At 46.7% G+C, this 55,569-nt stretch carries 60 protein-coding genes and 4 tRNA genes; 41 read left to right on the top strand and 23 right to left on the bottom strand.

Annotation, left to right across the window (positions count from 1 at the left end; all coding sequences use genetic code 11):
• Positions 1-172: 172 nt before the first annotated feature.
• The 8 genes from E8M12_RS08745 to hemE all read right to left on the bottom strand — a co-directional run bounded on the left by E8M12_RS08745 (position 173) and on the right by hemE (position 4,721).
• Positions 173-248 (bottom strand) — tRNA-Thr (locus tag E8M12_RS08745).
• A gap of 10 nt (positions 249-258) precedes the next feature.
• Positions 259-333 (bottom strand) — tRNA-Gly (locus E8M12_RS08740).
• Positions 334-364: 31 nt separating this feature from the next.
• Positions 365-449, bottom strand: a tRNA-Tyr gene (locus tag E8M12_RS08735).
• Positions 450-463: 14 nt separating this feature from the next.
• Positions 464-539, bottom strand: a tRNA-Thr gene (locus E8M12_RS08730).
• A 169-nt stretch (positions 540-708) separates the two neighbouring features.
• A complete protein-coding gene (locus tag E8M12_RS08725; protein WP_169303088.1) occupies positions 709-1,443 on the bottom strand; it encodes a type III pantothenate kinase in 735 nt (244 codons plus the stop codon).
• Positions 1,440-2,417, bottom strand: a complete 978-nt coding sequence (birA, locus tag E8M12_RS08720; RefSeq protein ID WP_136735766.1) for a bifunctional biotin--[acetyl-CoA-carboxylase] ligase/biotin operon repressor BirA — start codon at positions 2,415-2,417, stop codon at positions 1,440-1,442. The genes E8M12_RS08725 and birA overlap by 4 nt, the downstream gene beginning before the upstream one ends.
• Positions 2,417-3,436, bottom strand: a complete 1,020-nt coding sequence (gene murB, locus E8M12_RS08715) for a UDP-N-acetylmuramate dehydrogenase (RefSeq protein WP_136735765.1) — start codon at positions 3,434-3,436, stop codon at positions 2,417-2,419. The genes birA and murB overlap by 1 nt, the downstream gene beginning before the upstream one ends.
• A 217-nt stretch (positions 3,437-3,653) precedes the next feature.
• Positions 3,654-4,721 (bottom strand): uroporphyrinogen decarboxylase, encoded by a 1,068-nt coding sequence (gene hemE, locus E8M12_RS08710; protein WP_136735764.1) that lies wholly within the window; start codon positions 4,719-4,721, stop codon positions 3,654-3,656.
• A gap of 455 nt (positions 4,722-5,176) precedes the next feature.
• Between hemE and E8M12_RS08705 the strand changes: the two genes are divergently transcribed.
• Complete coding sequence (locus E8M12_RS08705) at positions 5,177-6,040, top strand: S1/P1 nuclease (RefSeq protein ID WP_169303087.1); 864 nt, start codon at positions 5,177-5,179, stop codon at positions 6,038-6,040.
• Between the two features lie 197 nt (positions 6,041-6,237).
• Positions 6,238-6,705, top strand: coding sequence for a sigma D regulator (rsd, locus tag E8M12_RS08700; RefSeq protein ID WP_136735762.1), 468 nt, complete (start codon positions 6,238-6,240; stop codon positions 6,703-6,705).
• Positions 6,706-6,788: 83 nt separating this feature from the next.
• Here the strand turns inward: rsd and fkpA are convergent, their stop codons facing one another.
• Positions 6,789-7,550: an FKBP-type peptidyl-prolyl cis-trans isomerase gene (fkpA, locus tag E8M12_RS08695; protein WP_136735761.1), complete on the bottom strand. Its 762-nt coding sequence runs from the start codon at positions 7,548-7,550 to the stop codon at positions 6,789-6,791.
• Positions 7,551-7,791: 241 nt separating this feature from the next.
• Here fkpA and E8M12_RS08690 point away from each other — a divergent pair, with 241 nt between their 5' ends.
• Entirely contained in the window at positions 7,792-8,022 is a 231-nt protein-coding gene (locus E8M12_RS08690; RefSeq protein WP_136735760.1) for a SlyX family protein, read from the top strand.
• A gap of 155 nt (positions 8,023-8,177) precedes the next feature.
• Here E8M12_RS08690 and E8M12_RS08685 read toward each other — a convergent pair whose 3' ends face one another.
• Positions 8,178-8,372, bottom strand: a complete 195-nt coding sequence (locus E8M12_RS08685) for a YheV family putative zinc ribbon protein (RefSeq protein ID WP_136735759.1) — start codon at positions 8,370-8,372, stop codon at positions 8,178-8,180.
• 127 nt (positions 8,373-8,499) lie between these two features.
• On the opposite strand from E8M12_RS08685, the gene E8M12_RS08680 reads away from it, so the two are divergent.
• A complete protein-coding gene (locus E8M12_RS08680) occupies positions 8,500-10,395 on the top strand; it encodes an ATP-binding cassette domain-containing protein (protein ID WP_136735758.1) in 1,896 nt (631 codons plus the stop codon).
• 147 nt (positions 10,396-10,542) lie between these two features.
• Here E8M12_RS08680 and yghU read toward each other — a convergent pair whose 3' ends face one another.
• Together yghU and E8M12_RS08670 are read right to left on the bottom strand one after the other, a co-directional pair.
• Positions 10,543-11,403 (bottom strand): glutathione-dependent disulfide-bond oxidoreductase, encoded by an 861-nt coding sequence (gene yghU / locus E8M12_RS08675; protein ID WP_136735757.1) that lies wholly within the window; start codon positions 11,401-11,403, stop codon positions 10,543-10,545.
• A gap of 109 nt (positions 11,404-11,512) precedes the next feature.
• A complete protein-coding gene (locus E8M12_RS08670; protein ID WP_136735756.1) occupies positions 11,513-12,088 on the bottom strand; it encodes a PhnA domain-containing protein in 576 nt (191 codons plus the stop codon).
• 195 nt (positions 12,089-12,283) lie between these two features.
• On the opposite strand from E8M12_RS08670, the gene E8M12_RS08665 reads away from it, so the two are divergent.
• Positions 12,284-13,288: a hydrolase gene (locus E8M12_RS08665; RefSeq protein ID WP_136735755.1), complete on the top strand. Its 1,005-nt coding sequence runs from the start codon at positions 12,284-12,286 to the stop codon at positions 13,286-13,288.
• A complete protein-coding gene (locus E8M12_RS08660; RefSeq protein ID WP_136735754.1) occupies positions 13,285-13,515 on the top strand; it encodes a YheU family protein in 231 nt (76 codons plus the stop codon). Before E8M12_RS08665 ends, E8M12_RS08660 begins: the two co-directional genes overlap by 4 nt.
• Here E8M12_RS08660 and E8M12_RS08655 read toward each other — a convergent pair whose 3' ends face one another.
• From E8M12_RS08655 to nudE, 3 genes are read right to left on the bottom strand one after another with little or no spacing between them, the layout of a single operon-like run.
• Positions 13,516-14,112 (bottom strand): YceI family protein, encoded by a 597-nt coding sequence (locus E8M12_RS08655; RefSeq protein ID WP_136735753.1) that lies wholly within the window; start codon positions 14,110-14,112, stop codon positions 13,516-13,518.
• 13 nt (positions 14,113-14,125) lie between these two features.
• The gene (gene cysQ, locus E8M12_RS08650) at positions 14,126-14,950 is read right to left on the bottom strand and encodes a 3'(2'),5'-bisphosphate nucleotidase CysQ (protein ID WP_136735752.1); all 825 of its coding nucleotides are present in this window, start codon (positions 14,948-14,950) and stop codon (positions 14,126-14,128) included.
• Positions 14,940-15,509, bottom strand: coding sequence for an ADP compounds hydrolase NudE (gene nudE / locus E8M12_RS08645; protein WP_136735751.1), 570 nt, complete (start codon positions 15,507-15,509; stop codon positions 14,940-14,942). Before nudE ends, cysQ begins: the two co-directional genes overlap by 11 nt.
• A gap of 188 nt (positions 15,510-15,697) precedes the next feature.
• Between nudE and yrfG the strand changes: the two genes are divergently transcribed.
• Positions 15,698-16,357, top strand: coding sequence for a GMP/IMP nucleotidase (yrfG, locus tag E8M12_RS08640; RefSeq protein ID WP_136735750.1), 660 nt, complete (start codon positions 15,698-15,700; stop codon positions 16,355-16,357).
• Between the two features lie 349 nt (positions 16,358-16,706).
• Entirely contained in the window at positions 16,707-17,879 is a 1,173-nt protein-coding gene (locus E8M12_RS08635; RefSeq protein ID WP_136735749.1) for a hypothetical protein, read from the top strand.
• Position 17,880: 1 nt separating this feature from the next.
• Here E8M12_RS08635 and E8M12_RS08630 read toward each other — a convergent pair whose 3' ends face one another.
• From E8M12_RS08630 to coaBC, 3 genes are read right to left on the bottom strand one after another with little or no spacing between them, the layout of a single operon-like run.
• On the bottom strand, positions 17,881-19,344 hold the full coding sequence (locus E8M12_RS08630) for an aminoacyl-histidine dipeptidase (protein ID WP_136735748.1): 1,464 nt from the start codon (positions 19,342-19,344) through the stop codon (positions 17,881-17,883).
• A 36-nt stretch (positions 19,345-19,380) separates the two neighbouring features.
• On the bottom strand, positions 19,381-19,965 hold the full coding sequence (gene slmA, locus E8M12_RS08625) for a nucleoid occlusion factor SlmA (protein WP_136735747.1): 585 nt from the start codon (positions 19,963-19,965) through the stop codon (positions 19,381-19,383).
• Positions 19,966-20,005: 40 nt separating this feature from the next.
• Positions 20,006-21,232, bottom strand: coding sequence for a bifunctional phosphopantothenoylcysteine decarboxylase/phosphopantothenate--cysteine ligase CoaBC (coaBC, locus tag E8M12_RS08620; RefSeq protein WP_136735746.1), 1,227 nt, complete (start codon positions 21,230-21,232; stop codon positions 20,006-20,008).
• Positions 21,233-21,375: 143 nt separating this feature from the next.
• Between coaBC and radC the strand changes: the two genes are divergently transcribed.
• The 14 genes from radC to E8M12_RS08550 all read left to right on the top strand — a co-directional run bounded on the left by radC (position 21,376) and on the right by E8M12_RS08550 (position 32,779).
• Positions 21,376-22,047: a RadC family protein gene (radC, locus tag E8M12_RS08615; protein ID WP_136735745.1), complete on the top strand. Its 672-nt coding sequence runs from the start codon at positions 21,376-21,378 to the stop codon at positions 22,045-22,047.
• A gap of 273 nt (positions 22,048-22,320) precedes the next feature.
• Positions 22,321-22,557 (top strand): 50S ribosomal protein L28, encoded by a 237-nt coding sequence (gene rpmB, locus E8M12_RS08610; RefSeq protein WP_136735744.1) that lies wholly within the window; start codon positions 22,321-22,323, stop codon positions 22,555-22,557.
• A gap of 11 nt (positions 22,558-22,568) precedes the next feature.
• Entirely contained in the window at positions 22,569-22,724 is a 156-nt protein-coding gene (gene rpmG / locus E8M12_RS08605; RefSeq protein WP_136735743.1) for a 50S ribosomal protein L33, read from the top strand.
• A 254-nt stretch (positions 22,725-22,978) separates the two neighbouring features.
• On the top strand, positions 22,979-23,794 hold the full coding sequence (gene mutM, locus E8M12_RS08600) for a bifunctional DNA-formamidopyrimidine glycosylase/DNA-(apurinic or apyrimidinic site) lyase (protein WP_136735742.1): 816 nt from the start codon (positions 22,979-22,981) through the stop codon (positions 23,792-23,794).
• A 246-nt stretch (positions 23,795-24,040) separates the two neighbouring features.
• The gene (locus tag E8M12_RS08595; RefSeq protein WP_169303086.1) at positions 24,041-24,904 is read left to right on the top strand and encodes a universal stress protein; all 864 of its coding nucleotides are present in this window, start codon (positions 24,041-24,043) and stop codon (positions 24,902-24,904) included.
• A gap of 455 nt (positions 24,905-25,359) precedes the next feature.
• Positions 25,360-25,854, top strand: a complete 495-nt coding sequence (locus tag E8M12_RS08590) for a Na+/H+ antiporter subunit E (RefSeq protein WP_136735740.1) — start codon at positions 25,360-25,362, stop codon at positions 25,852-25,854.
• Positions 25,854-26,144, top strand: coding sequence for an MrpF/PhaF family protein (locus E8M12_RS08585; RefSeq protein WP_136735739.1), 291 nt, complete (start codon positions 25,854-25,856; stop codon positions 26,142-26,144). The genes E8M12_RS08590 and E8M12_RS08585 overlap by 1 nt, the downstream gene beginning before the upstream one ends.
• Positions 26,141-26,467 (top strand): monovalent cation/H(+) antiporter subunit G, encoded by a 327-nt coding sequence (mnhG, locus tag E8M12_RS08580; protein ID WP_136735738.1) that lies wholly within the window; start codon positions 26,141-26,143, stop codon positions 26,465-26,467. The genes E8M12_RS08585 and mnhG overlap by 4 nt, the downstream gene beginning before the upstream one ends.
• Positions 26,467-27,444: a DUF4040 domain-containing protein gene (locus tag E8M12_RS08575; protein ID WP_136735737.1), complete on the top strand. Its 978-nt coding sequence runs from the start codon at positions 26,467-26,469 to the stop codon at positions 27,442-27,444. Before mnhG ends, E8M12_RS08575 begins: the two co-directional genes overlap by 1 nt.
• Positions 27,441-27,797, top strand: a complete 357-nt coding sequence (locus E8M12_RS08570; protein WP_136735736.1) for a cation:proton antiporter subunit C — start codon at positions 27,441-27,443, stop codon at positions 27,795-27,797. Before E8M12_RS08575 ends, E8M12_RS08570 begins: the two co-directional genes overlap by 4 nt.
• A complete protein-coding gene (locus E8M12_RS08565) occupies positions 27,797-29,299 on the top strand; it encodes a monovalent cation/H+ antiporter subunit D family protein (RefSeq protein ID WP_136735735.1) in 1,503 nt (500 codons plus the stop codon). The genes E8M12_RS08570 and E8M12_RS08565 overlap by 1 nt, the downstream gene beginning before the upstream one ends.
• Positions 29,296-30,798, top strand: coding sequence for a proton-conducting transporter transmembrane domain-containing protein (locus tag E8M12_RS08560; RefSeq protein WP_136735734.1), 1,503 nt, complete (start codon positions 29,296-29,298; stop codon positions 30,796-30,798). Before E8M12_RS08565 ends, E8M12_RS08560 begins: the two co-directional genes overlap by 4 nt.
• Positions 30,799-30,810: 12 nt before the next feature.
• The gene (locus E8M12_RS08555; protein ID WP_136735733.1) at positions 30,811-31,065 is read left to right on the top strand and encodes a hypothetical protein; all 255 of its coding nucleotides are present in this window, start codon (positions 30,811-30,813) and stop codon (positions 31,063-31,065) included.
• Entirely contained in the window at positions 31,055-32,779 is a 1,725-nt protein-coding gene (locus tag E8M12_RS08550) for a Na(+)/H(+) antiporter subunit D (RefSeq protein ID WP_136735732.1), read from the top strand. The genes E8M12_RS08555 and E8M12_RS08550 overlap by 11 nt, the downstream gene beginning before the upstream one ends.
• A gap of 94 nt (positions 32,780-32,873) precedes the next feature.
• Here the strand turns inward: E8M12_RS08550 and coaD are convergent, their stop codons facing one another.
• Positions 32,874-33,371 (bottom strand): pantetheine-phosphate adenylyltransferase, encoded by a 498-nt coding sequence (coaD, locus tag E8M12_RS08545; RefSeq protein ID WP_136735731.1) that lies wholly within the window; start codon positions 33,369-33,371, stop codon positions 32,874-32,876.
• 188 nt (positions 33,372-33,559) lie between these two features.
• Between coaD and E8M12_RS08540 the strand changes: the two genes are divergently transcribed.
• On the top strand, positions 33,560-34,222 hold the full coding sequence (locus E8M12_RS08540) for a TetR/AcrR family transcriptional regulator (protein ID WP_136735730.1): 663 nt from the start codon (positions 33,560-33,562) through the stop codon (positions 34,220-34,222).
• A gap of 5 nt (positions 34,223-34,227) precedes the next feature.
• Here the strand turns inward: E8M12_RS08540 and E8M12_RS08535 are convergent, their stop codons facing one another.
• Positions 34,228-34,983, bottom strand: coding sequence for a 3-deoxy-D-manno-octulosonic acid kinase (locus tag E8M12_RS08535; RefSeq protein WP_246034081.1), 756 nt, complete (start codon positions 34,981-34,983; stop codon positions 34,228-34,230).
• A 63-nt stretch (positions 34,984-35,046) separates the two neighbouring features.
• Here E8M12_RS08535 and E8M12_RS08530 point away from each other — a divergent pair, with 63 nt between their 5' ends.
• Entirely contained in the window at positions 35,047-36,102 is a 1,056-nt protein-coding gene (locus E8M12_RS08530; RefSeq protein ID WP_136735728.1) for a glycosyltransferase family 9 protein, read from the top strand.
• Here the strand turns inward: E8M12_RS08530 and E8M12_RS08525 are convergent.
• Complete coding sequence (locus tag E8M12_RS08525) at positions 36,096-38,054, bottom strand: LTA synthase family protein (RefSeq protein ID WP_136735727.1); 1,959 nt, start codon at positions 38,052-38,054, stop codon at positions 36,096-36,098. The two genes, E8M12_RS08530 and E8M12_RS08525, sit on opposite strands and share 7 nt — an antisense overlap.
• Positions 38,055-38,212: 158 nt before the next feature.
• On the opposite strand from E8M12_RS08525, the gene E8M12_RS08520 reads away from it, so the two are divergent.
• From E8M12_RS08520 to E8M12_RS08475, 10 genes are all read left to right on the top strand, one after another.
• Entirely contained in the window at positions 38,213-38,893 is a 681-nt protein-coding gene (locus E8M12_RS08520) for a thermostable hemolysin (protein ID WP_211245011.1), read from the top strand.
• Positions 38,890-40,362, top strand: coding sequence for an AMP-binding protein (locus E8M12_RS08515; protein WP_169303085.1), 1,473 nt, complete (start codon positions 38,890-38,892; stop codon positions 40,360-40,362). The genes E8M12_RS08520 and E8M12_RS08515 overlap by 4 nt, the downstream gene beginning before the upstream one ends.
• Complete coding sequence (locus tag E8M12_RS08510; RefSeq protein ID WP_136735724.1) at positions 40,349-41,035, top strand: iron-containing redox enzyme family protein; 687 nt, start codon at positions 40,349-40,351, stop codon at positions 41,033-41,035. The genes E8M12_RS08515 and E8M12_RS08510 overlap by 14 nt, the downstream gene beginning before the upstream one ends.
• On the top strand, positions 41,025-41,813 hold the full coding sequence (locus E8M12_RS08505; protein ID WP_136735723.1) for an SDR family oxidoreductase: 789 nt from the start codon (positions 41,025-41,027) through the stop codon (positions 41,811-41,813). The genes E8M12_RS08510 and E8M12_RS08505 overlap by 11 nt, the downstream gene beginning before the upstream one ends.
• Entirely contained in the window at positions 41,810-42,466 is a 657-nt protein-coding gene (locus E8M12_RS08500; RefSeq protein WP_136735722.1) for a tetratricopeptide repeat protein, read from the top strand. The genes E8M12_RS08505 and E8M12_RS08500 overlap by 4 nt, the downstream gene beginning before the upstream one ends.
• Positions 42,467-42,585: 119 nt before the next feature.
• Positions 42,586-43,245: a response regulator gene (locus E8M12_RS08495; protein ID WP_136735721.1), complete on the top strand. Its 660-nt coding sequence runs from the start codon at positions 42,586-42,588 to the stop codon at positions 43,243-43,245.
• The gene (locus E8M12_RS08490) at positions 43,245-44,543 is read left to right on the top strand and encodes an ATP-binding protein (protein ID WP_136735720.1); all 1,299 of its coding nucleotides are present in this window, start codon (positions 43,245-43,247) and stop codon (positions 44,541-44,543) included. The genes E8M12_RS08495 and E8M12_RS08490 overlap by 1 nt, the downstream gene beginning before the upstream one ends.
• A gap of 3 nt (positions 44,544-44,546) precedes the next feature.
• On the top strand, positions 44,547-44,909 hold the full coding sequence (locus tag E8M12_RS08485) for a cupredoxin domain-containing protein (RefSeq protein ID WP_136735719.1): 363 nt from the start codon (positions 44,547-44,549) through the stop codon (positions 44,907-44,909).
• Positions 44,899-45,699, top strand: coding sequence for an FTR1 family protein (locus E8M12_RS08480; RefSeq protein ID WP_136735718.1), 801 nt, complete (start codon positions 44,899-44,901; stop codon positions 45,697-45,699). The genes E8M12_RS08485 and E8M12_RS08480 overlap by 11 nt, the downstream gene beginning before the upstream one ends.
• The gene (locus E8M12_RS08475) at positions 45,689-46,396 is read left to right on the top strand and encodes a hypothetical protein (RefSeq protein WP_136735717.1); all 708 of its coding nucleotides are present in this window, start codon (positions 45,689-45,691) and stop codon (positions 46,394-46,396) included. The genes E8M12_RS08480 and E8M12_RS08475 overlap by 11 nt, the downstream gene beginning before the upstream one ends.
• A 16-nt stretch (positions 46,397-46,412) precedes the next feature.
• On the opposite strand, the gene waaA is transcribed toward E8M12_RS08475, so the two are convergent.
• Entirely contained in the window at positions 46,413-47,681 is a 1,269-nt protein-coding gene (gene waaA, locus E8M12_RS08470) for a lipid IV(A) 3-deoxy-D-manno-octulosonic acid transferase (RefSeq protein WP_169303084.1), read from the bottom strand.
• 194 nt (positions 47,682-47,875) lie between these two features.
• On the opposite strand from waaA, the gene E8M12_RS08465 reads away from it, so the two are divergent.
• The 7 genes from E8M12_RS08465 to E8M12_RS08435 all read left to right on the top strand — a co-directional run bounded on the left by E8M12_RS08465 (position 47,876) and on the right by E8M12_RS08435 (position 54,250).
• A complete protein-coding gene (locus tag E8M12_RS08465) occupies positions 47,876-48,994 on the top strand; it encodes an S-(hydroxymethyl)glutathione dehydrogenase/class III alcohol dehydrogenase (RefSeq protein WP_136735715.1) in 1,119 nt (372 codons plus the stop codon).
• Positions 48,995-49,021: 27 nt separating this feature from the next.
• Positions 49,022-49,879, top strand: coding sequence for an S-formylglutathione hydrolase (fghA, locus tag E8M12_RS08460; protein WP_136735714.1), 858 nt, complete (start codon positions 49,022-49,024; stop codon positions 49,877-49,879).
• A gap of 178 nt (positions 49,880-50,057) precedes the next feature.
• Positions 50,058-51,257 carry a glycine C-acetyltransferase gene (locus tag E8M12_RS08455; RefSeq protein WP_136735713.1) on the top strand — a complete coding sequence of 400 codons (1,200 nt, stop codon included), beginning with the start codon at positions 50,058-50,060 and terminating at the stop codon, positions 51,255-51,257.
• Positions 51,258-51,263: 6 nt separating this feature from the next.
• The gene (tdh, locus tag E8M12_RS08450) at positions 51,264-52,289 is read left to right on the top strand and encodes an L-threonine 3-dehydrogenase (RefSeq protein WP_136735712.1); all 1,026 of its coding nucleotides are present in this window, start codon (positions 51,264-51,266) and stop codon (positions 52,287-52,289) included.
• A 165-nt stretch (positions 52,290-52,454) separates the two neighbouring features.
• Positions 52,455-52,757 carry a thiosulfate sulfurtransferase GlpE gene (glpE, locus tag E8M12_RS08445; RefSeq protein ID WP_211245012.1) on the top strand — a complete coding sequence of 101 codons (303 nt, stop codon included), beginning with the start codon at positions 52,455-52,457 and terminating at the stop codon, positions 52,755-52,757.
• Between the two features lie 13 nt (positions 52,758-52,770).
• Positions 52,771-53,658 carry a rhomboid family intramembrane serine protease GlpG gene (gene glpG, locus E8M12_RS08440; RefSeq protein ID WP_136735710.1) on the top strand — a complete coding sequence of 296 codons (888 nt, stop codon included), beginning with the start codon at positions 52,771-52,773 and terminating at the stop codon, positions 53,656-53,658.
• Positions 53,621-54,250, top strand: coding sequence for a chorismate--pyruvate lyase family protein (locus E8M12_RS08435; RefSeq protein WP_246034079.1), 630 nt, complete (start codon positions 53,621-53,623; stop codon positions 54,248-54,250). Before glpG ends, E8M12_RS08435 begins: the two co-directional genes overlap by 38 nt.
• A 622-nt stretch (positions 54,251-54,872) precedes the next feature.
• Here E8M12_RS08435 and E8M12_RS08430 read toward each other — a convergent pair.
• On the bottom strand, positions 54,873-55,508 hold the full coding sequence (locus tag E8M12_RS08430) for a YjaG family protein (RefSeq protein ID WP_246034078.1): 636 nt from the start codon (positions 55,506-55,508) through the stop codon (positions 54,873-54,875).
• Positions 55,509-55,569: the final 61 nt, after the last annotated feature.

The raw sequence follows: 55,569 nt of genomic DNA, 5'->3' as shown, positions 1-55,569 counted from the left end.
GTCTTACCGTGGTCAACGTGGCCGATTGTACCTACGTTAACGTGCGGTTTGGAACGTTCAAATTTTGCTTTAGCCATCTTCAATTACCTTTAAAGTACAAATTTCTAATTTTTTACGGTAAAGATAAATGATAGATGGTTTTCTTAAGAACCTCCTCAGAATAGAGAAGGAGTGGTGCTAATAGGCAGATTCGAACTGCCGACCTCACCCTTACCAAGGGTGCGCTCTACCAACTGAGCTATATCAGCACTCCTAAAATGGAGCGGGTGGCGGGAATCGAACCCGCTTCTCCAGCTTGGAAGGCTGGGGTAATAGCCAGTATACGACACCCGCATATCTATCAAGCTATCTTTGCGACAAAAAATGGTGGAGGGAGGTGGATTCGAACCACCGAAGGCAGAGCCGTCAGATTTACAGTCTGATCCCTTTGGCCACTCGGGAACCCCTCCAAATTTTGTATTAATGGTGCCGACTGCCGGAGTCGAACTGGCGACCTACTGATTACAAGTCAGTTGCTCTACCAACTGAGCTAAGTCGGCACTGCATTAAGTGGAGCGAATTCTAGAGCAATGTTTTCCGCCATGCAATAGCTAAAACAAAAAAAATTGAGGGTTTTTGATCGTTTGCTGAAATTTTACTCGCATATGTAATAAAAACTTTAACCAGCACTGAAACACATAAATTTATGGTTTGATTTTTGAGCACTTGTTAGCGGTTTAGGTCGATACATTTCGCCATGCCTATAAAAATCAACTTCTCTTCATAATACGCATCTGAGGTGATATGCGGCAGCAAGGCTTCGCCATTGCCCCCGGTCAAAACAATCAGGTCAACCGCAACACCAAGCTGTTGAGCCTGGATCTTAGCAAACTGGATTGCGCCAACCGTCATCGACCAGCAACCATGATTGACGTTATCACTGGTGTTATCAGCAAAACTCAGGCTATCTGGCGTTGTTATCGCGCCACGAACCTGTGTAGTATTGCGGTACAGCGCTGATATCATCATATTGATGCCCGGCGTGATCCAGCCGCCAAGGTGGCGATTGTCCGCACTAAGCAAATCAAAAGTGGTCGCTGTACCTGCATCTACCACCAATAGATTTTTATTTGGGAATAATTCCTGGGCACCAATAACAGCCATCCAGCGATCGACACCGAGCTGTTCGGGTCGTTGATAACCGATCTGAATATTAGTATTACATGATGCTGTGCCCAGGCGACGAAAGATTATTTGCTCAGACTTACAAAGTTGTTGCAGTCGCTCGCAAAATTGTTCATCAGATACCGCAGACACTAAAACCTGCGATGGCTTGCTAACCGAAATAATCCTTAGAGCCGCATCCGCGTCAGCTGTGGTGCTATTGAAGGGGGCATTTATATCTTCGTTATTCAATTCACAAAGCTTGATTCGAGAATTGCCAACATCAACCAGAATGATCAATTTTGTCTCCTTAAACTGACTTCCCCGCCATATATGGGTTTCACTTTACCGTCCACTTCCAGCAAAAGCGCGCCGCTGGCATTGATACCCCGGCAAATTCCCCTATTTGTCTGGCTGCCACTGATTATTTCTACCGCCTGATTCAGGAAAACATCCCGTCGCAGCCAGTCGCTTAGCATTGGGTTTAAACCAAATTGTTGATGCTGTGCAAGGCGACGGTTAAATTGTGTGATTAACTGCGCGACGAGCAAATTACGATCAATAGGGGTACTGACATGTTGTGCCAAATCCGTCCAGGGCTGATCTATGCTGGTTGCCAGGGCTTGCGGCATTTGAATATTAAGGCCAAGGCCTATCACACTGTGTCCGGCTTCTGTCGGCTGTCCTTCCAGCTCCACCAGGATTCCAGCGATTTTCTGACCGTTGATATAGATATCATTAGGCCATTTTAACTGCGCTGATACACGGTAATGCTTTTCCAATACATCAGCTACCGCCAGGCCAATGACTACCGATAATCCCATCGCTGCCGCCACGCCCTGTTCCAGCGAATAGTACATAGACAAATACAAATGGGATGCGAATGGCGAAACCCAGTTTTTACCGCGACGGCCACGACCCGCGGACTGGTATTCGGCGACACAGGCCTGTCCATTTATTACTTGATTAGGTAAACGGCGCATCAAGTAAGAATTGGTTGAGTCGATAATGGTATGGACTTCAACCAGGTTATTGCTACCCAACGATTTGAGGTAGTGTTGAATTTGTGGGGCCTGTAATAAGTTAATAGGGCTGGCTAAACGATAACCCTTGCCATGCACTTTAAAAATATCCAGTCCCATCTCAGTAAGGGTCTGAATATGTTTAGAGATAGCAGTACGGCTTACGCCAAGAGCATCTGCCAGTACCTGGCCAGATACAAAATTGCCGTCGGCCAGACGACGAATAAGTTCTTCGCGTACAACCTTGCCCATCAGACAATTGGCTCCAGGGTTATTTCACCGGTTTGGCCTATTAACCTGACTTCTGGTTCCAGAGTAATAGCAAAGGTTTCATATACCGTAGAACGCACATGATTCGCCAAATCCAGCAAGTCCTGGCCGTTGCAGTTATCGACATTGGTTAATACCAAAGCCTGACGATGGTGAACCGCGGCACCGCCAATCTTTTTGCCTTTCAGACCACATTGATCAATTAGCCAGCCAGCCGCCAGTTTTACCAAACCATCGGGCTGTGGAAAGGCTGGCATCCCCGGATAATCAGTAACCATGCGCTGATATCGTTGCTTATCTACGACCGGGTTTTTAAAAAAGCTGCCAACATTCGGTATCTCGTCAGGGTTAGGTAATTTACTTTGTCGAATGGCGACCACCGTATCGAATACCTGTTTTGGTGTCGGCTGGTGTAACTCGGATAACCCCGGATAGGACAGCTCTGGCTGCCATTGTTTCGGTAACTCCAGGCCAATGGCGACAATAATGCCTTTGTTTTTCAATGCGTGTTTGAAAACACTGTCTCGATAGCCAAACTGGCATTCCTGGAGGGATAGCCTACGAATATTGCCGGTAGCAATCTCGAACCAATCTACATATTGGCAGAACTTTGCCAGCTCGACTCCGTAGGCGCCAATATTTTGAATCGGGGCGGCACCACAATTACCGGGAATTAACGCCAGGTTTTCCAGGCCAGGCATATTGCGCTCAAGGCAATAGCACACCAGTTGATGCCAGTTTTCACCCGCGGCGACATGCAGCATCCAGCTATGCTCCAGCTCGTCAACAACGATTCCTTTAAAATCCGGTTGAATGATAGTGCCTGAGTAATCCTTTAGAAAGATACTGTTGCTGCCACCACCTAATACATAAAAAGCGCCAAGGGATTGAAAGTCGATGGTAGACAATTGTTCGGGTTGGTCTAGATGGATCAACGTATCCGCCATCGCAGGTAGTGCGAATGTGCTTAGCGATTGCAGGGAATTGTTAGTTGCAGTCATTTATTAAAAATCGTCGAAGGTCCTGTCAGCGATAATAAACCAGAACCAATAAGGGTTAAACCTCAAATCACCGGAAAGATAAACGGTAATACCAATCACATTAAATTATTGCTCACTCAGTGAGAATTTAATGTGATTGGTATAATGAATTGTTGGCAGGAAAAGAAAAAATGCAGACGCTTTAACGGTAGCTAAAGCGCCAGAAACTGAATAAGGCTTACTTATGGTAAGGCTTACTTAAACGATGTACCGCGTCAATGAAGTAACCGGCGTGATCAGGATTCACATCAGGGTGAATGCCATGGCCAAGATTGAATACATGACCAGTGTTGTCATGGCCGTAACCAGCCAGAATAGACGCGACTTCCTGTTCAATACGCTCTTTCGGGGCGTATAACATCGAAGGGTCCATATTGCCCTGCAATGCAACTTTGTCACCAACACGTGCCTTAGCATCTTCAATATTGATGGTCCAGTCCAGACCAACCGCATCACATCCCGTTGCGGCGATCGATTCTAACCACATACCACCGTTTTTGGTAAACAGGGTAACCGGCACTTTGCGACCGTCATTTTCACGAGTAAGGCCATCAACGATTTTATGCATGTATTGCAATGAGAATTCTTTATACATCGCCGGAGAAAGAACACCACCCCAGGTATCGAATACCATTACCGATTGCGCGCCTGCAGCGATTTGTGCGTTCAGGTAACTAATGACTGAGTCAGCCAACTTATCCAGCAACAAATGCAGGGTTTGCGGTTCGGCAAACATCATTTTCTTTATTTTGGTAAAGGCTTTTGAACTGCCACCTTCTACCATGTAAGTCGCCAACGTCCAGGGGCTGCCTGAGAAACCAATTAATGGCACATCACCGTTAAGAGCTTTGCGAATGGAACGCACTGCGTTCATCACATACTGTAATTCGCCTTCCGGATCCGGATGACCAATTTTTTCTACATCGGCTTTACAGGTAATTGGGCGCTCAAACTTAGGTCCCTCACCGGTTTCAAAATAAAGCCCCAAGCCCATGGCATCCGGTATGGTTAAAATATCACTAAATAAAATCGCGGCATCCAGCGGAAAACGGCGTAACGGTTGCAATGTTACTTCCGTCGCTAATTCCGTATTACGACACAATGCCATAAAGTCACCAGCGTCTTTGCGCGTTGCCTTATACTCAGGTAAGTACCTGCCCGCCTGGCGCATCATCCAGATCGGCGTGTACTCTACAGGTTGCTTTAATAAAGCGCGAAGATAATTGTCGTTTTTTAATTCAGTCATTTTGATGTCCGCGAAAAAAATTGCCGCCATTTTACCCAAAGTTGTCGACGGATACCACGACCGATTCCGGGATAAAAAGACTTTCTTTGATTATCAATGAATTGGATGGATTTTACGATGGAATATGGCGCTAACCCAGACTACAAACGAGATTTTTCGTACAAATGTACCAGGATTTAGTTCCAAAAATAAATGTAAAAAAGTGTTGCGCTGGTAAAATACCTTTGTTATAAATTTCACACGCTTTACGGAATAACTAATAAGAAGCTAGTAAAAACTAGACCATACAGCGAGCATTTCCGGCCTTATCTTTTGATAAGGCCTTTTTATTTTCTAAGCTATCATTTTCTTTTCTAGAGTCTTTTTCCTGCTGACGCTAACAAGCGCTAATATTAGCGTTAAAGCCAGAAAATTGAATAATTCCCATGTATCTTTCATCTCGCCTGATAACTTTTTTGTCCCTATTTGTCGTTGGGTATTTGCTAATACCCAGCGCTCAGGCACTGGGGCAACAGGGACATCGAATTGTCTGTCAATTAGTGTTTGATAACCTGTCTGATACTCAGCAGCGTACCTTGAACGATTTAGTTACCCTTATTCCCAGGCAACAACAGGCGCAGATCAATCAGCGACTGCATCGAAAAAACAATCACCCACTGACTTTTTCCGACAGCTGCATCTGGGCCGATGTGATTCGTGACCTGAGCTCTTATCAGCGGTATTCAAACTGGCATTTTATCAATGTCGATCGTCAGAAATCCCGGTTAACGCAGATTGAATGTCTGTCAGGCTGTATTACCCGGGCCATGCTTATCCACCACAAACTATGGACGAATTCGAAAAACTCGTCCGATAAATTATCGGCGTTATTGTTTATCAGTCATTGGTTTGCAGATATTCACCAGCCGTTGCATGTAAGCTTCGCTTCCGACCGGGGCGGCAATGATATTCGGGTAACAGATGCACAGGGTCGATGTCAAAACCTGCATCAGGTTTGGGATAGTTGCCTGGTGCGCGACCTGGGTTTAAATCAGCGGCAATGGCAGCAGGCATTTATACAATTGCAGCGCGAGAATGCAATGGCCTGGCACCCTGAAATGCAACAGAATATTTTAATGTTTGCCAATGAATCGCTGCAAATTACCCGCACTCCGTCTCTCGGCTATTGCAAATTGCAACCAAACCAGGCGTGCATTGAACACGATCAAATTGTGGTTTATGACCGTCACTATAAAGCTCAACACCTGCCGATAATTAAACAACGAATTTTACTGTCGGCCTTACGGCTTAAGGCTTATCTGAATGCAACCCTGGGCTGAAAATATTTTCCGTTGCTTTTGGCTAAATCCATCTATAATTGTTTTTATAATCAAAAGAAACAGTTACTGAAGATCAGAAAAAACGTTAACGATCATAAACGTCTTCGGCAACGCAAATGTTAAAACTTTGTTGCATTTTTCTGGTAGTATTCAGTGATAGTCCACTTGCCATTACGATATTTATGTCGGAGGGAAAAATGCTAACACGTCTGGAACAAGCACAACAACAATGGGGTGGTTCATTAAACGCCATTGATAATTGGTTAACCGAACGACAGGATGTACTAGTGGGTTATTGTCGGTTGGCCGGTCTGCCACCATTTGATAAGACAGATCGAGCGCTCCCGAAAAGTTCGGACATCCAGGCCTTCTGTCAGGTCCTGATGGATTACATTTCAGCTGGCCATTTCGAAGTGTTTGATCAGATCGTAAGTAAATGCAAAGAAAATGGTCCCGATAGCCTTGCCTTAGCACAGCGCCTGTACCCGCAAATTTCCCGCTCCACCGATATTGCCCTAACCTTCAATGATAAATACGCCGATTTAAACGATGGCAGTGAACTCGACGGATTTGATGACAGTTTGTCAGCGCTGGGGCAGTTTTTAGAAGAACGGTTTGATCTTGAAGATCAACTTATTGAAGCTTTGTATAAAACCAGCGCCTGACCGATAATCAACGATCCAAGTTGCCATTAAAAAAGCCCATCTGAATAACTCCAGATGGGCTTTTGGATTAACCTTAAATAAGATTACTTATCAGACTCTTCTGCCGCTTCCGGCTTGATGATGTCTAGAAGCTCAACTTCGAAAACCAGAGTTGAGTTTGCAGGAATAGGACCAGTGCCGTTTGCACCGTATGCCAGGTCCGCAGGGATAACAAATTTATATTTAGAACCAACGTTCATCAGCTGTACACCTTCAGTCCAGCCTTTGATTACGCGATTAAGAGCGAATTCAATCGGCTCACCACGAGAGTATGAGCTGTCAAACTCTTCGCCATCAATCAGTGTACCTTTGTAGTGAACTTTTACGGTATCAGTCGCTTCAGGCTTTTCACCTTCACCTGCGGTTAGCACCTGGTACTGAAGACCTGATTCCGTAACCTTAACACCTTCTACTTTGGCGTTTTCAGCCATGAATGCCTGACCGTCAGTTAAGTTTTTCTCCGCTTCTACTTTAGCGACTTCTTCCTGCTTGGCACGTACTTCCTGCTCAAACGCCATCAGCGTCTGCTCAACTTCTTCCTGGGTCAACTGACTCTTATCATTCAGGCTTTCGCTCAAACCTAAAATAATCAGCTCTTTGTCCAGCTCAAAACCATATTCCTGTTGTTGTTCCAGAGTTTTGGTCAGGTAAGTCCCCATTGATGAGCCAATCGCATAAGCCTGTTTCTGAGCCGGCGTTTCCAGTTTCACAGCCTGCGCTTTTTCAGCTTCCTGTTGTTTTTCCTGACAGCCCATCATTGCCATAACGGCAACGGCTACCATAGTCGGTTTTAATAGTTGTTTCATATCGTTCTCCAAAAAGAAACCACATATCGGAGAAGTCCCCAATATATTCAGGTTATTATTATCCGGGTATTAAAGGTTTCTAATACTAGCGTTAATAAAACAAATAAGAAAGCCCCGACCAATATCGCTTTTAATAGCTAATACCAATGATGCAATAGATAATCGCCAAACCGGTTAGTTGTTTGCCAGGTTATCTTTAGCGATAATAGAAAGGTTGTAAGCGTTAACAAAGAGTCGCAGTATGAGTCAATCAAACGAAATGGCGCAATTACTTAAACGTCTGGATAATCTCGAAACACGCCTTGCTTTTCAGGACGATGTTATTGAACAGTTAAATCATGAGATCGGTGTGCATCAACAACACATCCGGGAACTGGAAGAGCAATTGCGGTTAATCGGGCAAAAAGTTAAGGATATAAACACCTCGGTCGTTGCCCGTCAGGAGGATGAAACACCGCCGCCGCATTATTAACACAGCTGCAAGCTGTAAGCGGTAAGCTGCAAGCGGCAAGCTGCAAGCGGTAAGCTCTAAGTTGTATGGGGGGAATCGTTTTTACTTTACGGCCTTAAAGCGTTACAGCCTTATTACAGCTTCAAGCTGTAAGCTGTAAGTCGCTTTGCTTGCAGCTACTCCGGTTTGAAAACTCCGATAACTTGTTCTTGCTGGCGAACATCAGCCGCTACCTGTTCTTCCGGTTGTGTCATTTCCATGCCACAACTGACACAGGTGACCTTTTCTACACCATCCTGTTTGGTCAGGGCCATGGTATCCTGGCTTTTACATTCCGGGCATACGGCGCCAGCAATAAATCGTTTCTTCATTTCACAATCACGGGTAAACTTCAGTGCGCCGTATTATATACCAATTAATACTGATATGTACGCAATTGAGAACGCCTGTCAAAGCTCCAGTTCAGCGTTAATTTAACAGACACATAGGAATGATACCTTGATCAATGCCAGCAACCTTACCCTCGCCCGTGGCGTTAACCTGCTATTTGAAGAGGCCAGCTTTCGAATTCATCCAGGCCACAAAGTCGGCTTAGTTGGTGCAAATGGTTGTGGTAAATCATCTTTTTTTGCGGCACTGACTGGCAGCTTGACCATTGAGCAAGGGATTCTCGAAATGCCAGGTGGTTGGAAAATTGCCACCGTAAAACAGGAAACCCCGGCGTTATCGCAGTCAGCACTCGACTATGTCATCGACGGCGATACTGAGTTTCGCGCCCTGGAACAACAACTGGCAAACGCCCGTGCCGATCAAAATGGCGGTCTGGAAGCGGAACTGTTAAATCAAATAGATGTGATCCAGGGGTATAGCCTCGAAGCCAGGGCAGGAGAATTACTGCATGGCCTGGGGTTCATGCAAGAACAGTTACAAAGCCCGGTTAGCAGTTTTTCCGGTGGCTGGCGGATGCGGTTAAACCTGGCGCAGGCACTGATAAGTCGTGCCGACCTGTTACTATTGGATGAACCCACCAACCACTTAGACCTGGATGCGGTATTGTGGTTACAACGTTGGCTAAAACGATTCACTGGCACACTGGTGTTGATCTCTCACGATCGCGATTTTCTCGATAATGTTATCGAACAGACGCTGCACATTGAACATCGCAAGGCTAGATTATATAGCGGTAACTACTCAAGCTTTGAACGCCAGCGTGCCGAACAATTGGCGCAACAGGAAGCCATGTTCCAAAAACAACAACGAGAGATTAAGCATTTAACCTCTTTCGTTGATCGCTTTCGTGCCAAAGCCAGCAAAGCTAAGCAGGCCCAAAGTCGTTTAAAACGATTACAAAAGCTCCCGGATTTAATGCCTGCCCACGTCGACAGTCAGTTTCAGTTTAACTTTATTAATCCGGAATATATGCCTTACCCATTGCTGACATTAGATGAAAGTGATTGTGGTTATGGCCTCGAACACAATATTTTAAGTCAAGTTAAAATGAATCTGGTTCCTGGCTCCCGCATCGGCCTGCTGGGACGCAATGGCGCTGGTAAATCCACTCTGATTAAATCTCTGGCCGGAGAACTTCCGCTCAATAGCGGCACCCGATTCTGCGCCCAGGAACTAACGATTGGCTATTTCTCTCAACACCAGTTAGAGCAGTTGTCATTAGATTCCACACCGTTAAATCAGTTGTTACTGGCTCACCCGGCAATGACCGATTTAGAAGGGCGAAATCATCTGGGCCGCTTTGGCTTTAGCGGCGACCAGGCCCTGGGGCAAATCCGTACTATGTCTGGTGGTGAAAAAGCGCGACTGGTGCTGGCCCTTATCGTGCTACAAAAGCCACAGTTATTATTACTCGACGAACCGACCAACCATTTGGATATTGAAATGCGTCAGGCGTTAGTTATAGCACTGCAGGAATTCAATGGTGCCATTATTTTGATAGCCCACGACAGATTCCTGCTCGAGTCCTGTGTTGACGAGTTTTACCTGGTTGGTAACGGCAAGGTTGAAGCCTTTAGCGGTGATATCGATGATTATCAGCGCTGGCTTGATGATGATAAAAAGGCGGCTAAACAGGAAGGGAAAACCGAATCGGAACAGCCTAAAGTTGATAAGAAAGAACAACGACGCCAACAGGCTGAGCTTCGCAAGAAAGCGGCGCCGTTAAAGAAAAAAGCCGATAAGCTCGAGCAACAGATTGAAAACTGGCAGGCACAACTGGATACCATCGAACAGGAGTTGGCGTTGAGCGAAACTTACGATGCTGAGAATAAAGCACGTCTGGCAGAACTATTGCAAGAACAGGGAAAGCTAAAACCACAAATTGAAACGGCAGAAGAAGAATGGATGGAGCTGTTGGAGCAGATAGAGGCGATAAGCGAGTAGCGGGAGTTGAAACTCTCAACTCCCTGAGTACGTATCATAAACGATACTCCGGGCACGTGGCAAAATGCACCACTCCGAGCACGCTGATGTCATCAGCTCCTAGCACACACTGTTTCGAGCAAAAAGCAAAAACCCTTGATTTTTAGGCTAATTGGCGGTGGATTGCAGCTTGTCAAAATCTTCTGCGCTGTGACGCTCCGGTAACTGCTCATCCGGTTCGCCCCAGTTTCGATTCACTTTACGCCCCCGAATAACGGCAGGTCTCTCATCGATTGCTTTCGCCCAACGCACAAGGTTGGTGTATTCATCTACCGACAAAAACTCGGCGGCGTCATATAAACGTCCCAATACCAAAGCGCCATACCAGGGCCAGATCGCCATATCCGCAATCGTATATTCATCGCCGCACAGATAAGTATGTTCCGCAAGATGCCTATCCAGCACACTGAGCTGGCGCTTAGCTTCCATCGCATAACGATTAATCGGATATTCATATTTTTCTGGCGCATAGGCATAAAAATGACCAAAACCACCGCCCAAAAACGGGCCACTACCGACCTGCCAGAATAGCCAGGATAAACACTCGGCGCGCTCAGAACCGCTTTCTGGTAAAAATGCACCAAACTTTTCTGCCAAATGCATCAAAATAGCGCCGGACTCAAAAATTCGAACATCCTGTTCACCACTCCTATCCAGCAATGCCGGAATTTTTGAATTTGGATTAACTTCAACAAACCCCGAGCTGAACTGGTCACCCTCACCAATGTCTATCAGATAGGCATCATATTCTGCGCCTTGATGGCCTTTTTCCAACAGCTCTTCAAACATTATCGTGACTTTCACACCATTGGGTGTCGCTAAGGAGTAGAGCTGAAACGGATGCTTGCCAACCGGCAAGTCCTTGTCATGGGTAGGGCCGGCAATCGGTCGGTTGATATTGGCAAATTTACCACCGCTGGCACTATCCCAGGTCCAGACTTTAGGGGGTTGATATACGTCATTCTTCATTAGTTAACGATTCCTTGATTATTATTAATATGGCAGACCAGAAAAGTTATGAAATTCGTTCAGAGCCTAACCATTGATGGCAAAGTTCATTACCTAGCACCTACTCAGATCACATCTTTTTCACATAATCGGAAATAATGACAATACGCGTACCATTGACCCGGCCTTCGATATGCAATGGATTTTGTGAGAGAGAAATATTTCGCACCGCCGTACCACGCTTAGCAGTAAAGTTTGCCCCTTTAACCACCAGGTCTTTAATCAATACCACATTATCACCAACTTGCAGCTGAGCGCCGTTATTGTCCAGCGTCGGCTCATCGGCTTGTGGCGCGTCACCCGCTGCCGACTCGGCCCAGTTTCTTACTGCATCATCAAGATAGATCATATCAAGCAGGTCCTGTGCCCAGCTTTCACTGTCCAGGCGTTTCAGCATTCGATAAGCCATCACCTGGACCGCTGGTACCTGCGACCACATACTATCATTCAGGCAACGCCAGTGATTAACATCATAATTACCATCGGTACTGTCAATATCTCCGAGGCACTGACTGCACACCAAAATGCATTTATCGGAATTTGGTTCGGCAACCGGCGGCACTTCATATACACTCAATGCGTCTTTGCCTGAACACAACTCACATTGGCAACCACTTCGTTCTTTCAGGGTTTGTTCAATCGACATACATACACCAACAAGGATAAATGCCGTTATTATAGAGCGTATTGACCTTTGCTGGCCGAATTTTGTTCAATAAGTGCCTGCACAAACCTTCTTGCAGAATGCATACTTCGCTCATCCAAAGAGCAATCATACCCCCATCTATACGGATAGCGACAATCTGGTTATAATTTGCAGCGATTAATTTACAGGGCAATCATGAGTAAAACCAGCACATTCAAACCCGCCTGGTGGTTGAAGAACCGCCATCTGCAAACCATGGCGGCAAAACTGTTACGACGTAAAGAAACCATCGAGGTTATTAAAGAAACCATTGAACTCAGCGATGGTGACTTTTTAGATCTGGTCTGGACCGAAGATCCATTGCAATCTTTGGAAAAACCCATTGTCGTCGTCTTACATGGTTTAGAAGGCTCCATTGACAGCCACTATGCCAAAGGCATGATGAATGCGATCTCTGCTCGTGGCTGGGTTGGGTTATTAATGCACTTTCGAGGTTGCAGCGGTCGTCCAAACCGGCATGCTCAATCGTACCATTCCGGCGCCACTGACGATGTGCATTTTCTCACTGGTTTGTTACGTGAGCGTTATCCTGAGCGCCAGTTTGGCATTCTCGGCTTTTCTCTCGGTGGCAATGTTTTAGCCAAGTACCTGGCCGAGGATAATGATCCCCTGTATCAAAGCGGTGTGATTATCTGCGCCCCATTACACCTGGCAAGCTGTGCTCAACAGATTAATGTCGGCTTTTCCAAAATCTATCAGAAATACCTGGTCGATATGCTTAAAGACAGTACCTCGCAGAAAGTGTCGATGCAATTGATAAACCATATTGATCATAATGAACTAAAGGCTATCCGCTCTTTATACGATTTTGATCAAAAGGTGACTGCGCCCCTTAATGGCTTTAAAGACGCAAATGATTACTATGAGAAAGCCAGCGGTATCTATGTATTAGGCCAGGTAAACCGCCCAACCCTGATTCTCCACGCTCAGGATGATCCTTTCCTGAGTAATGAACACATTATGGCGTTGGATATGAGTAATCCCAGCATCACCTTTGAGGTTAGTGAATACGGTGGCCATGTCGGTTTCATTGCCGGCACCAACCCGTTCAAACCCATGTATTGGCTTGAAGACCGGGTGCTGGACCATATTGCCCAGCACTTTAAAAGTGAAACTGGCAGAGAGGAAATCCCGCGATGATTATCCCTGTCGACCGGCTCGATGCTGATACCCTGGATGCCATCATTGACGAGTTTATCCTGCGTGAAGGCACCGATTACGGCTTACAGGAATGTTCGCACCAACAAAAAGCCCGGCAAATTAAGGAGCAATTACTGACCGGTCGCCTGGTGGTGGTTTTCTCAGAAGCCCATGAAACCGTCAACATTATGCTGGCCGAACAATTTCAGCAAGGTTATGCCGAATAGTTACTTATTCACCTGCTCCATGGTGAGCACGAACGAGACGGGTACGACACTGGCAATAGCATCCAAACCGGCTACTTCCTGCAATTTCCCAATACCATCGAGTAGCTCAAAGTCCTCTGCCTGAATCAGGGCAGGTTGTGTCGTGGTAACCAGTAATCGGTTATCGTTAAGTTTAATCGCCGCGCAATGTAAGGTAACCACCTGGCTTTGACCATGTAATGCAAGTTTACCTTCCATCTTAAACTGGCGCATTTCACCAACCACAATTGAACCTGGTAAACCATCGGGCAAGGTTGCCGTCAGCACCGCCTTTGGAAACTTGTCGGTCAGGAATAACATTTCCTGCATTCGTGTATCACGAATATCAATTCCAGTAGCGACGGAAGTCAGGTCAATTTCCACGTCAACCTTACCGCTGTCGTTGACCCGAACACTAAACTGCTTAAAATGATGGGTTTCAGCAATCGAATTTTTCTTAATGCTGATAAAGCGGATTGCCGAATCAGAATTTACCGACTGCCAGGCGGACCAGGCCGGAAATGCACATGCTATCGCAAGAAAGGCAGTGATAGATTTAACAGCTTGAGGAAATGGCATTGCTTTTCTCCGTTCAAAAATGTCGCTCGCAGCGAAATGATTTTATTACCTTGTGCCAGGGAATATCTTGATTACCCAAAGCAATAAAGTCCGGATTCATCACGCTTTCCCGTTTATTGTAGCTTAATGGTTTAAACTCACTATCAAGGATAGTGCCTCCAGCCTCTTCAAGAATGATTTGACTGGCACCAGTATCCCATTCACCCGTAGGGCCGGTGCGAATATAAAAGTCAGCGATGCCTTCGGCAATCAGGCAACTCTTTAACGAACAGCTGCCATAGGCGATATGGTGGTAGTTAAACTGTGGGTCCAGGTACTGGGTAACATTCGTCAGCGCCTGACGCCGACTGACGGCAATATTCAGGGTACGATTACCATCGTAACCAGCTACTTTTAATAAGGTTTCCTGTCCCTGAATATCTCGCTTGAAGCATCCCTTGCCTTTTTGAGCATAATGAATGGTTTGATGAAAGGGCGCGTGGATCACACCAAGGTTCGGCCAGCCATCGACAACGAGGGCAATATTAACGGCAAAATCGCCGCTCCCGGCAATGAACTCACCGGTACCGTCAATCGGATCTAGCAACCAATAATGTTGCCATCGACTCCGCTCGGACAGACTCGCCAGTTCACTTTCTTCCGAAACCACGGGAATGTCAGGCGTCAACCTTGTCAGTTCGTCCATAATCACCTGATTAGCGGTTAGATCGGCAGATGTTACGGGGCTCAGATCATCCTTTTGGTACTGGCGAAAATCCCCTTGCTGGTAAATTTCCAGGACCTTTTCGCCGGCCTTGAGGGCGGTGTTGATCGCAATTTGCAACAACTCACTCGTCATCTGGTGCCTCTAGAAAATCCCGCAACAACATTAACGCGGCAATGCTTCTTGCTTCGGTAAAATCCGGTTGTGCCAACAAAGATCTATAGTCATTTATCGGCCAACGCACAACTTCCATCGGCTCCGGTTCGTCACCCTGAAGCTTACTTTCGTATAAATCCCTGGCTACAAAAATATCCATTCTGGCATTAAAGAATGCTGGTGCCATGCAAACCTGATGTAAATGGGTCCAGCGTTTGGCTGCAAAACCAATTTCTTCCTGAAGCTCGCGATTTGCCGCATCCTGCATTGCCTCACCGGGGTCGATCAGGCCTTTGGGAAAACCTAATTGGTAATTGTGGGTACCGGCGCAATATTCACGAATTAACAATAAGGTATTGTCGTCGAGCATCGGGATAACCATCACGGCTCCCTGACCACTGCCTTTGATTTTCTCAAAACAACGTTCGGCACCGTTACTGAATTTCAGGTCTACTTGCTCTACCGCAATCAAGCGGCTTCGCGCCACTTCCTTGCGGGCAACAATTTCAGGTAAGGTCTTTGGTTTCGATTTTTCCATGCATGAATGCCTGATGTTAAATACTCTGGATACCCTTCTGAGGTGAACAGTCGTTCTGGAGAACAGTGGCCATACGATTAAATTCCATCATACCAACTCTCCCGGATATGTGAATGATTGTGCCTGCTCACTTTCATCTATGAACTGGTATAGTATACTGCCAGCACAGGTTTTTATAGGAAAATTCGATGTTTAACTGGGCCGAGATAGATACTGTTCTCCTGGATATGGATGGCACCCTGCTGGACTTACATTACGATAATCATTTTTGGAAGTCCCACCTGCCAACCAGGTATGCACAGCATCATGATATAAGTGAGGAAGACGCTCACAAATTACTGAGTCAGGGCTACCAGGACGTTGCGGGAACCATCGACTGGTATTGTCTCGACTATTGGGCCGACAAAACCCAACTGCCCATCGTCGAGCTGAAAAAGGAAGTGCAACATTTAATCCAGATGCGCGACGATGCCCATGATTTTCTTATCGCCTTAAAAAAAGCAGATAAAGACGTGATCCTGGTAACCAATGCCCATCCTGATGCATTAGCATTAAAAATTGAGCGTACCGGCCTGGACAAATACTTTGATCAGCTAATCTCAACCCATCAATTCGGAGTTACCAAAGAATCGCAGTTGCTTTGGCAGCGCCTGCACGAGCACCTGAAATTTGATAAAAGCCGAACCTTGTTTGTCGATGATAGCCTGCCTATTCTGAAAAGCGCCCAGATGTTTGGGATTGCCCACCTGTTGGCAATCGCCAACCCAGACAGTAAATTACCGAGTAATTCAATCACCGATTTTCCGGCAATCGAACATTATCAGGACGTCATTACGGATATCTGTTAAAGCTAAATAATACCAATCACATTAAATTATTGCTCACTCAGTGAGAATTTAAAGGCGTTTAGACAAGGCTTTGATTGCAGAGAATGGTCGTTCCATTGTCAAAATCAATAACGCAGGATAAACGCCTTTAAAACTCACCCGTAGGGAGTTTATCAGAGGTCCATTTACGGCCCTATATTTCATTAATATAGAATGACTATATCAATGAAATCTATGTTGTAAATGAACCTCTGCCCTAACTCTGAGTTGTGCACAAACTTAATGTGATTGGTATAACTGTCATATACTTATTCAAGTTGTCAAAGGATGACAATCCGGGAAAAAGGATTAAATAGGTAATAATGAGCAGATGCGAATATCAGATATCCAGGTTTCAAAAACAACACATGGCTACCTGTTAACGGGCCAATGCAACGACTTCGAGTTGTACTTTCAATGTCCTGATGCCATTAAACCTCGCTTGTGTGCCGACCCCTTTATCACTGCCAGCCTGCTTAGCGCCATGTATTTAAACGAGGATATCGTCATTGATGACGACTGGCTTGTATCCCCGAAACTGTTGCAGAACCTGGATAAAATCCAGGACATTTTCACCCGCTGGGAAAAATACCTGGGATATAAACTGCATAAAGTTGCAATCCGGGGCGGCATTTTGCAAGAAGCGGAAACTCACTTTGACAAGGTTGTCAGCTTTTTTTCTGGTGGCGTTGACGGCTCACATACCTTCCTCACCAATAAAGATGATATCGATGCTTTGTTGTTTGTAAAAGGTATCGACATGCAGCTCGATAACGATGAGCTTTTCGCCCAGGCAAGTGCCGCGAATCAACAATACCTGCAAAAATATAACAAGCCTTTATTAAACATTGTGTCGAACGTGCGCTTTTTAGGTCACCATTTTGGGGTGAAATGGGGTGCCTGCTGTGGTGGTGGACTTAGCAGTATAGCCCTGGCCGCTGGCGTGAAAAAATGCCTGATAGCGTCCGGCTCCAGCTATGATTACATTTATCCTTCCGGGACCAACTATATCAGTGACCATTTATGGAGCAATGCCGGAACAAAAATCGTTCACGATGGCGCGCAGACGTCCCGGCTGGATAAGATCCGCCTTCTGGCGCAAGACAAAGACAGCTTAAATATTCTGCGTGTATGTTGGCATGACGATGGCTACAACTGCGGTAAATGCGAAAAATGCCTGCGCACCATGGCCAGTCTCAGGGCGCTGGGTTTACGAGTCGATACCTTTCCTGAATTAACCGACGACCTGGCACTACAGCAACTGGCTAAAGTTCGCTTGTACGATATTCATGATTATCAGTTTTTACTGGAAAATATTGAGCAGGCGCAACGCATTGATGACCAGGTGTTGCTTAAAGCATTGCGCAAAATTCAAACCGACTTTGAACGACGTCGATTGCTGCGAGAGATTGATAAAGCCTTGTTTAACGGCCGGATCCAGGCCGTTAAACAAGGGCTGGGCAATTGGCGTAAATCCACTCGGATCAACGCCACTAGCGGTTAACTCAGGCCGTTTTTGCGGGAATGGCGGCTAAAACAGCAACCAATAACTCCCAGTAGCGACCAACGCTGGCGATATCAACCTTTTCATCCGGCGAATGCGGAAACTTAATGGTTGGCCCAATCGACACCATATCCAAATGCGGATATTCCGTTTTAAATAAACCGCATTCCAGTCCGGCATGGATAACCATGATTTTCGGCTCATAATCAAAACGCTCGATAAACACGTCACGTACGGTATTCATAATTTTTGAATCGGTGCTTGGTTTCCAGCCTGGATAGGCGCCAGAGAACGTCACTTCAACACCGGCTAACCCATAAACAGAAGATAAGATTTCTTCCACCTGGTTACGGCCGTCATCATGAAGACTACGAATCAGTGACAATACCACCAATTTGTTACCTTTCATTCTAACCACGCCCAGGTTTATTGACGTTTCGACCACACCAGGTACATCATCAGACATACGGATAACGCCGTTAGGGCTGGCAGTTAATGCATGTAAAATGGTTTGCTGACAGGCTTTAGTCCACATCTGCTCGAAGGTCTCGGGCGAGATTAACAATAAGGACAAATCCGGTTCAACAATGGCAAGATTGGATTTGATCTGTTGTTGATGATCATCTACAAACGCCTTAAACGCCTCAACTTGAGCAACTGGCAGAACCAGGCTGGCGTTGGCTTCGCGCGGAATGGCATTGCGTAGCGAACCACCATTAAGTTCGGTCAGCTGAATATCAAATTTCTGCACCGCAAGGTTTAACAGGCGAACTAATAGTTTGTTGGCATTGGCACGTCCGGTGTGAATATCAACGCCTGAATGGCCACCTTTCAGTCCTGAGATAGATAGGTTGAACGAGTGGTATCCTTCAGGTACCGCTTCCATCTCAAGCGGGAACGTGGCGCTGGCATCGACGCCACCGGCACAACCCATATAAATTTCGCCATCCTGCTCGGAATCGGTATTAATCAGGATTTCGCCATCTAACCAACCGGCTTTGAGGCCAAAAGCGCCAGACATGCCCGCTTCTTCATCAATGGTAATTAATACTTCCAAAGGACCATGAGCGACATCATTACTGGCTAATACTGCCATCGCTGATGCCAGGCCAATACCATTATCCGCTCCCAGTGTCGTTCCTTTTGCCGTTACCCAATCGCCATCCACATAGGCCTGAATCGGATCGTTGAGAAAGTCATGATCATTATCGGCATTCTTCTGTGGCACCATATCCATATGCGCCTGCAGGATCACTCCGGGTCTGTCTTCCATGCCTGCCGTGGCCGGCTTTTTGATAAACAGGTTGCCCACTTCATCCTCTTTAATCGCCAGGCCAAGGTCTTTGGCCCACTGTTGGATCCAGGCAGAAATTTTCTGCTCGTGCTTGGAGGGGTGAGGGATTTCACATATGTTGGCGAATATTTGCCATAGGGGTTGTGGAGACAACTGCGCTAATGTCTTCATACTTGCTCTCATTTAATCGGTTGAATGATGATCGACTTATCGATCCTGCATTAAAAACTGCCATTGTTCAGCAAAGCTGTCGCTCGGCTTTTTCTCAAACCCAGAACGCACATACTGGTTAATTTTGCCTTCACAATAGGCGAGTAAAATATTAGCCAGGGCTGATTCATTAATCGCAAAGGCTTTACCTTCGCGTAGCTTACGTTCGCGAATAATCTGTTTAAACTGAGTTTCCAGTTTTTCAAAAAGCTGATGCACCCGAACTCGCAGACGCTCATTTTCGCCAACCAGGGCATCACCGGCGAGAATGCGGCACATTCCAGGATTGCGTTCTGCGAAGACCAGCACCACGTGCATGATATGTTGACATCGAGTCAATGTTTCTTTTTGTTCGCTGAGAATCATATTAATGCGAGAAAATACCGACTCTTCGATGTACTCAATCAAACCCTCAAACATTCTCGCTTTCGACGGAAAGTGACGATATAAAGCCGCTTCAGAGAAACCAACCTCAGCGGCAAGCTTGGCGGTGGTAATTCTCTGCCCCGGACTGGTTTCCAGCATATGAGCCAGACACTCTAAAATTTGTTGTCTGCGGTTTGATTTTGGATTTTGCGACATAGTTATTCTTATTTAGGTTAGGTTAAACACAATGCACCGATTACTTAGATGCAGGTTGGGGGCATTCTTTTAAGACGCTGGCAATATGTTGCACCAATTGACGAGCCAGCTCCTGTTTGCTGGTTAGTGGCAATTTCAGGTTCCCACCTCGCCAATACAACGACAGGGCATTGGTATCGCTATTAAAACCATGGCCTGGTGTCGACACATTATTGGCACAAATCATTTGTAAATTCTTTCTCTGCAACTTTTGCTGAGCATAGGTTTCGACATTTTCTGTTTCTGCCGCGAAACCAACAGTAAATGGGGCATTATCCAGTGCCGCTACGCTGGCAACGATGTCCGGATTTTTTTCCAGCAATAATTGTAATTGCTGCGAAGACTTCTTAATTTTTTGTTCCGCGACTTGCGCTACCCGATAATCGGCAACGGCGGCGCAGGCGACAAATACATCTGTCTTTAACGCCAGTTGCAATGCCTGTGTTTGCATGTCGATGGCCGTTTCGACATCGATTCGTTCCACCCCTGCCGGCGTCGCTAATTGCACCGGACCACAAATCAGGTAGACCTTAGCGCCCGCCTGTTGTGCCGCGCGAGCTATGGCAAAGCCCATTTTCCCGGAGCTATGATTAGAAATAAAGCGTACCGGATCCATAGGTTCGCGAGTAGGACCTGCAGTAATAACCCAGGTTTGCCCGGCAAGATAATCGCTATCCCCGTCAGAGAGAAAATAATCCAGACAATGCTGACATAATTGCAGGGGCTCCAGCATGCGGCCAAATCCGATATCGCCACACGCTTGCTCGCCCTGGCCGGGACCCCAGACCAGAACACCGCGATTCTTCAAAGATTCGACATTTTCCTGGGTAACGGATGTATGCCACATTTGTTGATTCATTGCCGGCGCAATAGCGATCGGCGCGGATGTTGCCAGGCAAATGGTAGTCAATAAATCATTGGCCATGCCGGCATTGATCCTGGCGATGATATCGGCACTGGCTGGAGCGATGAGGATCAAGTCGGCCCATTTGGCTAACTCTATGTGTCCCATGCCCGCTTCCGCCTCCGGATCCAACAAACTATCTGAAACCGGATTGCCGGAAACCGCCTGCAATGTCAGTGGCGTGATAAACGCTTTACCGCCCTCACTCATCACTACTCGTACATTGGCTCCCTGCTCTTTCAGGCGGCGAATTAAATCCGCACTCTTATAAGCAGCAATGCCGCCACTCACCCCAATGACAATGTTTTTTTCCGATAATTGCATCGCAACCTGCTAATTTTAGCGTTAAGGAGAAACCCTCGGGTTTCGTATTTGATGGAGTATTCTAATCTTCTCTGTTAGATGTTAGCAAGTACCAACATACGATGCGAAATTAACCAGTAATCAGAGGTTACGGATAACAATCAGTGATTAAACAACTGCCAAACGACGAAAGACCACGTGAAAAACTGTTAACACAAGGCGCAGAGCATCTTAGTAACAGCGAATTAATCGCATTACTGTTTCAAACCGGTAGTCGTGGCACCGATGTCATGGCCTTATCACGAAATCTGTTAAAGCAGTTTGGCAGCCTGCAGGCGCTATTTGCCGCAGATGCGCAAAGTTTCTGTCAGTCGCAGGGAGCCGGGTTAGCGAAATATGCTCAGCTTCAGGCCTGCCTGGTGCTAACCAGACGCTTGTTGCAGGAGCCGCTATCGCAACGACAAGCCCTGCAAAGCTCAACCCAGACCAAGCATTTCCTTATCGGCGCCCTGAAACTCGAACCGCACGAAGTCTTCGCGGTGCTATTTCTCGATAACCAACATCGCGTCATCAGTTTTAAGAAGTTATTTTACGGCACCATAGATGCGGCGACCGTATACCCCAGGGTGATTGTTGAGCAGGCATTAAAACTCGGAAGTTGTGCGGTCATCCTTAGCCATAATCATCCTTCCGGGGTAGTAAAACCCAGCCTTGCTGATAAACAAATCACCAAACGCCTGGTACAGGCATTAGCGCTAATCGATGTGCGGGTTCTGGATCACATCATTGTTGCTGGGCACCTGACATACTCGTTCGCGGAATGTGGTGACATGTGATGTCAGCCTGTTATTCATTAACATTGAATTTACCAACATTCAGAAAATCAGCAGTTATTCACGATTAATTCAGCAAAATCACAGATTTTAATTTTTGTTTTCAACAAAAGATCAGTATAATCGCGCCACCAGCAACAAACGTCTATTTTATAGGCGATAAAGCTTGATCAATAGAAAACGCGCCTGTATAATCTGCGGCCTTTTTCAGGATCCCGTAGGCGACGGCCTGGGGAGAAAATAGCTCGAGCTGAAATATTTTTTGGAGTGACTCAAATGTCTAAAGTTTGCCAAGTAACCGGCAAAAAACCGATGGTAGGTAACAACCGCTCTCACGCGTTGAATGCTACTCGTCGTCGTTTTTTACCAAACCTACAAACTCACCGTTTCTGGGTTGAAAGCGAAAACCGCTTTGTAAAATTACGCGTAACCCCTAAAGGTATGCGCATTATCGATAAAAATGGTATCGATGCTGTATTAGCAGACATCCGTGCCCGTGGTGAAAAAATCTAAGGAATTAAACCATGCGTGATAAAATCCGTTTAGTTTCATCTGCAGGTACCGGTCATTTTTATACGACTGACAAAAATAAAAAGACCATGCCTGAAAAGATGGAAATCAAAAAATTTGATCCTAAAGTTCGCAAGCATGTGATCTACAAGGAAGCAAAAATCAAGTAATTGATATTTGCTACAAAAAAACCCGGCCCTGCCGGGTTTTTTTATGCATGGATATATATCGTCGTGATATTACCTCCCTGATATCCCGACATTCCAGGTTCAGGTGTGGTGGGTAACAGGGAACAGTTCTCTTGCAATTTATTTTCACATTCTGACCTGCCCTTCTATCCAACAGTCACTGAATGAACATTGGTATTGGCACTACATTCATATAAGATTGGTCAACCTGCAGTAAATACATCCGAACGCAAATTATGCCTGAATTACCTGAAGTCGAAGTCTGTCGCCAGGGTATCGAACCCCATGTTCTGAACCAGAATGTCGCCGATGTCATTGTGCGTAATAAACAGATGCGCTGGCCCGTTTCTGAAGATATTGCGGAAATACGCGGACTGAAAATACTCGCGGTTGAACGACGAGCCAAGTACCTGCTTCTGAAAACTGAAAAAGGCACCCTGTTATTGCACCTGGGCATGTCTGGCACCATAAGGGTGATTGACGCTAACCTGGCGGTAAAAAAGCATGATCATTTCGATTTGCTGTTAGCCTCAGGAAAAGCGTTACGGCTGAATGACCCAAGGCGATTTGGTGCCATTTTATGGCTGAAAGACGATGTTAATGCTCATCCGCTATTCCAGTCATTAGGGCCTGAACCTTTAACCGATGAATTTCCGACCGGTTATTTATATGAAAAATCACGCAATAAAGCTGTACCAATAAAAACATTTATTATGAACAACCAGATCGTGGTCGGTGTTGGCAACATCTATGCGAATGAATCTTTGTTTCAGGCCGGTATCCGGCCAACGACGCCGGCTGGCAAGGTTAGTCGTAAACGATACGATACCCTGACCCAGATCATCAAAACCGTCCTCGCCAAGGCCATTACCCAGGGAGGCACCACCCTGAAAGATTTCACCCAATCCGATGGTAAACCAGGTTATTTTGCTCAGGAATTGCAGGTTTATGGTCGCGGCGGCCAACCCTGTGTTAGCTGTAAAACTACACTGAAAGAAATCAAACAGGGGGGGCGGGCCACGGTCTACTGCCCCAAGTGCCAGGCAAGGTAGAAGGCGAACTGGGAGGTGGAAGTGTGAGGTGGTAGGTGGAAGACGCTTTCACCCACCAGAGCTAGCTTACCTCTCCCACCAGCGCCTTGACTGTATAATATTTACTCGATAAATTAATGATACCAATCACATTAAGTTTGTGCACAACTCAGAGTTAGGGCCGTAAATGGGCCTCTGACAAACTCCCTACGGGTGAGTTTTAATTTAACGGGATTGGCATTAATGTTTCAGATTCCAGGGATAGTTATGCCGAAATCAATTTTAGTGATCACCGATGTACATGAAACCGATCACTGTTCTTTAAAGAAGGCTCACCAAATTGCCGCGCCCCTGGGTGCTGAAATCGATGTAGTGCGTTTTATAAAAACCAATGGTATCGATTCTCCTGATAGTGTTGGTGTAGAACAACAAAGCGAGGCGCTAACAGCGTCTTTAGAAAACATCTTTGCAGATTCCGAACAAAAAAGAACAATCACCAGCCAGGTCATTGTGACCGATGATATCGTTACCTGGGTAGTCAATTATTGTCATGATAAGTCCTTTGATTTAGTGATAAAAGCGGGCCATCGTTCAGAAACATTATTCCACACACCATGCGACTGGGAATTGATTAGAAACTTGCGAGTCCCCGTTCTAATCGCCAGCCAGCAGTGCTGGAAACACAAACCAGCTGTGTTAGCCGCCGTTGACCCGGAAGCCAAAGATGACATTCATCACGAATTAAATCACGCGATCTTAGAATGGGCAGGGAAATGGGCCAGAACCTTTGATTGCACTATACATCTGGTATATAGCCTTCCTGTATCCAACATTATGAAAGAACTGGATATTATTGACCTTGAGGAGTACGCACGCGAACATCGTGCTGAAGGGGAAGACAAACTCGCAACCTTGCTTAATGGCCATAACCTAAAAAACGTCAATTTCCATGTTACTGCAGGAGCACCCGAACGAACAATTCCTCATTGTGCCAATGAACTCAAAGCGGAACTGGTAATCATGGGAAGTATGGGACGAAGTGGAATACAAGGTATGTTGATTGGCAACGTTGCCGAAAAAGTCATGCATCATTTAAGAACAGACTCTCTGATTATTGAACGTCAAAAATAGATGCGTTGCCAGATATTAAATATAAAGTAGCTTGTGACTATAGCGAATCTATTTATAGTCATCAGGTTGTTGATACCAGGACTTACCGCACCGGTTAAGCAGCCAAACCACTCTGCTGCTACAAACCTTTCACGTCCATGTTCAGCAGTCATCTAAATTCGGCGTTACAACGAGCTTGCGAAGGTGAAGGTTCGCATACTACTAAGCATTACTATTGTTATCAGAGGGTTACTTTAAAAGTGCCAAAATGATGAGCACGTCTGCCTGGCAACCGTGTTTAATACTTTAAACACACAGGTAAACGTAACATACAGTTTTTCTAAGGTGGTTCAGTAAAGGTTGTAACCGGCGATATAACGAATTAGGCTAGAAATTCCTATACCGCTGAAATAACGATTAATCAAAGTAAAAAATAGCGCAATGTCTCACTAATTGAGGTTTCTTAAAAGTCGGCTATGGACAGAAAAACAATAATATATTTAGTAACATGGACATTAATACTGGCAGTATTCTGGCTACTGTTGTCAGGATTCTTTAAGCCATTGCTACTCAGCTTTGGTCTGGCATCTGTGGTACTGGTGGTGGTTTTAGTCCGGCGCATGGATAACACAGACAATCAACCTCAAAAGCCTTCGTTAAGCCTGCCTTTTTTCCGCTACATTGCCTGGCTTTTGGGACAAATCGTGTTGTCCAGCTCACAGGTTGCCAAACTTGTTTGGGGAAGTTCCAAACGGCTATCTCCTACCACCACTAAATTACCTGTCGCTCACATCCCTGAAGACTCTCGCGTCCTTTATGCCAATTCAATCACCATGACACCGGGCACGCTTAGCGTCGATATTGATGACAATTACGTGACCGTACATGCCCTACGTGAGGATTCTATCAAGTCGCTACAAGGTGGAAAGATGGCAAATAGCGTTGCAAATATTAGTGGAGATAAAAACTAATGTTGGTTTTAACGGCAACCTCTGTAGCTATTCTCTCGGTAATGGCATTGGCGTTAGCCCGGGCGCTGAAAGCAGATACCGTTTACGACCGTATCCTAGGGGTTAATATGGTTGGCACTAAAACCGCCTTGTTCATTGCCGTAATGGGCTTTCTCGGTGGTCGACCTGATTTTCTCGACATCGCCATCGTTTACGCCCTAATCAATTTCATCGGCATGATTGCGGTCCTGCGTTTTTTTGAATATACGGCAACAGACGGTGAACCAGGCGACAAGGAGCAGTCTTCATGATTTTGGAAACCCTGAGTACCATATTACTAATATCCGGTGCCTTTTTCAGTCTCACGGGGGCCATTGGCTTATTCAAGTTCCCGGATTTTTTTACCCGGGTACACGCCGCCAGTGTGACCGATTCCATCGCCACCATACTGATAATTTCTGGCCTGATTCTGCGCACAGATTTTGACTTGGTTGCCATCAAACTTTTGTTTATCCTGGTTTTCTTATTACTTACCAGCCCAACAGCTTCACATGCCCTTGCTAAATCCGCCAGACATGGTGGCCTGCTGACCTTAGCGGAAATCCGAGACACCCAAAACAAGGATAACGGCTAATGGCAGAGTTAATCGACTTGGTATTACTCGGTATGCTTGCGATAACTGCCTTGCGGATTATCTTTCTCAAAGATCTTTTCGCTGTGGTCATGCTTTTTGGCATATATAGCTTTTTATCGGCGCTGATATTCGTCAACCTCGATGCGGTTGATGTCGCGTTTACCGAAGCGGCAGTGGGCGCTGGCATCGCCACGGTACTGATGCTCGGCACATTGGCATTAACCGGACGCAAAGAAAAGGCTAATAGTCATACGGCTTTGCTGCCATTGCTGGTGGTAATTGTGACCGGTGCGGCACTCATTTACGGCACCTTAGATATGCCACCGTTCGGCGACCCTGAAAATCCTGCCAATCAACATGTTGCACCTCGCTATATTGAAGAATCACCACAGGAAGTGGGGTTGCCCAATATGGTTACCTCGGTATTGGCAAGTTATCGTGCCTTCGATACGTTGGGCGAAACTGCCGTTGTATTCGCCGCCGCTATCGGTGTGTTAAGTTTGTTAGGATTACCCAAACAAAGCCAAGCTACGATTGAATCCGGACTGAAGTCACATCTGGTCCTCAGGGTGGTAGCCAAACTCATTATTCCTCTGATATTAGTGTTTGCCTTATATGTTCAATTCCACGGTGATTATGGACCCGGAGGCGGTTTTCAGGCAGGTGTCATCGCAGCAGCGGCGATCATTCTTTACGCCTTAGTGTTTGGCCTGCCGCTGGCAACTCAAGTGATACAACCAAAATTGTTGAAAATACTGGCATCCATGGGAGTACTGATTTACGCAGCTACCGGTGTGGCAGGTTTATTCTTCGGTGGTAATTTCCTGGATTACAACGTTCTCGCCAGTGATCCCGTTGCTGGACAGCATATCGGCATCATAGTCATCGAGTTTGGTATTGGCGTGACGGTTTTTGCCGCCATCCTTAGTATTTTTTATGGTTTTGCCAGTCAGGCAGAGAGGGCGAACATTCAATGAGTTTTATCGTTGACTATTACAACTACTGGATTGTCGTATTTTTGATGATGGCAGGGTTTTACATTGTTATTTCTGCTAATAACCTGGTAAAGAAAGTGGTTGGACTTAATATTTTTCAAACCTCGGTATTTATCATGTACATCTCCATCGGCAAGGTTTCGGGGGGGAGTGCACCAATCCTGGCAGACGGTATAACCAGCTATTCAAATCCTTTACCCCACGTACTCATCCTTACCGCGATTGTGGTGGGGGTTGCAACTACCGCAGTCGGCCTGGCTCTTATTGTCAGAATCAAGCGCGCTTACGGAACGGTTGAGGAAAATGAGTTCAAAGACAAGGATGCTCTAATCTGATGTTTGCACAGCACTTTCCTGTTTTACCGATTGTTCTGCCACTGATTGGTGCACCGGTATGTATGTTATTGGCAAGGAGCCAGTTAGCCTGGTTATTTGCCACTTTGATTAGTGGATTCAGTTTTTTTATTTCGATTGTTTTACTGCTGACAACCCTGGATCAAGGTGTTTTGAGCTACGCACTCGGTGGTTGGGAGCCTCCCTGGGGCATTGAAATGAGAGTCGATGTCGCTAACGCTCTGGTTCTTAGTGTAGTAACCGGGCTTTCAACCCTGGTATTAGTCTATGCGAAACAAAGTATCGACAAAGAAATCGATCGCAATCAGCACACACTGTTCTATACCGCACACCTGCTTTGCCTGGCCGGGTTATCGGGTATTTTGAGTACCGGTGATGCCTTCAATCTATTCGTATTTCTGGAGATTTCCTCACTCGCGACTTATACGCTGGTCAGCCTGGCATCCGACCGGCGAGCCCTTACTGCAGCATTTCGCTACCTGGTAATGGGCACCATTGGTGCCACATTCATACTCATCGGTGTTGGCATGATGTATATGAAAACCGGTACCTTAAATATGTTGGACTTGGCGGCTAGAATTGCCGAGTACGACAGTAATCGCACCCTCAACACTGGCCTTGCCTTCATTCTAATCGGGGTCAGTATCAAACTAGCTCTGTTTCCTCTACATATGTGGTTACCGCCGGCCTACACCCACGCACCTTCGGCAGTAAGCGCCTTTTTGGCAGGTACCGCCACTAAGGTAGCTGTGTATGTCATGGTGCGCTTTATCTTCACCATCTATGGTGCAGAGTACGTCTTCCACGAGATGGGGATGGACGTGATTTTACTGGTGCTGGCGATTGTCGCTATCTTTAACTGCTCGTTCGTGGCAACGGTGCAAAGTAACGTAAAAACCATGCTGGCCTACAGTAGTGTGGCGCAAATAGGCTATATGATACTCGGTATCAGCCTGGTCACCAGTGCCGGCCTCATGGCGGGATTACTGCATATCTTCAACCACGCATTAATGAAGGGCGCGCTGTTCATGGCGGTCGGTGCGGTATTATTTCGCACCGGTTCTGCCGATATCAAAGCGTATTATGGGCTTGGCAAACGCATGCCACTGACCATGGCGGCCTTCACCATTGCCGGATTAAGCATTATCGGTGTACCGCTTACCGCTGGCTTTGTCAGCAAGTGGTATTTAGTCACCGCCGCCCTTGAGCAACAGCATTGGCTAATTGCCTTCCTGATACTCACAGGTTCTTTGTTGGCGATTGTTTATATTGGCCGAGTTCTTGAGGTGGCTTATTTCAAAGAGCCTGCTGATCCGACGGACACGACTATTAAAGAAGCCCCAGTGCTGATGTTAATTCCAATGTGGATTTTGGTTCTCGCCAACATATATTTCGGGATAGATACCTCACTGAGCGTTAGCGCAGCCGATGCGGCCTCAAAATGGCTGTTTCAACCTGCTGCCGACCTGGGGGCAGTGCGATGAATATCTGGTCTGCTTTAGAGCCTTCCCAGCTCATCAACCTTAGTATTATCGTGCCAGTCATTGGTGCAGCGCTACTCGTGTTCGCGGGTAAACGCCCTAACTTAAGGGAAACCGTCTCCATTGCCACGGCGGTTATTCTTTTTACCCTGGTTCTAGGCATCGCAGATAACACCTTTAATCAGGTGCCGATGGCGACGACCTGGGTCGTGCTTCTGTCAGGATTGAACATTGCATTCTCGGTCGAGCCATTGGGTGTCCTGTTTGCCCTGGTTGCCAGCTTTTTATGGATCATCACCACCATCTATGCCATCGGTTACATGCGTGGTCATCATGAGCAAAACCAGACGCGTTTTTTCTGCTGTTTCGCCCTGGCGATCAGTACGGTGATGGCGATTTGTTTTTCCGCTAACCTGTTAACCCTGTTTATTTTTTATGAACTGTTAACACTATCAACCTATCCCCTGGTGACCCATGCAGGCAATGAAGAAGCGAAACGCGGTGGGCGGGTATACCTGGGGATTCTGCTAACTACGTCGATAGCATTTTTACTGTTTGCTGTGCTTGGCACCTGGGTGAGTGCCCAAACCCTGGAATTTACACCCGGAGGCGTATTTAACGACGTATCGTCAAGTGGTTTGATTGCCGTGTTACTGGTGCTGTTCTGTTATGGCATCGGCAAAGCGGCGCTAATGCCTTTTCACCGTTGGCTTCCTGCGGCTATGGTAGCACCAACTCCGGTTAGCGCATTACTTCATGCGGTAGCGGTAGTTAAAGCGGGTGTTTTCAGTATTCTCAAAATCGCCATCTATATCTTTGGCATAGATAACCTGAGCGAAATCGCCACCACTGATCTGATGCTGTATATCGGCGCGGCTACCGTTTTGCTCTCGTCTTTTGTCGCAACGACTAAAGATAACTTAAAAGCGCGATTAGCATATTCAACCGTCAGCCAGCTAAGTTATATCGTGGTTGGTGCACTATTGGCCTCCTCCATTGCTGCAGCGGGTGCAACCCTGCATATCGTCACCCATGCGTTTGGTAAAATTACCTTATTCTTTTGTGCCGGTGCGATTATGGTCGCAACCCATAAAAAGAATATCAGTGAGATGGTCGGCCTGGGCCATAAAATGCCGTTAACCATGATTGCCTTTGCCATTGGTGCACTCAGTATTATCGGCTTGCCACCCATGGCCGGAACCTGGAGTAAATGGTATTTGCTGGTCGGCGCCCTGGAACAAGATAAGTTGATCATCGTTGCAGTGCTGACATTGAGCTCGTTACTGAACGTAGCTTACCTGCTGCCGATTCCAATCAAAGCCTTCTTTACTCCGGCGGAGCCAAATCAACAACCGGAATCATGGACAGAAACCCAACACACGCCATTGCCTAGCTTGATCGCCATTGCCGTGACCGCATCCGCATGCCTGCTGTTGTTCTTTTTCCCACAACCCATTATCGATTTAATTAATCTGATACCTGGCGTGTCTACGGAATTTTAAGGAAAGCCTTACATGAGTGATGAGCAAAACAAACCGGACTTTTTTGATAAGCCAGAAAATATCGACAAGATACTCAAGGTGTTTTACCTGATATGTACGCTATTGGTAGTGGCCGATTTTATTGTCCATCGTCACATTTATCACGATTGGGAAAACATTCCGGCATTTTACGCAATTTACGGCTTCATTGGCTGTGTGCTGCTAGTGCTCATCGCCAAAGCGATGCGTAAAGTCCTGATGAGAGGGGACGACTACTATGATAAGTAGCCTGCCATTTTTGCCACCATTCCTGCCACTGTTACTCGGTTCCATTGCTGCCATCTTTCTTCGCGGCCATTTGCGTAGCGTCGTTATGCTTTTGACCCCAGTATGGGGCGCATTGCAACTGGCGAGCCTGGAGCCCGGCATTTATTGGACCATTGAGTTCCTCGGCTATCACCTTGAGCCTGTGCGGGCAGACAAACTCAGCATGATGTTTGGCTATCTTTTCCACTTAGCGGCATTCATTGCCGTGGTTTATGCCCTGCATCTTAAAGATACGGTTCAGCATGTGGCGGGACTGAGTTATGCGGCCAGTGCGGTCGGGGCGGTGTTTGCTGGCGACTTACTCACCTTATTCGTATTCTGGGAACTGCTGGCGTTAACCTCAGTATTTTTAATCTGGGCCCGGCGCACGGATCGTGCGTACCGTTCCGGGATGCGCTACATCATCATTAAGGTGCTATCAGGCGTGTTATTACTCGCCGGGGCAACCATCTTCGTGAAACAGACCGGTAGCGCCAGGTTTGCCGAAATTGGCTTAGGACATGACGGTATTTTAAATCTCGGCACCTGGTTAATATTCCTGGCCTTTGGTATCAAATGTGCATTTCCTTTTATGCACAACTGGTTAACCGATGCTTATCCGGAAGCAACACCAACCGGTACAATATTCCTTGCCTCTTTTACCACCAAGGTAGCGGTTTATGCACTCGCCAGGGGGTTCCCTGGCGAGGAATTGTTGGTCTGGATTGGCGTCACTATGGCCTGTTTCCCAATCTTTTATGCGGTTATTGAAAACGACCTACGCCGGGTACTGGCATACAGCATGATCAACCAGGTTGGATTTATGGTGGTCGGTGTTGGCATTGGCACGTCACTGGCCCTTAATGGTGCCGTTGCCCATGCCTTTAATGACGTTATTTTTAAAGGCTTGCTGATGATGACCATGGGTGCCGTACTGCATATGACCGGACGCATTAATGGCTCAGAGTTAGGCGGCCTGTACAAAACCATGCCGAAAACGACGATTCTCTGTATCGTCGGTGCCGCATCGATTTCCGCATTTCCCTTATTCAGCGGGTTTGTGTCGAAGTCGATGATCATGAGCGCTGCGGTGGCAGAAGGATATGATATTGTCTGGCTAGCACTATTGTTCGCCGCCGCCGGGGTGTTCCACCATGCCGGTATCAAGATCCCCTATTTTGCATTTTTTGCTCATGATTCTGGTATTCGCACCACAGAGCCGCCAAAAAATATGCTAACCGCTATGGCAATTGCGGCGCTACTTTGTATCGTTATCGGGACCTTCCCGGCACAAACCGTTTATGCATTGCTTCCCTGGGAGGTGGATTATCAACCCTATGACGTGACCCATGTACTAACCCAGCTTCAGCTGTTGTTCTTCTCGGCACTGGCGTTTGTATGGTTGAATCTGAAGAATTTATATCCGCCAGAGCTGCCGTCTACGAATCTGGATTCTGATTGGTTTTATCGCAAACTGGCGCCAGGGTTTATGGTGCCGATTTACTATTCCATTACCGAGGCAATGAATCGACTGGAAAGGCTATCGAAAGTCGGGGTGAGACGGCTAATTAATAGCTCTTATGACAATGAAAAAGAGCAACCCAAAGGCTATTTTGCCCGGCTTTGGCCCATTGAGACTATGGTATTCTGGGTTGCCCTGTTGCTTGCCGGGATATTGATACTCTACTACATCTAGCGAGCGTAGCTGCGATCAGGATTCCCTGTCGGCGCAGGGAATCACCAGCCAACTTACCACTTACCGCTTATGGCTTATGGCTTATGGCTTAAAGCTAAGTAGCTCCAGCTTTATTAAACAAAGTCTTATCCAGCGCTTCTTTCACATAAGGGTGAACAAAGCCACTGACATCACCGCCATGCAATGAGACTTCTTTGACCAGGGTTGAAGAGATAAATGAATTTTCCTCTGCCGGGGTCAGAAATACGCTTTCCAAATCCGGTAATAACCGACGATTCATATTTGCCAGTTGAAATTCGTACTCGAAATCCGATACCGCCCGCAGGCCACGGATCAACACTTTTGCATCAACCGATTTCGCAAAATCAACCAACAGGCCACTAAAGCCTTTAACCGTGACGTTGTCCAGATGCTCGGTGATCTTTTCGATCATTTCGACCCGTTGAGCCAGCTCAAATTTCGGCTTTTTACTCGGACTGGCGGCAACACCAACAATCACATGGTCGAAGAGGTCTGCGGCACGCTCTATCAGATCAAGGTGACCATTAGTAACCGGATCAAAGGTGCCTGGATATATTGCTTTATTTTTCATGGTGCTGGTTCAACAGGAAGTTTTCGTCATTGTAACTATGGATGTACGCAATGCAAAGCTCTGGCTAAAATTTGCTTAAAGTAAATACTCAAAAAGTTTCACTTTTGCCCGGTTTAGCGTGTATGATGTCAAAATTCATCCAATTTTGAGTATAGCAAGTCGCTTTATCATTCAGGGTTTTGAAGGGAATGAAAACAAGAGAAAAAATCATCCTCGCCAGTATTGAATTGTTCAATGAACAGGGCGAGCGCAATATCACGACTAACCACATAGCAGCGCACCTGGGAATTAGCCCGGGCAACCTTTATTACCATTTCCGTAATAAAGAAGACATTATCTCTGCCATTTATGCCGAATATGCCGATGATTTGATCTCTCAGTTCCAACGCCTGTCGGATACAGAAAACCCGCTCGATTCCATTTTAAAGTATATGGATATCGTCTTTCAGCTAATCTCAAAGTTCCGTTTTTTCTATTCAAACCTGCCAGTTTTACTAAGCAAAAACCCATCGCTAAAGAAGCGCTATTCCGAAATTCAACGGGAAATCATTAAGAAAGTTTCCAGCATGCTGGTTTCGCTAAAAGATGCTGACATTCTCAACATCAAAGAAGAAGAATTGGATGATTTGACCTGTTTACTGCGGATCACAACAACCTTCTGGTTAAGCTACCTGCAAACTCAGCACGATGAGCCAAAAATTGATGATTCTGCCCTGTATCAGGGACTGCTGAAAATTTTCGCCCTGCTAAGTCCGTATGTAACCGACAATGCTCGCGAAGAGTTTGAAAAAGCCCGTAACCATTACCTGCAGCTGGAACAACAGGCCAGCGAAGTGGAAATGAGCGCGTAAGCCACTTAACGTTCAGTTTCCAGGCGTTGATAACCTGACATCAGCGCCTGCCAGTCACTTTCCTGCCATTGAAAGCCGTGCAAACGATCAAGTTCTTTTCGAAACGAACGTAACAATCTATCCAGGTTTTGCTGGCACCAGCTACCTAAGGGTGCTTCAACCTTGCCCTGATCAAAGTCAATCAGCCACACCTTGCCTGCGTTATCTAACATAATATTGTGACAATTAAGATCGTGATGAAAGATACCATAGCGATGAAATTCGTAGATGGTGGCGCCAATGTTTTGCCATTGCTCTGCCGTCAGGGGCTTTTCCTGCAAACAGCCAACCAGATCCCGGGCATTATGGATCAGCCCGGTAAGAATATCAGCGGAGTAAGTTAAGCCGTGGCGATGCACGGCAAAGCCGATCGGCTCTGGAGCAGGAAGCTTTAATTCCCTTAAATGCATTAACAATTGAAACTCTTTCACCGCCCGGGTGTTCATCATGCCGGTATAAAAATAACGGTCATTGATAAATTTACCGACCATGCCACCACGATAGTAATGCCTGAGCACGAACTGACCGCCCTGATGCTCAACGAAATAGGTGGTACCTCGCCCGGTAGCGGAACCAAGCACGGCTTGTTTTTTCTGCCAGTAAGCGGCGGCGAACATGCCTGGCTCAAAATCCTCTAAAATATGTCCATGATAGACACAGGTAATTGAGCCTTGCTGGAAAAGATTTAATGCGGATTGTTTTACAAATCTCTGCAGGTTCAAGATAATAACCCTTTTCATTGATCAGTTGGCCGGCACAGCCAGGCCCGGAGCGGACCTTCATTTATGACAGCCCAGTTTTCCAACCTGAAATCCCTGTGTATTCTTAGGTTATCTGCGATTGGTGATGTTTGTCATGCCGTGGCTATGGTACAACAAATCCAAAAACAGTATCCAGAAATAAAAATTACCTGGGTACTTGGCAAAGTCGAATATCGCCTGTTACAGGATCTTCCCGGTGTCGAGTTTATCATCTTCGATAAATCCAAAGGCTGGCGCGGATACCAGGAATTACGCCAACACATGCAACATCGGGCATTTGATGTCCTGCTGCATATGCAGGTTGCCTTGCGCGCCAGCATCGCCAGTTTATTTATTCCGGCGTCAGTAAAAATCGGTTTCGATAAAGCCCGGGCGAAGGAAGGACAATGGCTGTTTACCAACCGTACGGTGGAAGCCCAACAAAATCCACATGTTCTCGATGGCTTTCTCGCATTCGCCCGGGCGATTGGGGTGAAAACCGAAGATCCGCACTGGTTAATGCCGCATGGCGAGCAGGATACGGAGTTTGTAAAAGCGAATATTGATCATCCTCGATACGCAGTGATTTCACCCGCGGCGAGCAAAGCCGAACGGAACTGGCATGCTGAGGGTTATGCAAAATCCGCGGATTACCTGGCCAGCCTCGGCTACCAGGTCGTACTTTGTGGAGGCCCGGCTCCGTTGGAGGTCGATTTAGCGAAACAAATTGAGCAAAGATGCGAGCAAAAAACCTTAAACCTGGTTGGCAAAACATCGTTGAAACAGATGCTAGCCGTTTTGGAAAATGCCAAACTGGTGATCGCACCCGATACCGGACCTGCGCACATGGCGGTTACCGTCAATACGCCGGTTATTGGTTTGTACGCACATTCAAATCCTGCCCGCACCGGACCCTATCTGTACCAGGATAATGTGGTTAGCGTTTATCAACAGGCCATTGAACAACAACAGGGAAAACCGTTAAACGACATACCATTTGGTACCCGGGCCAAAGGTGAACTGATGCATTTAATCACCTTTGACATGGTAAAAGAGCAAATCGATAAACTGGTTAAAGATCAACGTCACTTGCTTCAATAATCGGCCTGATACCAGCCATTCTCATAAGCCAGGCTCCCCCACAGTGCGTGCGCTAATGCAGCTTCGTCGAGCTGAGGATTTGCCTGGCCGGGTGACAGGGTCCGATTTTGAGTATCAAAAATAAAATGCCTGGGCTCCTTACTGGGCTGCAAAATCGTTACCTGATTGCCGCTCATATAAGCAAAATTGTCCGCATATTGCATCATCGCCCGCTGCTCAACATTGATGTCATTTAAATCATGTCCCAACATCGGTGATACGTTGTTAATCCCCATCAGGGAAAGTAATGTCGGCGCTAGATCAATCTGGCTAATAATCCTGTCGTCCAGCACCGCAGCTTTGCCACTGTTTAAAATCACCCCGGGAATATGAAAATTATTGACCGGTACCAAATCGCGACCCAGCACCCTGGCATCATGATCGGCCACCACCAAAAATATGGTATCTTGCCAGTAAGCTTGAGATTTGGCGGTGGCAATAAACTTGCCAAGGGCATAATCCGCATATTGTATTGCCTGGTGTCGCAAGCGCTCTTTGCTATCATAAGTGTCAAGTTGTGCAGGTGTATAATCGATGGGCTGCACAATACCAGGAGGAAACTCAAACGGATCATGGTTGCTCGATGAGAAAATCAAACTGAAAAACGGCTTACCCGTATCATGTAATTGATTTAATTCGGTATTCGCCTGAGCAAATAAATCTTCATCGCTGGCCCCCCAGGATCCCACAAATTGCGGCTCGGCAATATCATCAAAATCGACAATCTGCGCAAAACCATTGCCCAGGAAGAAGCTTTTCATGTTATCAAAATGGCTTTCACCGCCATAAACGAATTGCGTCGTGTAGCCGTTGTGTTGCAGCAGTGAAGCAATGGTGAAAAAACCTTGCTGTGATTTATCGAGTTTAACCACAGACCGCGCCGGGGTTGGCGTAAAACCGGTTACCACTGCCTCAATGCCCCGCACCGAACGCGTTCCTGTTGCATATAAATGGCTAAATCCCCAGCCTTGTTGATACAACGCATTCAAATGGGGGGTCAGATTTAAACCACCCAGCGCCGACACATACTGGGCACCAAGGCTTTCTTCGAGAACGATCACCAGGTTTTTAGGCTTGCCCCGATACACTGGCTGCCGCTCTGACAGGCTTGGATATTGAGACGATTTAAACGCCTGGCTATCTACACCCGAACTCTTACGGACAATGTCGATAACCTTGTCCCTGTCCATCCGCCCATACATTTTCGCCGCATCTTTTTCATTGCCGAGTTGCTTGTAGGCATGGGCGACACTGTAAATTGAATTCAGCGCTAATGAATTCACTAACGGATCAGCAGAAAAATATACAAAAGCAGGGTTGATTGGCCGATGTCCCAACGTACCTCTGGCACAAAGCAGCAACACCGCAGTAAGTAACAACGATGTGGCACAGCGACTCGGTATCGAATGGCGCTGATGTTCTAGTTGCAGGTGCGCCAGACTAAACCACAAACCAATTGCCAGTAACACTAATAATCCCACCACCGTTACTAATGTGAACAGGTGGCCATGGAGCAACATGTTGAATACTTCCTGCGGGTAAGTCAGATACTCAATAAACAGGCGGTTAGGACGTACGCCATATTCAAGGATAAAGGTCGGCGTCGATAGCTCGAAAAATATGACCAGCAAAGCAAAAGTAAGAAACAGAATTTTGATTGATTTCTGCCACAGCGGCGAAACCCTGCGACTGGAAATCGCGAATGGATGAATCATCGCGGGAATCAGCAACAGGTAGCCGAGTGTACTTAGGTCGATTCTCAAGCCATTAAACAGCAGGGTCATTAGCGATTCGTTACCGACCGCCCTTTCAAAGTGCCAGAATGCCAGCCCCAGTCGGAATAACGATAGCAGGGCTAGCATGCCCAGGGAGAATAATAAAAAAGGCAAAAACAAAGAGATGAAGCGTTGCATTATTGCTCTTGTTGTAAAGGTGTCTGGTGAATGTACCTCCAGTTTATGTAGCCAACCTTAAGGAAAACTTAACCGCTTCAAAAAAATATTCAGGCCTTAAGTTTACGTTAAGAATCGCTGTTTACACTCATCTTAAAACGAGACCAATGAGACAGATTATGAATGAGTTAGCGCTTCAACCCCATCACAACAAGTCCATCAGTGCCGGGCATCCTGGTTTCGATATTGATGTGTTTTCTCAAGCCGATCCTGATCGCGGCCGACTTGAACGCTTCATTAAAGGTGGCTTTTATCAGCATTACCAGGCGGACATTGCCATCACCATGCCGCACCTATTAGCCATACAGGACGGCGGCGTTAAGGCAGCATTGGGAATACGCAGCGGCCTAAACCCGCTGTTTATCGAACAATACCTGCCCTGTGCAATTGAAAACATGCCATGTTTTAGTGCCAAGGCCTCGAAGCGGAGTGAGATTGTCGAAATCGGTAGCCTCTACAGTAACTCGCAGCAATTAACTATTCCTTTATTTCTGGTAACTGCCACTACTCTGTATTTGCTTAATAAAAAACACATGGTGTTTTGTGGTACCAGCCATATTCTCAACCTGGTTTCCCGAGCGGGCGTATCGACTACCTTTCTTGCTGATGCCCGCCAGGATCGTTTATTTGCAAGTGAAGATAACTGGGGTTGCTATTATCTGACCCAGCCAAAAGTCGTAAGTGCCGAATTAGACAGCATCATGGCCATCATCGAAGGCAATGTTTTCTATAACAAACAACTGCTCAGGTTAAGTGAAAAAATTGCCCGCGTTTGTCAGAAAATGGAGGGCGAGTTTTGATTCTGGAAGAAATTAACCAACAACCGGGCGATCGCGTCGCCCTGGTCAGTATCGATAAAATTGTAACCTACCGCCAGTTACAAACCTGGGTGCAAGACATGGCAGCCTGGCTTCGTCACACCGATGTGCGCTGTGTGGCGATGCAAAGTGATAACAGTGTTGAATGGGTGATTATCGATTTAGCCTGTCAGGCAGCGGGTATCGTATTTATTCCGGTTCCACCGTTTTTCAGTCAATCTCAGTTCCTGGCTTTGCTGCAATCGGCGCAACCTGATCTGGTGATCTTCGAACAGGCAGACTTTTTAAATTTTCAGGCCATCGACTTCCCTCTTACTGGATTAACCGCTTATAAAACCCATTTCAGGCAACGGGCCTTGCTACCTGAAAATACCAGTAAAATTACCTTCACATCAGGCTCAACGGGTGAACCAAAAGGCGTATGTTTAAGTCTTGAAAATCAATATCGGGTGGCAAAGTCACTAACCAAAGCTGTGGCTGTCGATGCTCCTAATCACTTCTGCCTGCTTTCCTTATCCACTTTGTTGGAGAATATTGCCGGCGTTTATGCGCCACTGATGTGCGGTGGTTCGGTAGTTCTGGCCAGGGAGGAAACCCGGGGATTTAGTGGCTCCAGGGTAACAAGTGTGCAAAACATGGTTCACTCCATTTCATCCACGGAGCCAAATACCCTGATACTGGTACCTGAATTGTTACAGTTACTGATCCACGCCATTGATTGTGGCTGGGTACCGCCCAAATCCCTCTCGTTTATTGCGGTAGGAGGTAGCAAGGTTGCCCCTCAACTACTGCGACGAGCCAGGCAGCTTGGCCTGCCGGTTTTTCAGGGTTATGGGCTTTCTGAATGTGGTTCTGTGGTTTGCCTGAATCATGCTTCGGCCGCGAACGATCATCTTGTCGGAGCCCCCCTTGAACACGTTAGTGTCGATATTGAGGACGGTGAGCTGATTGTTAACGGTAATGCATTTCTTGGTTATTTAAATCGCCCGCAAACCTGGGGGCAAAATCAGGTACGAACCGGCGATTTAGCGCGAATCAAGGCCGGACAAATTGAAATTCTCGGCCGCAAAAGCAACCTCATCATTAACTCATACGGTCGCAATATTTCTCCGGAATGGATAGAAGCCGAACTATTAGCGACCGGGATGTTTCAGCAGGCCGTTGTGTTTGGTGACGCTCAAGCCTATTGCACGGCAATAGTGGTACCACTTAACTCACATGTCACGCCGCAACAGATTACAACAACGTTGCAAACCATTAATCAGTCATTGCCCGACTATGCACAGGTTAAGGCTCACCTTAGCTTATCCTCGCCGATGACCTGCGAGAGTGGCTTATATACGTCAAATGGCAGACCTCGACGGGGGCGAATCGAAGCCCTGTACTTAAGTGAGCTGCAACAATTATATCCTTCCACTGGCCGAAAAGAGTATCACCATGAATTTATATGAACGATTAAATCAGGAAACAACAGAACAACGAAATTATCTTTTAACCAGTGAGATTATCCGCCAGGGATTGGCCGGTGATATTAACACGGAACAGTATGTTGCCTTTCTGACCCAGGCATATCATCACGTTAAACATACGGTGCCATTATTAATGTCGACCGGCGCTCACTTACCACAGGATAAAGAGTGGTTGCGCGAAGCCGTGGCTGAATACATTGAAGAAGAAATGGGTCATCAGGAATGGATACTCAACGATATCGCTGCCTGCGGTTATGATAAAGAGCAGGTGCGCGCCAGCACACCCGAACTGGCAACAGAAATCATGGTCGCCTTCGCTTACGACAGTATCTCACGGATCAGCCCCCTGACTTTTTTCGGCATGGTACATGTGTTGGAAGGCACTAGTATTGCGATGGCGGACCAGGCGGCAAGCGCCATTCAGCAATCTCTGAAGCTTCCCGATAAGGCCTTTTCCTATCTGCGCTCCCATGGCGCTCTCGATATTGAACACGTTAAATTCTTCGCCGATTTAATGAATCGTATCACCGATAGTGATGAACAGGATCTGATCGTATCCAGTACCAAAAAGTTCTATCTGCTCTATGCCAACATATTTCGCAGCCTGGAAGGCATTCAACCGGCACAAGTCACGGAGATTCGCCATGTCATCTAAACCAACCTGCCTGTTAACGGGCGCTACTGGCGGCATCGGCAAGGCAATCGCGATGCAACTCGCCCAACATGGTTATACGTTAATGTTACAGGGAAGGGATTTGGCTGCATTAAAGGCGCTGAATGATGAACTCACGGGGCAGCATCATATCCTAATCGGAGATATAAATGAAAAAGCAGCCCGGCAAGACATCATCAACCAGGCTTTTACACTGCGAAATCCAACGATACTGATCAATAATGCCGGGGTCTCGGCCTTTAAGCATTTCACTAGCATGCAAGATGCTGACATCGACAACATCCTGGTAACAAACCTGGTCAGTACCATGCAGCTGACTCGTCTGTTCCTCAGTCGTGTTGATAAATCCAATGCGCAAATCATCAATGTAGGGTCTGTGCTAGGTGCCATTGGCTTTCCCGGTTACGCCAGTTATTGCGCCAGTAAATTTGGATTAAAAGGCTTCACCGAAGCCCTGCAACGGGAGTTAGTCCATACCGGAACCCAGGTGCGTTACTTCGCCCCCAGGGCGACCAATACCAGCATCAATTCATCCGATGCCAAAACCATGAACGAGTCATTGGGCACCCAGGTTGACGATCCAGAAACGGTCGCCCGGGAATTTATCGCGTTTCTTCACGGCAACAGCGTCCGCTATGTGGTCGGCTGGCCGGAAAAATTTCTGGTCCGCCTTAATGGTGTACTACCAGAACTGGTCGATAAATCCATCGCCAGGCAATCGAAGAAAATATTAACCTTTATAACAGGAGAGCAAAAATGAAATCTCGCATTCTAACAATGTTCGTCCTTGCTTTGTTGTACTGCAACACAAGCCTGGCGGCACCAACAATGACCTCTGAGCAATTAACGCAACTTCAGCACCAGTGGGCAAAAGTTAATTATGAACTGGACGATAAAGCGCAAATCAAAGGATTTGAAGAGCTACTTGAAACCGCCACGGCACTGACTCAAGCCGAGCCAGACAACGCCGAATACTGGGTCTGGCGGGGCATTATAGAGTCCAGCTTTGCAGGTGCCAAAGGAGGGCTCGGCGCTCTGTCCCTGGCTAAAAGTGCAAAGCACTCACTGACCAAAGCCATTCGAATTGATGGTAGTGCCTTAATGGGCTCGGCCTATACCAGTTTAGGTACCTTGTATCATAAAGTTCCGGGCTGGCCGATCAGTTTTGGTGACGATAAAGACGCACGCATGTACCTGGAAAAAGCATTAATCATCAACCCCGAAGGCATAGATCCCAACTATTTTTTCGGTGAGTTCCTGTATGACGATCATCAATACCAGCAGGCAAAAAAATACCTGCTAATTGCCCAACAGGCACCAGCGCGAGAAGACCGCCCTTTAGCGGATAAATATCGACAACAGGAAATAACTGACTTAATCTCAAAGGTAGACAAAAAACTTAATAAAAAATAAACACTAAGCTTCGGGCTAATGATACTTCAATAAAGACTGTCTCGCCTTGATTGCGGGTGCTTTTACCTGAAGCGAAACAAAACGTTGCGGTTTTCAAAAAATTACCGCTGATAACAATAATGAGAATACTATTAGTAGAAGATGATCAACAACTGGCGTCCGGCTTAAAAGAGTCACTGCGCTATGCCGGCTATAGTATCGATATGGTAGCTTGTGGTGGACAAGCGTTGCTGGCAATCAATAGCGCTGTTTATGAGGTGATCATTTTGGATCTCGGCTTGCCGGACATGGATGGTCTGGAAGTGTTGAAACGAATCCGGCAAAAAAATAAACAGGTGCTGTTTCTTATCCTGACTGCCCGCGATGGTATCGACAGTAAAATTGAAGGGCTGGATAAAGGTGCCGATGACTATTTGTCAAAACCTTTTAACATCGAAGAACTATTGGCACGATTGCGGGTATTTGAGCGTCGCCTGGGGACAAATACCTCATCTTTAATCACCCACAAACAAGTCAGCGTCGACACCAAAGGCCATACAGTCAGTGTCGACGGTGAAGTGCTGGCGTTTTCACGACGTGAATACATGATAATCAAATCGTTACTGGAAAATATCGGCCGTATCCTTTCCAAACAACAACTTGAAAATAAGCTCTACGAATGGGGCGAAGAGGTTTCGTCGAATACCATCGAAGTGCATGTTCACAATATTCGCAAAAAGCTTCCCAAAGATTTTATCAAAACGGTTCGTGGTGTCGGATATGTTGTGAGTAAGTCCTGATGAGCATACAACGGTACCTGCTCATTGTAATTATCTCAATCGTCACTCTGGCGTCTTTCAGCGCTGCCATCAAAGGCTACAAGGCGAGCGTCAACGAAATTACTTTTGTATTTGACGATGAGATGAAAGCATTTGCCTATGCGTTACTGCAAGGAAATTTTAACACCAGCACGGCACAACAAGACCGGCACTCAATATTTGCCTACCAACTCTGGCAACAGCAAAATTTGATATTGCGCAGCAATAATGCGCCGGCAGATTTAATGTCGAAAGCCAAAGACGGCTTTTCAGAGTCGACATTTCTTAGTAATCGATGGCGGGTTTTTACCTTAACAGAAAACCAGCGTACCGCCATGGTGGCACAACCGTTAAAACAGCGGGTGGAGTCCGCAGAACAAGTGCTGCTTGAAGCGATCATTCCCATTGTCTATTCGATACCCTTAATCGGTGTTCTTGTTTATTTGGCCATTCGCAAAAGCCTGCGGCCACTGGTGAGCTTATCAGAACAGTTGCAACAAAAGAGCGCCAGTGATTTCACGCCAGTTAACGTTACCGAGGATGTCAGCGAATTAAAACCGGTCGAACAAACCCTCAATCATTTATTTGCTCGCCTGGCGAAGTCATTTGAACGGGAACAGCGATTGGCATCGGACGCAGCCCATGAGCTCAGAACCCCAATAAGCGTATTAAAAATTTCTGGTCACAATTTAAAAAAGGCGATCCAGAAAAAGCAGGTCAGCGAACAACAAATCGATGAACTTAATCAAAACATCGATCGCATGGCGCATGTCATCGAGCAGATTATTGCCCTGCACAGAACCTCTGAGGAAAAATTCGAAACCCAAAAGAAAACGGTGGATTTAGAACAAACCCTGCAATCGGTAATTGCTGAAAATTATGCAAATATTGATCAGTTAAAACAAACTATCGAGCTTCGCGCCTATCCAGTTGAGCTGATTGGCGATGCATTTTCTTTAACCGTGCTATTTGATAACTTATTAAAAAACGCCAATAAGTACAGTGGTGCCAACAGCCATATCCTGGTTACCCTTGAGCGGGAAAATAATAACGCGTTAGTGACCATTGAAGATTCAGGACCAGGCATCAAGGAAGAGTTATTGGACAAAGTTTTTGAACGATTTTATCGAACCAGGCACCATGATCAGCAAGGTAGCGGCTTAGGGCTGTCTATTGTTCGTCATATCGTTGATTTACACCATGGTCAGATTCAACTGGAGCAATCCGAATTAGGTGGCCTTCAGGTTAAAGTCACTATGCCATTGGCCCTGGAAGCCTGACCGATGAATTCCTCTAAGCCTGGCGTAATTAATACCATATCGTTGCTGCTATTAATCTTTACCTTTGAGCTGTTTGCCAAATCCAGCATTAAAGAGTTTCACTTATCCCTGGAGCAACACGTGTTTTCGCCGGCGGAACTGACCATCCCGGCGGATGAGAAAGTGAAATTAATCATTCATAACCTGGATAACGAAGCAGAGGAATTCGACAGCTTTGATTTAAACCGTGAAAAGGTGATCTTTCCTAGAAAGTCCGCGGTGATATATGTTGGCCCGCTGCCTCCCGGGCGCTATGAATATTTTGGTGAATATAACCCCACATCCGCCAAAGGGGTAATCGTCGTCGAGGTGCAAAATGCTCGTTAACACTATTATTTTGTTCTTACGTGACCTACTGCCGATATTTATCTTACTGGGTATTATTGCTGTGGTTTTTAAACACCTAACGTTTTCATTGACCTTTGTTGTTATCACTTTATGTTGCGCCAGTGCGGGGGTCATCGGCTATTTTCACCTATTACCGGCATTAAGCGATGCGTATATGGGTAGTGGTATTGAATTAAGCCAGGTCATATTGATCTTAATCAGCATGGTGTCATTACTGACGGCTTACGTGTTATCCAGGATTGAGTCTCACTCCCGGATTCAAAAAGTATTCTTGCTGTTTGCTATCACAGCCTTTGTCATCGTCAGGGCCAGTGCATTTATTATTTTTCTCGACGGCTATCTGATGAAACAGGAGTTTACCTCGAACATCATCGTCGGTATCGCCCTTGGTACAGGAATTTGCCTGAGTTTAGTCGCACTGCTGTATTTCCTGTTGTTGTGGTTACAAGCTTCAAAACTGGCTTTCACAGTCACCTTATTATTCGCGTTGTTTATCGCCGGTCAGGTAGCTCATAGTTCAATCATATTGCACCAGATCAACCTGATTGATTCGTCAATCAGATTATGGGACAGCTCACCGGTCATTCGCGATGCCTCCGAGTACGGGCATTTTTTCAAGGCTCTGCTGGGTTATGAGGCTCGACCTACCCTGGTTTTTGCACTCAGTTATCTGCTTACAGTGTTGCTGATTCTGATCTTACACTGGCGATGCCGCCGCCCCGCCCCATCAATCCCAATGGCCACAGGAGGGACTAAAAATGCCGGGTAGATTTGTTCTCGTCCTGTTAATTGCCGTTCAGGCGCTGTGCTGTACTTCTGCCGTTGCCGATGGCATTGTCGTCGACAAGGTTTATCATCCTTATGTATTGCCGAATGAACGAGAAATTGAGTGGCGATTGATGTCCGGACAGACCGAGGAAAGGAATGTACTGGGACAACGAATTGCCTATGGACATGCCTTAAGTGAAACCCTCATGGTTGAAGCTTACATTGTCGGCGAGAAAGAGCAGGATGGTGATTTTGGTTTGCAGGGATACGAACTGGAATTACGCTGGATGCTGACCGAGCAGGGAGAAAAATGGGCCGATTATGGTGCCCTGTTCGAGATTGAGAAGCAACACCGGGAAGACGCCTGGGAGGCAACTGCGGGCCTGTTGTTTGAAAAAGAATTTGGAAAAACCAGTCTAACCATGAATGCCTTTGCCATTTACGAGTGGGGCGAAAATATTGCTGATGAGTGGGAGTCTGAATTTCGCCTACAATACCGCTATCGATGGATCCCGCAGTTACAACCGGCGTTGGAATTATATAGTGGCGAAGAGTTTTTCGGTCTTGGTCCTGCGTTTCTTGGCATACAAAGATTTTCAGGCCAGAAACAACTTAAATGGGAAGCGGGGTTTATTACCGAACTCTCTCATCCGGGAAAAAATCACACCCTGAGAATTGCCCTTGAATTTGAGTTTTAGCTACGCACTGTTGCTGTTACTGCGCCAGAATTTGCTCAATCTCGGTTTTTGTGCGTTGCGCTGCGCCCTGGTTTTTTGCCAGCAAGGCCTGGGCATGTTGTCCCAGCGATTTTGCCTCATCACGCGCGCCAAGCAAGTGTTGTAACTGTTGCTGCAGCTGTTGATTTTCCTTCAATTGCACAATCCCTTCAGCTCTTAACAGCTGCTCACAAACATCCTGAAAGTTAGCCATGTTTGGCCCGACAACAATAGGTTTGGCGAACAGAGCCGGCTCCAGTGGATTGTGACCACCAACGTCAAAAAAACTGCCGGCAACGATACAGATATCGGCTATCCCATAAAACGCTAATAGCTCCCCTAAGGTATCAACCAGCCAGACATCCGTTTGTTCAGTAATATCATCGCCACTGGCGCGACGAACCACGGATAAACCGTGTTGTTGACACAAGTCCTGCACCTTGGCAAAACGCTCCGGGTGCCTGGGTACCAGGACCAGCAATAAATCCGGATACAATTGTTTCACTTCGAAAAACGCTTTCACAATCAGGGTTTCTTCCCCCTGATGGGTACTGCCAGCAACAATTACCCGGTGATTGGCGATATGTAACTCACGCAATTGCTCGACTTTAGCTTCCAGTGCATCGGTCAGGTGAATGTCATATTTGAGATTACCACTATGACTAACCCGCTCCGGTGCCGCACCCAGAGCAATAAATCGCTCCCGGTTTTCTTCACTCTGGGCGAGTATACGATGGAATTTATTCAACGCTGGCGCAATCAACCAACGTAATTTTTGATAACTCGCTAACGATTTTACCGACAGGCGGGCGTTGATTAACAATAAAGGGATATTGCGCTTGTAGCTGCTATGGATAAGCTGCGGCCACAATTCCGTTTCCATCAGGATCAGTATTCTGGGTTTCAGCTTAGTCAGAAACAGACTGACGCTAAGGATATTATCCAGCGGTATATAGCAATGTTGAACCTTGTCACCAAATTGCTTTTTCACCTGCGCTGAACCAGTTGGCGTAAACGTGGTTACCGTCAGGGGCAATTGTGGATATTGTGCTAACAATTCCTCGACCACAGGCTTAATGGCCAGCACCTCACCGACGCTGGCAGCGTGAAGGACAATGCCACCTTTATCTAACTTGCCAACCAAGCCGAGACGTTCGCCCAGTCGCTGCCGATAAGCGATTTGCTTACGGGAACGAATAAATAGCGCCAGGATAAACAGCGGTACTAAAATCAGTGAAACAAACTGGTAAAGCAACAATGACAGCAAAAGGCGATCACAATAGGTTATTGAGCAATAATGAAATTATACGTGCAAGGCGGTAAATCACCAAATTGCAATCTGACCCTTAATTAACGTAAGGTGAGCATCAATACGAGCAACATTAGGTGTCGATTTTTTATCGTCTTCTGTCTTCGACACTGATGCTGCTATAATTTTTTAATCCCGTTCAGGAGCTCAATATGATCAAATCTCGCGCCGCTGTCGCCTGGGGCCCAGGCCAGCCACTTAGCATTGAAGAAGTAAACGTCGCACCGCCCAAAGCCGGTGAAGTATTGGTTCGAATTGTCGCCAGCGGGGTCTGCCATACCGACGCATTTACCTTAAGCGGCGATGATCCGGAGGGAATTTTCCCCAGTATTCTCGGTCACGAAGGCGGCGGTATCGTCGAGGAGGTCGGAGAAGGCGTTACCAGTGTGCAGGTTGGTGATCATGTGATCCCACTCTACACGCCGGAATGTGGCCAATGTAAATTTTGTTTGTCGGGAAAAACCAATCTGTGCCAGAAAATTCGAGCCACCCAAGGCCAGGGCTTGATGCCTGATGGCACCACTCGATTTTCCCTGCATGGCAGCGATATTTATCATTATATGGGCACTTCGACATTTTCTGAATATACAGTGTTGCCGGAAATTGCCCTGGCAAAAATTAATAAGCAGGCGCCGCTCCATGAAGTCTGCCTGCTAGGTTGCGGGGTCACCACGGGAATGGGGGCTGTGGTCAATGCGGCAAAGGTCAAACCGGGAGATACGGTTGCGGTATTTGGTCTGGGTGGCATAGGTTTATCTGTAGTCATTGGCGCGGTAATGGCTGGCGCCGAGCGCATTATTGGCATTGATATCAATACCGATAAATTTCCCTTAGCCAAAAAACTCGGGGTTACCGATTGTATCAACCCCAAGGATTATGACGCGCCGATACAAGATGTCATTGTTGATCTCACCGATGGTGGTGTCGATTACTCATTCGAATGCATCGGCAATGTTCATACCATGCGTTCTGCGCTTGAATGTTGTCACAAAGGTTGGGGCGAGTCGGTTATTATCGGCGTTGCCGGTTCGGGACAGGAAATCAGTACCCGGCCATTCCAACTGGTTACCGGACGTGTGTGGCGTGGCACTGCCTTTGGCGGCGTTAAAGGTCGTTCCCAGTTGCCCGGCTACGTAGAAGACTACCTGGCGGGGAAATTTCGACTCGACGATTTTATTACCCATACCATGGGACTTAAAGACATCAATCATGCCTTTGAGTTAATGCATGAAGGCAAAAGCATACGCTCAGTCATTCACTTCGATATGTAACCATTAACTTACTGACGCAGGACCCCTATGAGTACAACATTGCACCGTATCAGCAGTCAGCGCATGTTTTCTGGCAACCATCAACGGTTCAGCCATTATTCACAGGTAAACCAATGTGATATGACATTCGCCGTTTACCATCCGGAACTCGCCACCGGCCAACATTTACCGGTGCTCTACTGGTTATCCGGCCTTACCTGTAATGATGAGAACTTCAGTACTAAAGCAGGAGCGCAGCGCATCGCCGATGAGCTTGGTCTGGTTTTGGTTATGCCCGATACCAGCCCACGTGGTGATGATGTTGCTGACGACCCTGACGGGGCTTACGATTTTGGTCTTGGTGCTGGTTTTTACGTGAATGCGACACAAACGCCGTATGCCAAAAACTATCAGATGTTTGATTACGTGACCAAAGAGCTGCCCGCCATTATCGAAGATAATTTTAACGTCACCGACAAAAAGTCCATATCAGGGCATTCGATGGGCGGCCATGGGGCCATTATCTGCGCCCTGAAAAACCCGGGAATGTATCAATCGGTCAGTGCGTTTGCCCCGATCACCAATCCAACACAATGCCCCTGGGGACAAAAAGCCTTCACCGGCTATCTGGGAGCCGATACGGATACCTGGTTTGAGTGGGACAGTTGCGAAATGATCAAAGTGTTGGAGGCTGGCGATCCATTTTTTACCCTGCCATTAAAAGTGACCCAGGGCCTTGCCGATAATTTTCTCGAACAACAACTGAAACCAGAGGCACTTACTGAAGCTTGTCAACGACGAGGCAAAGAGTTGGATTACCAGGGCGCTGCGGGGTTTGATCATAGTTACTTTTTCATCGCGACCTTTATTGAAGAGCACTTGCGCTTTCATCGTAAATATTTATGAACACTTATACCCTGAGTAAAAGCCTGACCAGTGCAATCTTCAGGTGTTCCACCGCTCAGTTAAAGTACAATGTTGCTCTTTTATTCAATAAACATCGCAACCCCTTTATTTCAGCAAGGATGAGCGTACAATAACGGCCAATTTTTTCGGCTGTTCCATTATGTTATTTGAGGCGCATATGTCATCAAACTTTTTACAACACCTTCAACAACAAATCGATCAAGTCAAAGACGAAGGTCTTTATAAAGCAGAACGAGTCATTACTTCGGCACAACAGGCAGAAATCGCCGTTAGCAGTGGTGAAGAAGTCATTAACTTTTGCGCCAACAATTACCTGGGACTGGCTAACCACCCAGATTTAATCGCAGCGGCAAAAGCCGGTCTTGATGATCATGGTTTTGGCATGGCGTCGGTACGTTTTATCTGCGGTACTCAGGATATTCACAAGACGTTGGAACAGAAACTGAGTAGCTTCCTGGGGATGGAAGATACGATTCTTTACTCTTCCTGTTTTGACGCCAACGCCGGTTTATTTGAAACCATTTTAGGTCCGGAAGATGCCATCATCTCCGATGCTTTAAACCATGCTTCGATTATCGACGGCGTGCGCCTGTGTAAGGCCAAACGTTTTCGCTATGCCAATAACGACATGCAGGAACTGGAAGCACAGTTAATTGCTGCCGACGAAGCTGGCGCCCGTTACAAGTTAATTGCCACCGATGGCGTGTTCTCAATGGATGGTGTTATTGCCAACTTAAAAGGCATTTGTGACCTGGCAGATAAATACAATGCCCTGGTGATGGTCGATGATTCCCATGCGGTGGGATTTGTTGGCGAAGATGGCCGTGGTTCCCATGAATACTGTGATGTCATCGATCGTATCGACATTATTACCGGTACCCTGGGCAAAGCCATGGGCGGTGCGTCGGGTGGTTACACCTCGGGTAAGAAAGAAATCATCGAGTGGTTACGTCAGCGTTCTCGTCCTTATTTATTCTCAAACTCGTTGGCACCAGCCATTGTCAGTGCGTCAATCAAAGTATTGGATATGCTGGCGGAAGGTGGCGAGTTACGCCAGACCCTGAAGTCAAACGCTGCATATTTCAGGGAAAAAATGGAAGCTGCAGGGTTTACCTGTGCTGGCGCAGACCATGCCATTGTTCCGGTGATGTTAGGAGATGCCAAAATTGCTGCCGAGATGGCAGACAGATTATTAGCTGAAGGCATCTATGTGATTGGCTTCTCGTTCCCGGTCGTTCCAAAAGGGCAGGCACGCATCCGTACCCAAATTTCTGCTGCACACAGTAAAGCTCAACTGGATAAAGCCATTGATGCATTTATTCGTATCGGCCAAGAAATGGGCGTTATTCAAGGGTAGTAAACAATGAAATCGTTAGCGAAATTAAAAGCCGAACCTGGCATCTGGATGACCGATTCTGAGAAGCCGGAAATGGGTCCGAATGATCTATTGATCAAAATTAAGAAAACCGCAATTTGTGGTACCGACATACATATTTACAACTGGGATGAATGGTCGCAAAAAACCATTCCAGTACCTATGGTGGTTGGTCATGAATACGCTGGCGAAGTGGTAGGTATAGGCCAGGAAGTACGTGGTTTTAACATTGGTGACAGGGTATCTGGTGAAGGCCATATTACCTGTGGTCACTGTCGTAACTGTCGCGCCGGCCGCCGTCACCTGTGTAATAACACCTTTGGTGTTGGCGTTGACCGTGCAGGTAGCTTCGCTGAATACCTGGTCATTCCAGCCTACAATGCGTTTAAACTGCCGGATGAAGTCAGCGATGAATTAGCGGCTATCTTCGACCCGTTTGGTAATGCGGTACATACCGCCTTATCGTTTGATTTGGTTGGAGAAGATGTGTTGATCACCGGCGCAGGCCCTATTGGTATCATGGCCGCGGCCGTTGCCAAACATGTTGGTGCCCGCCATGTAGTGATTACCGACATCAATGAATACCGACTCGATCTGGCTCGCAAGATGGGAGCAACCCGCGCGGTAAATGTAAGCAAAGAAAACCTTAAGGACGTGATGAACGACCTTGGCATGACCGAAGGTTTCGATGTCGGCCTGGAAATGTCAGGGGTTCCGATGGCGTTCCGCGATATGCTGGAAAATATGAACAATGGCGGCAAAATTGCGATGCTGGGTATTCCGGGACAAGACATGGCCATTGACTGGAGTAAAGTGATATTCAAGGGATTAACCATCAAGGGCATTTACGGTCGCGAGATGTTTGAAACCTGGTACAAAATGGCGTCACTGATTCAGTCAGGCCTGGACTTATCACCGATCATCACCCATCACTTCCCGATTGATGATTTTCAACAGGGCTTCGATGCGATGCTATCGGGTAATTCCGGTAAAGTGATCCTGCACTGGGATTAATACCAGAAACTGATATGTGATACAGATTTGTAAGCCGTTATCGCTAATCGCGATAGCGGCTTTTTTATTCCATTAACTTATTTGCGAAGGTTTGCTAGGATCGAGGCCTAGCAATTACCTGGCAGAGATTATTCCGTGCAAAATAATGAAGTAACCTTTCAACATATAAATGCCCAGCAAGTGGCAGAAGGCCTAAGTGATGACAAATTTGTCATTGTCGATATCCGCGATGGCAATTCCTTCAATAACAGCCATATCCCTGGTGCTGTGCACCTGACCAACGACAACTTAACGGATTTTCTGCATCAGGCGGATTTTGATGCGCCAACGGTAGTGTATTGTTATCATGGTATTTCTTCACAGCAGGCAGCACAGTTCTTAATCAGCCAGGATTTTACCGACGTATATTCACTCGATGGTGGATTTGAACAATGGGCACTGCTGCATCCGGACAAAATAGAACGATAAGCAAGGGTATTGTATGAACGAACTGGTTCCTCTGGTGAAAGTAAAGCAGGCCGGAATGGCGAAGATATTTGTCCGTTATCTGCAAAGCCAGGGAATCGATGCCGACAGCGGGCCGTCACCGTCAGATTCAGCGACCTCAGATTCGTTTCCATACATTATTTATTGCCAGGCGGATAAGCAGGAACAGGCGAAATCGGAATTTTCTGACTTTGTCCGTAACCCTAACCAGGCGAAGTTTCAGGAGTCGGCCTGGCAAAGTGGTTCCAGTGTTAATATTCGCCCGGCGAGCAAGCTATCAAGGGAAATCCAGCAAAATCTAAAGGCTCGTGCCGGCTGGTTTACGCTTTCCATTTTCGCTTTATGCTGGGTCGTTTATGTCTATTCCCTGGTTGCCTTTGACCCCGCCTTTGCCGCATTGAAATTTAATGTCTGGGGCGATCTTCAACAGACCATGGATGAGCCCTGGCGTTGGCTCACCCCGGCACTATTTCACTTCTCGTTTTTGCACATAGCCTTCAACACCCTCTGGTGGTGGCAGTTAGGCGGACAAATAGAACAACACCTTGGTGTCAGTCGCATTATTTTGCTGTTTCTCGCCTCCGCTATTATTTCCAATACCGCGCAATTTTATGTATCCGGGCCAAACTTTGGCGGTCTTTCCGGTGTCGTATATGCGACCGTTGGATTTGTCTGGTGGTTTGGCTATCTGAATCCAGGCCATCGGGTGCACCTGGAAAAGCCGGTAATTGGTTTTCTATTGTTTTGGTTGGTGCTTGGCTTTACCGACTTTATGCCCATAAACGTTGCTAATACGGCACACCTTACCGGATTGCTGACCGGGATCGGTTACGCATTTATCGTCCATGCCAGACAACGGGGTGGAAGCCGCAGCGATGCCTGATTTACAGCAACTGAAACAACAATTCCCGGTCGGACTCGATGTTAACTGGGTCGATGCGTCGTTAGCCCCTGAACAACAGCCACTGAGAGACTGGTTATTAGATCCCATGTCGTTAACCGCCAGATTAAAACGTCACAGTAATGACTTTCGGGTACTGTTGCTCGGCCAGGTCATACAGCCATGCCCTGCCCATGAAGCCATTAGTGGCAATCACACCAATAATGGCATATCGGAAGGGGAAGAGGTGCTGGTGCGGGAAGTATTGCTTTATTGCGATGGCATACCCGTGGTTTTTGCGAGGTCATTGTTGCCCACAAATTCCCTGACCGGAGAGCAAAAAGCGCTCGCCGAGCTGGGTGAACAACCCTTAGGGCAAGTATTATTCAATAACCCGAAATTATCCCGGGAAATTCTTCAGGTTGCGAAAATCGCGCCATCTCTGCGGGTATGCGAACTGGCACACATGGCCAATGTTGACGTCAATCACCCGCTCTGGGGACGACGTTCCTTATTCCATATCGAGGACAAACCCTTGATGGTTGCAGAAGTGTTTCTGCCGGAGAGTTTGGCGTACCGGGAAAAGAAGCTGTAAAGCTGTAAGCTGTAAGGCTGTAAGCTGTAAGGCTGTAAGGCTGTAAGCTGTATGCTGTAAGCTGTAAGCTGTATGCTGTAAGCTGTAAGTAGCTTGATACTGAAGCCGGAATTTTGGTGGAAGGTGGCAGTGTCTAGCTTCGCTGAGGAAAGGCAAGATAAGCCGTCTTCCACCTCACACTTCCACCATAACTCATGCATTTTGCTAGGCACAATCTTCGATTGCATGCCAGTAGCAATAGCGTGCTAGAAACAAAGTGTGCTATGAACAAAATGTGCTCATAACTGTAAGTTCAGTTGTCATCCCGGTGACGACCGGGATCTCGCTTTTTAATTCTCGTTTAGATTTCCTATCAAGTAGGAAATGACGGGAAACTGAATTCAGGTGGCGGAGTCTAGCTTCGCTGAGGAAAGGTAAGGGAAGCTGTCTTCCACCTCACACTTCCACCATAACTCATGCATTTAGCTAGGCGCAATCTTCGATTGCATGCCAGGAGCGATAGCGTGCTAGGAGCGATAGCGTGCTAGAAACGAAGTGTGCTATAAATGATATGTGCTCGTAGCTATAAGTTTAGGCCGTTCGCCCTCCGAGGCCTGAAACCTGAGACCTGAAACCTTGAAATTCAGATTTCTATTCCCAAATTTGACATCCCTTCACTCAATGCCATGGTTTTCAGTGTCTGGCATGAGGCTTTGTTTTCTTTTGCCTGCAGGGCAAAATCGAGCAGTTCCTGCTGAGTTTCCATTTCCCACTGCATCAGCGGATGCGCATCAATATCGGCTTGTTGAATCACGATTTCATCGCCGCCCTCACCCTGCTCGTCAGCTTGTTCCTGCGCCAGCATAAGCTCCAGGTAATAGCTCACACTGCCTTTAGACAACAGCGCGACATTATTCAATGTCTGAAAATCTTTATCCTGCATTCCCTGTAGTAAAGAACCCAGAGCCATGCAGGTATCCAGGGCTGGATACACCCCAAAGAAGTCGAAATCTTCCACATTAGGAATCACTTCTTCGAGCTTTTCTAACTGCACGGTAAAATTCAGCTTGAATTGCGGCTGTGCCAGTCGTTGCCAGACAAGATCCAGTTGATTTCGCAAAAGTTTTGCATCGCCAAACTCGGCGGCCTCTGAAAACATTTGATAATTTGGAAGCATACGCTCAATAAGGGCAGCACTATAGGCAGTTAATTGCCACAGCGTTAATCGCTTTAATGTTGAAGGGTTTGGCACAACACAGGTCCATAAAAATATTTGCAATCATTATAACCTAATAATCGTTTCTCAAGATATCGATAAGCTGCCATTTATACTTAATACC

It is taken from the genome of Thalassotalea mangrovi, from assembly GCF_005116735.1.
In the GTDB taxonomy this organism is placed as follows: Bacteria; Pseudomonadota; Gammaproteobacteria; order Enterobacterales; family Alteromonadaceae; genus Thalassotalea_A; species Thalassotalea_A mangrovi.
The sequence above is the reverse complement of the archived record's forward strand: the minus strand, read 5'-3'. Positions and strand labels throughout refer to the sequence as shown.

What these genes read in the sequence shown, in the direction of transcription:
- birA (WP_136735766.1), bottom strand. Translation starts at nt 2,417, where the DNA reads ATGGGCAAGGTTGTACGCGAAGAACTTATTCGTCGTCTGGCCGACGGC.
- murB (WP_136735765.1), bottom strand. Translation starts at nt 3,436, where the DNA reads ATGACTGCAACTAACAATTCCCTGCAATCGCTAAGCACATTCGCACTA.
- hemE (WP_136735764.1), bottom strand. Translation starts at nt 4,721, where the DNA reads ATGACTGAATTAAAAAACGACAATTATCTTCGCGCTTTATTAAAGCAA.
- rsd (WP_136735762.1), top strand. Translation starts at nt 6,238, where the DNA reads ATGCTAACACGTCTGGAACAAGCACAACAACAATGGGGTGGTTCATTA.
- fkpA (WP_136735761.1), bottom strand. Translation starts at nt 7,550, where the DNA reads ATGAAACAACTATTAAAACCGACTATGGTAGCCGTTGCCGTTATGGCA.
- E8M12_RS08690 (WP_136735760.1), top strand. Translation starts at nt 7,792, where the DNA reads ATGAGTCAATCAAACGAAATGGCGCAATTACTTAAACGTCTGGATAAT.
- E8M12_RS08685 (WP_136735759.1), bottom strand. Translation starts at nt 8,372, where the DNA reads ATGAAGAAACGATTTATTGCTGGCGCCGTATGCCCGGAATGTAAAAGC.
- yghU (WP_136735757.1), bottom strand. Translation starts at nt 11,403, where the DNA reads ATGAAGAATGACGTATATCAACCCCCTAAAGTCTGGACCTGGGATAGT.
- E8M12_RS08670 (WP_136735756.1), bottom strand. Translation starts at nt 12,088, where the DNA reads ATGTCGATTGAACAAACCCTGAAAGAACGAAGTGGTTGCCAATGTGAG.
- E8M12_RS08665 (WP_136735755.1), top strand. Translation starts at nt 12,284, where the DNA reads ATGAGTAAAACCAGCACATTCAAACCCGCCTGGTGGTTGAAGAACCGC.
- E8M12_RS08660 (WP_136735754.1), top strand. Translation starts at nt 13,285, where the DNA reads ATGATTATCCCTGTCGACCGGCTCGATGCTGATACCCTGGATGCCATC.
- E8M12_RS08655 (WP_136735753.1), bottom strand. Translation starts at nt 14,112, where the DNA reads ATGCCATTTCCTCAAGCTGTTAAATCTATCACTGCCTTTCTTGCGATA.
- cysQ (WP_136735752.1), bottom strand. Translation starts at nt 14,950, where the DNA reads ATGACGAGTGAGTTGTTGCAAATTGCGATCAACACCGCCCTCAAGGCC.
- nudE (WP_136735751.1), bottom strand. Translation starts at nt 15,509, where the DNA reads ATGGAAAAATCGAAACCAAAGACCTTACCTGAAATTGTTGCCCGCAAG.
- yrfG (WP_136735750.1), top strand. Translation starts at nt 15,698, where the DNA reads ATGTTTAACTGGGCCGAGATAGATACTGTTCTCCTGGATATGGATGGC.
- E8M12_RS08635 (WP_136735749.1), top strand. Translation starts at nt 16,707, where the DNA reads ATGCGAATATCAGATATCCAGGTTTCAAAAACAACACATGGCTACCTG.
- E8M12_RS08630 (WP_136735748.1), bottom strand. Translation starts at nt 19,344, where the DNA reads ATGAAGACATTAGCGCAGTTGTCTCCACAACCCCTATGGCAAATATTC.
- slmA (WP_136735747.1), bottom strand. Translation starts at nt 19,965, where the DNA reads ATGTCGCAAAATCCAAAATCAAACCGCAGACAACAAATTTTAGAGTGT.
- coaBC (WP_136735746.1), bottom strand. Translation starts at nt 21,232, where the DNA reads ATGCAATTATCGGAAAAAAACATTGTCATTGGGGTGAGTGGCGGCATT.
- rpmB (WP_136735744.1), top strand. Translation starts at nt 22,321, where the DNA reads ATGTCTAAAGTTTGCCAAGTAACCGGCAAAAAACCGATGGTAGGTAAC.
- rpmG (WP_136735743.1), top strand. Translation starts at nt 22,569, where the DNA reads ATGCGTGATAAAATCCGTTTAGTTTCATCTGCAGGTACCGGTCATTTT.
- mutM (WP_136735742.1), top strand. Translation starts at nt 22,979, where the DNA reads ATGCCTGAATTACCTGAAGTCGAAGTCTGTCGCCAGGGTATCGAACCC.
- E8M12_RS08595 (WP_169303086.1), top strand. Translation starts at nt 24,041, where the DNA reads ATGCCGAAATCAATTTTAGTGATCACCGATGTACATGAAACCGATCAC.
- E8M12_RS08590 (WP_136735740.1), top strand. Translation starts at nt 25,360, where the DNA reads ATGGACAGAAAAACAATAATATATTTAGTAACATGGACATTAATACTG.
- E8M12_RS08585 (WP_136735739.1), top strand. Translation starts at nt 25,854, where the DNA reads ATGTTGGTTTTAACGGCAACCTCTGTAGCTATTCTCTCGGTAATGGCA.
- mnhG (WP_136735738.1), top strand. Translation starts at nt 26,141, where the DNA reads ATGATTTTGGAAACCCTGAGTACCATATTACTAATATCCGGTGCCTTT.
- E8M12_RS08575 (WP_136735737.1), top strand. Translation starts at nt 26,467, where the DNA reads ATGGCAGAGTTAATCGACTTGGTATTACTCGGTATGCTTGCGATAACT.
- E8M12_RS08570 (WP_136735736.1), top strand. Translation starts at nt 27,441, where the DNA reads ATGAGTTTTATCGTTGACTATTACAACTACTGGATTGTCGTATTTTTG.
- E8M12_RS08565 (WP_136735735.1), top strand. Translation starts at nt 27,797, where the DNA reads ATGTTTGCACAGCACTTTCCTGTTTTACCGATTGTTCTGCCACTGATT.
- E8M12_RS08560 (WP_136735734.1), top strand. Translation starts at nt 29,296, where the DNA reads ATGAATATCTGGTCTGCTTTAGAGCCTTCCCAGCTCATCAACCTTAGT.
- E8M12_RS08555 (WP_136735733.1), top strand. Translation starts at nt 30,811, where the DNA reads ATGAGTGATGAGCAAAACAAACCGGACTTTTTTGATAAGCCAGAAAAT.
- E8M12_RS08550 (WP_136735732.1), top strand. Translation starts at nt 31,055, where the DNA reads ATGATAAGTAGCCTGCCATTTTTGCCACCATTCCTGCCACTGTTACTC.
- coaD (WP_136735731.1), bottom strand. Translation starts at nt 33,371, where the DNA reads ATGAAAAATAAAGCAATATATCCAGGCACCTTTGATCCGGTTACTAAT.
- E8M12_RS08540 (WP_136735730.1), top strand. Translation starts at nt 33,560, where the DNA reads ATGAAAACAAGAGAAAAAATCATCCTCGCCAGTATTGAATTGTTCAAT.
- E8M12_RS08530 (WP_136735728.1), top strand. Translation starts at nt 35,047, where the DNA reads ATGACAGCCCAGTTTTCCAACCTGAAATCCCTGTGTATTCTTAGGTTA.
- E8M12_RS08525 (WP_136735727.1), bottom strand. Translation starts at nt 38,054, where the DNA reads ATGCAACGCTTCATCTCTTTGTTTTTGCCTTTTTTATTATTCTCCCTG.
- E8M12_RS08520 (WP_211245011.1), top strand. Translation starts at nt 38,213, where the DNA reads ATGAATGAGTTAGCGCTTCAACCCCATCACAACAAGTCCATCAGTGCC.
- E8M12_RS08510 (WP_136735724.1), top strand. Translation starts at nt 40,349, where the DNA reads ATGAATTTATATGAACGATTAAATCAGGAAACAACAGAACAACGAAAT.
- E8M12_RS08505 (WP_136735723.1), top strand. Translation starts at nt 41,025, where the DNA reads ATGTCATCTAAACCAACCTGCCTGTTAACGGGCGCTACTGGCGGCATC.
- E8M12_RS08500 (WP_136735722.1), top strand. Translation starts at nt 41,810, where the DNA reads ATGAAATCTCGCATTCTAACAATGTTCGTCCTTGCTTTGTTGTACTGC.
- E8M12_RS08495 (WP_136735721.1), top strand. Translation starts at nt 42,586, where the DNA reads ATGAGAATACTATTAGTAGAAGATGATCAACAACTGGCGTCCGGCTTA.
- E8M12_RS08490 (WP_136735720.1), top strand. Translation starts at nt 43,245, where the DNA reads ATGAGCATACAACGGTACCTGCTCATTGTAATTATCTCAATCGTCACT.
- E8M12_RS08485 (WP_136735719.1), top strand. Translation starts at nt 44,547, where the DNA reads ATGAATTCCTCTAAGCCTGGCGTAATTAATACCATATCGTTGCTGCTA.
- E8M12_RS08480 (WP_136735718.1), top strand. Translation starts at nt 44,899, where the DNA reads ATGCTCGTTAACACTATTATTTTGTTCTTACGTGACCTACTGCCGATA.
- E8M12_RS08475 (WP_136735717.1), top strand. Translation starts at nt 45,689, where the DNA reads ATGCCGGGTAGATTTGTTCTCGTCCTGTTAATTGCCGTTCAGGCGCTG.
- E8M12_RS08465 (WP_136735715.1), top strand. Translation starts at nt 47,876, where the DNA reads ATGATCAAATCTCGCGCCGCTGTCGCCTGGGGCCCAGGCCAGCCACTT.
- fghA (WP_136735714.1), top strand. Translation starts at nt 49,022, where the DNA reads ATGAGTACAACATTGCACCGTATCAGCAGTCAGCGCATGTTTTCTGGC.
- E8M12_RS08455 (WP_136735713.1), top strand. Translation starts at nt 50,058, where the DNA reads ATGTCATCAAACTTTTTACAACACCTTCAACAACAAATCGATCAAGTC.
- tdh (WP_136735712.1), top strand. Translation starts at nt 51,264, where the DNA reads ATGAAATCGTTAGCGAAATTAAAAGCCGAACCTGGCATCTGGATGACC.
- glpG (WP_136735710.1), top strand. Translation starts at nt 52,771, where the DNA reads ATGAACGAACTGGTTCCTCTGGTGAAAGTAAAGCAGGCCGGAATGGCG.
- E8M12_RS08435 (WP_246034079.1), top strand. Translation starts at nt 53,621, where the DNA reads ATGCCAGACAACGGGGTGGAAGCCGCAGCGATGCCTGATTTACAGCAA.